The sequence below is a fragment of the Fibrella forsythiae genome (assembly GCF_017353175.1).
GTDB classification, from domain to species: domain Bacteria; phylum Bacteroidota; class Bacteroidia; order Cytophagales; family Spirosomataceae; genus Fibrella; species Fibrella forsythiae.
In genome coordinates this window covers 797,444-855,114 of record NZ_JAFMYW010000001.1, presented here as the reverse complement: position 1 = coordinate 855,114, position 57,671 = coordinate 797,444, and the positions used below count along the sequence as shown (strand labels likewise).

The window sequence follows — 57,671 nt, the reverse complement described above, 5'->3', positions numbered from 1 at the left end:
TTTTAAGTGCATGAGGGAACTGCCATTCGATTTCGAAATCACAGAGCTAAAGCGGCAGCGGGGCGTTTAGAGAAATCAGCGGCTTACCTCATTTACTGGCATTCGGTGCGTTGGGGTTAAGCACCACATGCCGAACGCGCTGGCGTTTCCAGGTGTAGGAGATATGAACCAGTCCGTCAGCCGTTTGAATAACGGCTGGGTAGGAGTATTCACCAGGTTCATTTTCCAGCACAGCCAGCGTTTTCCAGGTTTTGCCATCAGCAGAAATGGCCGCATGAAGTGGTGTACGGGGGCCGCCAAACTGCCCCGGTGTGGGCGAGGTTGGGTTATACACCAGCACATGGCGCCCATCGGCCAGGGTCACGGCGTCGGTGCCTGAATTAGGGTTCGGTAGTTTGGTTTTCGCCCGTGCCGACCAGGTTTTACCACCATCTTTCGACCAGGTTTCCAGGACAAACCCGCTTTTCTGACTGCGACAAAGTGCCTGTAACTGCCCATTTTTATGAAATAAGACACTTGGCTGAATAGCGCCGTCGGTGATTCCTTCGTTGATGGGTGCCGATCGCTGCCAGGTCTTACCCCAGTCGCTGGTTTGCTCGAAATGCACCCGCCAATTATGATCTTCTGAACTGCTTGGGCAAAGTAACGTACCTGAAGCAAGTAACACCGGCTTATTCTTGATCGGCCCTGCAATACCGTCTGGCAGCCGTTCCGGGGCTGTCCAGGTTTTCCCGTCATCGGTCGACCGTTTCAGCATGCCCCACCAGGTTGATGGGCTTGGGCCAACCTTATAGAATAACAACAATTCGCCTTTGGGTACCTGAAACAGCACTGGGTTCCAGCAGGGCAGGTGCTTCCCATCAGGTTGAACGCCATTGGCGACCTCAACGGGCGGTGTCCAGCCTGTAGCTGTTCGTTGACTGGTCCAGATGCCTACATCGGGATGGCGTTCATATTGCCCGCCAAACCAGGCGGCAACCAGGCCGGAGGGTGTTTCAGCCAGCGTAGACGCATGACACTCGGGAAACGGCGCTTCGGTATAAATCCATTCGCGCCCCAGCGTTGGGGTGATCGGCTGTGAAAAGGCATGCTGGATGAGGACGAACAACCAGATGCTGAGCAGCGCAGGTACGTGTTTCATAGCCCGAAAATAGGACGAAGCAACGTACCTACCTGCGTTGTTTCTGGCAGACTGTCAAATTAAAGAGCCGCCAACTTTATCGGCATGCCACGCAGTAACCTACCCGGCTTGTGCGCGCTTAGTGGTTACCGCCGGGTTGAAGGTGTCATTTCAGCTGGCGTAACCACCCTTCAGGCTTACCAGGGCCATCGCCATATCACTTCTTTCCCGGCTGGGGGTGAATCCAGATGAAATCGAGGTAGGCCAGGTTTGATCCTTTGTTATAGTACAGCGTAAGCAGGTTTGGGCCTGCCGTAGGGAAGGTAATCTCGCCAACAGTTGCCTGTGTCCAACGGTGGTAGTCACCCGTGTTTTCAGGCAAAACGAGGTCAACTACTTTTAGGCCGTTTAGCCATAGCGACGATTTGTTATCCTGGAAGCCATAAATCGTACTGATCCTGTACCGCCCAGGCACTTTCACATCGACCGTGTAGTTGGTCCACTCGCCATCTTCCTGCCAGCCGATGTAAAGCTGATTTACTTTCGGATCAACCTGGTTGGGATGGTTGAAGTCGGCGAAATCTTTGGTGAAAGAAATATCGACGCCTTCTTTTTCTCTGAAATGGAGCAGGTAATCAGGAATGCCGGGTCGCGCGTGGATTGGCTCACGATTCAGCTTCCCGCTTCCGTTGTTGATCGGATCGGTATCATGGTAGGCAACGCCTTCGCCCCCCAGATCATAATACGCCAGCTCTACCCGGCCCGGAATAGGCTGTGCGCCTTTGGTGTATCCCGCATCCCTGAACGGTTTACCCTTGTAGGTTCTTGGTATCTGGGCGGCAGCCAGTGTACTGGTCAGCACTAGTAAACTGGCAAGACAGCAGGCAACGTATTTCATGGCCGGGAGGGGGTTAGTTCAACAGCGCAGATACAGCTTCGTCGCCCATGGCAGCCTGAGCGGGCCGGGGATGCTCGTCCGTAAAAACACGAAGGGCTTCCGGGGAAAGAATCGTGTTTCGACTCTCATCGGGTTGCCCATTTTTGAGCACGCGATTTAGGTCAAGGCCTAAGTGTTTCGCCAGAAACTGATAGGCTGCTGCTCGTTTGTTGGGCCCGTAATCATGGCCTTCGTCGGGCAGGTGCACGTTGGCTACCTGGCTTTCTGCATTGTACAGCCGGTAAACGCCCTGCATAAACGGGTACTCAACGGCTGGCGTATTCTTGGTCCAGTCTTTCCCATCAGAAATCAGGAGCAGCGGCCGGGGAGCGATCAGCGCCGTGAGTTCAGCGTTGGATGTTTCGTGGCTCGGTCGCTTGTGAACAGGCATACCGCTCTCACAGGGGCAGCCGCCAAAAAAATGGGCTGATACCATCACGACCGGAACGGCCACCGTAACGCGCGGATCGAGTGCAGCCAGCATGAAGGCCTGCGTGCCTCCGCCCGATTCACCCGTAACGCCAATGCGAGCTGGATCTACCTCCGGCAGACTTACCAGAAAATCGACCGCCCGAATACTATTCATTGTCTGAATTTTCAGAGCCTTGGGCAACTTATGTTCACACTGTTTGCTATCGCCGTAGCCAATCATGTCGTAGGCAAACACAACCGCGCCCATTCGGGCCAGGGTAGCGCACCGCTGTTGGGTCGATTCCGGCGTGCGGCCATCAAGCGTTTTGGCATGGCCATGCTGGCTCAAAATTGCTGGACGTTTACCCATCATGCTCAGTGGCCGGTACAAATTGCCCGTAATGAAAATGCCTGGCAGGCTCTCGAAAGCTACGTTTTCAACCGTGTATCCATCCAGTTGCTGCAGACTGTGGCGAAATAAAACCAGCGGAGCGAACGCTGGCTTTTCGGGTAGTTCCATGCCGTCGTGCAGTCCCTGGCGTAGTAGGGTTGCCCGCTTTTCCCAGGCCGCGCGCGTCAGGTACGTTTGTGCGGTGTCGGTTAGTCGTTTAGCACCTTCCGCTTCGGTATAATAAGCCCCCTGCCGCAGGTCGGGCCGGGCGGGAGTGGGCTGGGCAGCGGCGGCCTGGACCAGACATAGACCGCCAACGATGACATGAACAGGAGCGAAACGAAGCATACTGGTCAAAGCAGTACGTTGGCAGGCTTCTACCGATTGGGCTAAGGGGGAGGGAAGCTTTCGTGTGAATGGCGGATGCTTACTATCAAATGTACAACCGCATCATGGTAGGGTTCTACACGATCACTAATCTTGTATTTTTCCGTGTTTTTGGGAACAACGAACAACTCTTTTTGGTCTTTATTCAGGGGGCGATTAGCCCATCAACTACAAGCATGGGAAAACGAAAAGACGCGCACGTTCAATCGTCAGACGTTATTTTAATAGGAGCGGGCATCATGAGTGCAACGCTCGGGGTGATGCTGAAGGAGCTGAACCCTGATATCACGATTCAAATTTTTGAGCGGCTTGATCAGGCCGCTGCCGAGAGCTCTGACGCCTGGAATAATGCCGGCACCGGTCACTCTGCCTTCTGCGAACTCAACTATACCCCCGAACGGGAAGACGGCACCATCGAAACATCGAAAGCCGTGAAGATTGCCGAATCCTTCGAGCAATCGAAGCAATTCTGGGCGCATCTGGTTGAGGAGGGGTTCCTGAAAGATGCCCCGAATTTTATCCGGCCCATTCCACATATGAGTTTCGTCTGGGGCGACGACAACGTAACGTACCTGCGCCGTCGCCACGAAGCGCTGACCCGATCGCACCTGTTCCAGGGCATGCAGTATACGGAGGATAAAGCCAAAATTGCCGACTGGACGCCGCTCGTCATGGATGGTCGTGATCCGGGCCAGCCCGTTGCCGCCACCCGAATGGACATGGGTACCGATGTGAATTTCGGTACGCTAACCCGGGCTATGTTCCGTCGGCTGGAAGAAATGCCCGGTGTGTCGATTCATTTTGCGCACGATGTGCACGAAATCTGGCGGTCGAAAACCCTGGGCGGCTGGAAGATTGAAGTCGAGAACGTAACAACCGGAGCCACCCGCGATGTACACGCAAAATTCGTGTTCATTGGTGCCGGTGGCGGCTCGTTGCGGTTGCTCGAAAAATCGGCTATTCCCGAAAGCCGTGGTTATGGTGGGTTCCCTGTAAGTGGGCAGTGGCTGCGTTGCCTGAATCGTAATATCATTGAACGGCATCAGGCCAAAGTGTATGGTAAAGCATCGGTAGGGGCACCCCCAATGTCGGTGCCTCACCTGGACACGCGCATGATCGACGGAAAACGCGAACTGCTGTTTGGTCCTTATGCTGGTTTTTCAACTAAATTCCTGAAAAACGGCTCATACTCCGACCTGCCCAAGTCAATTCAGATGAGCAACCTGGCTCCGATGATGATGGCCGGCCTGCACAATATTTCGCTGACGAAATACCTGATACAACAAGTGATGCAGTCGCCGGAAGACAAGCTGGCGGCGTTGCGCGAATACTTCCCGGAAGCACAACTACAGGACTGGGAACTTGAAATTGCCGGACAACGGGTGCAGGTGATCAAGAAAGACGATGAAGAAGGCGGCGTGCTCGAATTCGGTACCGAAGTGGTCAGTGCCGCAGATGGAAGCATTGCTGCCCTGCTGGGGGCTTCTCCGGGTGCCTCAACCGCCGTGTCGATCATGATCGACCTGTTGAACAAGTGCTTCCCCACGGAGATGCAGTCGGCCGACTGGCAGGAGAAATTCCGCAAGATGATTCCAAGCTTCGGACAGTCGCTGGCGAACGATGCCGAACTAACGCAGCAAATGCGCGAGCACACCAGCCGTATTCTGGGCCTGACGCAGTACGAGTTCACGGCATAACGGGGAGTCGAAGGGCCACGTGTAAGCAACCCAGCTGCCTAAACAAGAAAGCCGCTAACTGAGATCAGTTAGCGGCTTTCTTGCAAAAATACGGTTACACTATACGCGTTCGATCTTCACTTTCAGGACAAACTCGTCCATTTCGATATCGACGGCCGATCCGTTCAGGCCGGTTACCAGGTCGAGCTGAACGGCTTGTACTTCTTGCTGAATGTAGGCTTTGTTGGCTTCTACGGCAGCAGTCAGCAAGTCGTTGTTTCGTTCCAGCTCGATGCGGATCTTGTCGGTTACCTCAAACTGCTGATCTTTCCGTAGGTTCTGAATCCGGTTCACCACGTCGCGGGCAATGCCTTCGCGGCGCAGTTCATCAGTTACGTTCACGTCGAGGGCCACTGTCAGCGGTCCGTCGGCAGCAACCACCCAACCCGGAATATCCTCAGTCAGGATCTCCACGTCGGCCAAGGTGATGGTAAAACCAGCCAACTCGATCTGCTGGGTACGTTCCAGGTCCGCCAGTTGATCGCCATTCATACCGGTGATGGCTGCGGCAACGTCTTTCATCTGTTTCCCGAATTTCGGTCCGAGCGCCTTGAAATTAGGCTTCACCTTCTTGGTCAGAATACCACTGGCATCATCCACAAACTCCACCGCCTTCACGTTCACCTCCGATTGAATGATCGGCGCTACATGCTCGATCTGACGCCGTGTATCAGGCGTTAAAACAGGAATGAGCAGCCGCGAAAGGGGTTGACGAACTTTCAGCTTGTGGCCTTTCCGTAGGCCGTGAACCATCGAGCTGATCTGCTGCGCCAAGGCCATCGACGTTTCCAGATCGGTGTCGATCCAGCTTTCATCGGCCGTTGCCCAGTCGGTGAAATGAACCGATTCGTGCTTGAACGGCGTGTTTTCGGCAATTGATTCCTCCCGTACACGCTCGGTCAGGTTTTGATAGAGCCAGTCGGCGTAGAACGGCGCAATCGGAGACATCAATTGGGCAACAGCTGCCAGACAATGCTGTAAGGTCTGGTAAGCCGCCCGTTTGTCGGTGCTCAACTCCCCGGCCCAGAAACGCCGACGGCAAAGCCGAACGTACCAGTTCGAGAGCTGATCGTTTACGAAATCCTGCACCAGCCGTCCCGCTTTCGTGGGATTATATCCATCGAACTGTTCCGTCACTTCCTTGATCAGCGTATTCAGCTTCGACAGGATCCAGCGGTCCAGCTCGGGTAATTGCTCGCGCGGAATCCGGTCGAACTGTTCGATGGTATAGCCGTCGAGGTTGGCGTACAGCGCAAAGAAATTATACGTGTTCGTCAGCGTGCCGAAGAAGCGACGCTGTACTTCGGCAATACCGTCGATATTAAACTTCAGGTTGTCCCAGGGCTCGGCGTTGGTAATCATGTACCAGCGCGTGGCGTCGGCCCCATACGTACCCAGCGTGTCGAATGGGTCGATACCGTTACCCAGCCGCTTCGACATTTTATTGCCGTTCTTATCGAGGACCAATCCGGTCGATACTACGTTTTTGAACGCCACCGAGTCGAACAGCATACCGGCGATGGCGTGCAACGTAAAGAACCAGCCGCGCGTTTGATCGACCCCTTCCGAGATGAAATCAGCCGGGAACGATCGCTCGAACACCTCCTGATTCTCGAACGGATAATGCCATTGCGCATACGGCATGGCCCCCGAATCGAACCAAACGTCGATCAGGTCCGGCTCGCGCTGCATCAGCTGACCATCTTCCGACACAAAATAGATTTCATCGGAATAAGGACGGTGCAAATCGAACGTGCCGGCGGCATGTGCAGCCAGAAACGCCTCATTCTTGGCCCGTTGCTCGTCGGTCAGCACATCGCTGGCCAGTGCTTCCCAAACGTACCCACACAGTTCTTCCACCGACCCGATGCAGACTTCGGCCTGCTGAACGCCGGGCGTTGGTTCGCTCCGCCAGATCGGTAGGGGCGTACCCCAGAACCGGCTACGGCTCAGGTTCCAGTCGACCAGGTTTTCGAGCCAGTTGCCGAACCGACCGGTGCCCGTGCTCTCGGGCTGCCAGTTGATGGTCTTGTTCAATTCCACCAGCCGATCTTTTACCGCCGTGGTTTTAATGAACCAGCTATCGAGCGGGTAATACAGAATGGGTTTGTCCGTCCGCCAGCAGTGGGGGTAGGGGTGTTCGTATTTCTCGACCCGGAACGCCTTGTTTTCTTCTTTCAACTGAATGGCGATCAGCACATCCGTTGGTTTGAACTCAGGGTCGGCCCGCTCTTCGTCGCTGTAATATTCTTCTTTAACGTACCTGCCCGCATAGTCGGTGATTTCGGCGACAAACTGACCGTGGCGATCCACGATAGGTACGTCTTTGCCCGTCTCGTCTTTCACCATGATGGCCGGAATGCCGTTCTGCTGCGATACCCGGAAGTCGTCGGCGCCAAACGTTGGCGAGGTATGCACAACGCCCGTGCCGTCTTCGGTCGTTACGAAATCGCCGAGGATAACCCGGAACGGCTTACCTTCTGAAGGCGCTGGCTGCACATAGGGCATCAGCTGTTCGTACTCGATGCCTTCGAGGTGCTGGCCTTTAAATTCAGATACCAACGACCACGGAATCACCTTATCTGTTGGCAGATAGGCCTCGAATGCCGCCAGGCTTTTTTCTGGTTCAACCTTCGCCTTTTCACTCAACCAGCGACCTACCAGGTTCTTGGCCAGCACCACATGCACAATCCGGTGTGTGTACGGGTTGAGCGTTTTCACCAGCACGTAGTCAATATTGGCGCCAACGGTCAGGGCCGAGTTGGCGGGCAGGGTCCAGGGTGTTGTTGTCCAGGCCAGGATGTACACGTCGGCATCCTGAGAATCGAAGAAGAGGAAGCCCGATTTGCCGTTTGGCTTCACCTTGAACTGAGCCACGATCGTCGTATCCCGCACATCGCGATACGTACCCGGCATATTCAGCTCGTGCGAGCTCAGTCCCGTTCCGGCTTTTGGTGAAAACGGCTGAATTGTGTAACCTTTATACAGCAAGCCTTTGTCGTACAGCTTCTTAAGCAGCGACCAGACCGACTCGATGTAATTGTTTTCGTAGGTGACGTACGGGTGTTCAAGGTCGACCCAGTAGCCCATCTTTTCGGTCAGGTCATTCCAGCGGTCGGTGAAGCGCATGACCGTTTCCCGGCATTTCTGGTTGTATTCCTCCACGCTGATGGTCTTACCAATATCGTCTTTGGTAATGCCCAGTTCTTTCTCGACCTGTAGCTCGATGGGCAGGCCGTGGGTATCCCAGCCACCTTTCCGATCGACCTGAAACCCTTGCAGGGTTTTGTACCGGCAAAAAATATCTTTAATCGTCCGGGCCATCACGTGGTGAATGCCGGGCATACCGTTGGCCGAGGGTGGACCTTCGTAAAACGTAAACGTGGGCTTGCCTTCACGCAGGCTTACCGACTGTTCAAACGCATGGGTACGTTTCCAGTGGTCGAGCACTTCATCGGCCAACCGGGCGTAGTCAAGATTCTTATATTCTTTATAGATCACGGCGTAACGCAGGTCATTTCAGGTTGCAAAGATACGGCTTCTTCTCAACCCTATAAGGTTATGAGAGTCGTATAGGTTTCCGGTACGCCTATACATAAACTAGATCGCGTAAGTACGAGTAACTTTAGCTGAAGGAACGTTATTTCATTTCTTGTATCCAAGAGATCAATTCCTTTAACTCGCTATCATTGAGTGATGAACGTTCGGATTTATCATAAATTGACAGGAGATATACTTCACTGTCAGCGCTATAAACGCAGGTGATCACTCTGGCTCCACCAGCCTTGCCTTTACTCTTACTTGCGATAGCGAGCCGAATTTTGTAGCAGTCGTTTCCCAACGAAGTGCCTTGAGTTGGCTCTGTTTGAAGCCGCTCGATTAGTTGTAGTATCTCCTTTTTTAAAGAAGGGTACTTTTTAATAAGCCGCTTCGCCTGACGCTGAAAGGGCAAGATTGGTATTACCTCAATGCTCATTGAGTTCATTCAGGAAGTCATCTAGCGAAGGTTTGGCTAGTTTTCCCTGCTTTATTTGTTTCATCTGGTCGAACGCTTCTAGCAGTTCCTGACGGTGAAGGTTCTCAGATTCATCAGGTAAGTCTAGCTGCTTGCGTATAGAATCCCACTCCTTGATTGGAATGAATACCCCTGTCACATTCCCTTGATGGTCTGCCAAATATTGAAGATTCATGGTTATAGGTTGTTGAGGCTTATCACTAAACGTAGGTACGTTGTCGCCATAAAGATACAGCTTCTTCTTAACCCTATAAGGTTATGAAAGTCGTATAGGTTTCCAACTAATTAGAATTCAATTAGGGAGCAGATCGACTCAAACTAATGCACTACTCTATACGTTTTATAGACAGTAAACAACCAACGTTTTATCTATGAATAGGCAAGGAGTATGGCGGCGACCCAGTCGGGTCGTGGCTATTGCGGCTGTAGCGCTAGGCCTGGCTACCGGACTGACGGCCTGCAACAGCACCGCTACGAATGACCTGAGTCCCCAAGACTCAAATGTGATTATCACTAACTACGATCGGCAAGCCGATTTCAGCCAATACAAGACGTTTAGCCTGCCCGATTCAGTCATTGTGGAGTCGAACGACAGCTATGGCCAGTCGGCGCAACCAACCGAACAGCGTTTTGTATCGCGGGTGGCGACTGAGCTGACGAACCGGGGTTACACACGGGTTACCGCTGGCCAGCCGGCCGATCTGGGCGTGGCTATTACCCGGGTCGATAATGTCTACACTGGGGTTACAACCAATCCGTATGCCGGTTATTACGGGAATTACTGGGGCTATGGGTATGGCGGCTTCGGTGGTTTGTATGCACCAAACTATTACCAGTACTACCAGGTGGCCGATCAGTTCTGGCGGATCCAATTGGTTGATCTGAAGAACCGGCCAATCACCACGCCCAATACCGATCCGAATGCGCCGCAAAATCAATTGCGCGTGATCTATCAGGCCGAGGTACGTGGTAATGGCATCTTTGATGACAACGCCGTTGATCAACTTATCGCCGATACGTTTGCTCAGTCAACGTACCTGCGTCCAACCCGTTAAGACTCACCTATGAAACTCACTCATCTGTTAACGGCTTCCATGCTGTTGACCTCTTCGCTGACCTGGGCGCAAATTCAGCCCCAGCCCGGCAATCCTGATTATGGTAAAGGTGATGAACGAAATACGTTCAACCTGATCCAGCAATCGACCTACAACAGGTACGTTACGTTCAACGGCGCCGTGAAATACGGCGTCGGTCTGCCAATGGGTACGTCGCGCAACTACATCGACAAGCTTTCACCAACGAATGTGCTGGCAACGATGGAGTGGCAGTTTCCCCAGCAATTCTCACTTGGGCTGCAAACGGGTTATCAGTATAGCCAGCAACGACTGCCCAGGGCGGTGTATCAGGTTGGTGACGAATCCATTTCGGCGGTACAAACCCGTACGCTGACGATCACACCCGTGATGGCCACGGCGGCTTATTATTTCACGGATCCGGCGGCGGCCATTCGGCCCTACGTGCAGATCGCAGGTGGTGGTGCCTTTGTGAACTACACTAATTTCTACGGTACGCTGTCTGATGCTGACAAAAAATTTGCCGGAGCCATTGCGCCGGCCATCGGTCTGAAAGTGTTTGGCAAACGGGAAGGTGGGCTTGGCGGCGAAATCCAGGCCCAGTACCAGAACGTGTTCTACAAGTACAATGAAATCAACAACGCCCAGAACCTGATGCTCTCCGCCGGGTTAACGTTCCGGTTCTATTGAGAAATGCGCTTTAAGTTTCAGGTTTCAAGTTTCAAGGGCTCCGCTGATCTACCATCTGGTTTATTAGCGGAGCACTTGAAACTTGAAACCTGCCACTTAAACCTTATTTCCCTCCCTTTGGATGGGCCTGGTCGTGGGCTTTTTTGAGTTGGTCCAGACTTGTGTGGGTGTAGATCTGGGTAGCGGCCAGGCTGCTGTGGCCCAGTAAATCTTTGATAGCGTTTAAGTCGGCCCCCCGGTTGAGCAGATGCGTGGCAAACGTATGGCGCAACACGTGGGGGCTTTTCTTTTCCAGTGTAGTCACCAGCGAAAGGTACTTGTTCACAATCCGCTGAATCAGCACCGGGTAGGCCGCAATGCCTTTATCACTGACGATCAGGCTACCTGGATCAGCTTTTCCGTCGAAGAAAATCGCTTTTTGCTGCTGGTACTGGCCAATCAACTCGAAAAGCGGCGGCGTGAGGGGGACAATCCGATGCTTGTTTCGTTTGCCCAGCACGGTAATGGTTCGGTCGTAGTGGTTAATGTCGCCCGGCTTCAGACCGGTCAGTTCGCTGAGGCGGATGCCGGTGCCGTAAAGCAGCTCGAGCACCAGTTTATCGCGCAGGCCAATGAAATCATCGGGGAAATCAACGTCGTCGAGCAGGGTAGCCATTGGCTTTTCTTCCACGAATGTCGGCAACTTCTTGCTCATCTTCAGTGCCACGATCTTCTGCATCGGATCGGCACTGATCTGCTGGCGACGAAGCAGATAGCCGTAGAAACTGCGCAACGTAGCAATTTTCCTGTTTACTGTGGATTTATCGAGTTTGGCTTCGACCAGGTATACAATCCAGGCGCGGATCAGCAGGTGATCTGCCTGCCGGGCTAACGTACCCGGGTGGTGTTCCTGCAAGAATTCGGTGAACTGAAGCAGGTCATTTTCGTAGGCAACCAGGGTGTGGTGGCTCAGCCGCTTTTCGTAGCGGATATGCTGTAAAAAATCAGAACCGGAATCTGCCGGCGGTAGAGGAGGAACGGGCTGCATAGGAATAGAACGAAGATACGTATCTATTCATGAAACCTGGTAATCCTGTACTGCCGGAAAATTCCGGTTCAAACAACGGGCGTCAATCAAACCGATCGACTACTGCTGCGTGTGATTGCCGTACATTTTTTCTTTGTAGGCAGCGCGAATGACATCCTTACGACGGCTGATCGAAGGCTTCTGGAAAGCAGTACGTGAGCGTAATGAACGCAACACCCCTGTTTTCTCGAATTTCTTCTTGAACCGCTTCAGGGCTTTGTCAATCGACTCGTTTTCTTTTACGTTAATGATAATCATGTAATACCGGTATTTTTGTGTTTTGCAAAACGGACTGCAAAGATAGCAAATCTGCTACATGAAACAAGCGGTGATCGACCTCGGAACCAACACGTTCCACCTGATGATTGTTCAAAAAAATGCCGATTCTACCCGCAACGGAGCGTATCAGACGCTCTTTCGCGAAAGCAGACCTGCCAAAATTGGCCGTTCATCGTCGGGTGGAGGAGGAATAACCCAACGCATCATCACCGATGACGCCATTGAGCGCGCCCTGAGTGTTCTTACTTACTTTATGGAAGTGCTCGATGAATACCAGATCAATCCGGCCGATGTGGCTGTTTACGGCACCAGCGCCATTCGGGTAGCGCAGAATCAACAGGCGTTTATCGACCGTATCGGGCAGAAGACGGGCCTTCAAATCCGCGTTCTTTCGGGCGACGAAGAGGCGGGCCTTATTTATCAGGGCGTACGCTCGTCGGGGGCCATTCCGGCAGGCGCCACAGTCATGGTGATGGACATTGGGGGCGGCAGTGTTGAGTTCATCATCGGAAACGACAGCAGGATCTTCTGGAAACAAAGCTTCGAAATCGGTGGACAGCGACTGATGGAACGGTTTATGGGGGAGGCTGACGTCATCAGTGCCGCGTCGGTAAACCGCATGCAGACGTTCTTTCAGGAACAGCTATTACCGCTGACAAACGCCGTACACCAGTATCAGCCCACTGTGCTCGTGGGCTCGTCGGGCTCGTTCGATACGCTCGTGGATATGTATTATCACGAACAGTCAGGTACGTGGCCGCCCGCCGGGCAGGCCGCCTTTACCCTGCCCATTGCCGATTTCTATCACTTCTACCAACTCCTGATCGAGCGGAATCACGCCCAGCGCATGGCATTACCCGGTATGATCGAACTGCGCGTAGACATGATCGTTGTGGCCGTTTGTCTGATCGATTTTGTCTTGCGTTCCTACGGTATCCAGACCATTCAGGTGTCGACCTACGCGCTGAAAGAAGGAGCACTGGTATGATTTACGAGTTACGAAGTACGAGTTATTGCTTTCGCACTACTTGTGATCAGCGTAAACTAACGCGAAAGCAATAACTCGTATTTCGTAAGTCAGTTTGGCGAGTAGTGCTGAAGGTACGATACCAGCCGGTCGAAGTTCATGGCTTCGTACGCGTTCTGCGATTGGCGGGTGAGCTGGTGCCGGTACAGATCGATTAATCCCAGGAAGTGCGGGTTATGCGTCAGGCTGGCAACGGTCAGGCCTTTATAGCAGCGGAATGTCTGGTTGTACACAAATGGACAAGGCTGCGCGGGATTGTCGTTCAGGATCGTATCCAACGTACCCAGCGACATCGAATTCTCGATCAGGTCGAAACCCGTTTCTTCGAAGAAGTCAGTAATCTGGGCACATACACTATCCAGTTCACTGTCGGTGCGAATACTGAAGCGCGGCGGGTTTACCTGTTTATACTTGCCAATCGAAATAAGCAGCGTATTGGCATCAGGGCGGAAGTCGGTAAGAGTAGGCAGAAACTGCTGGGCAATCTGCTCAACCTGCTCATTGCGGCAGCCGAAGTTAACGTCGAGCAGGGTAGTAGGCCCGTAATAGGAGGGCGACAGAATGATGTTCTGAAAACCGGTTGGGGTGACTTTGCGAAACTGCTTTTTCTCAGGAAGCAGGGCAAAGTCATGCTGCCCGAAGAATCGGGCTAACTGCCGGTACAGGCTCGTTTCAAAAGGCGTCAAAGTCATGGCCCTGGCAGAACCCGCTGGTTCCAATAGCAAGCGTTGTACGGGTATAGTCCCTTTGAATTATCTACTGCCAAGTTAACTCATTTTAAACGAAACTGTTTCAGCACTAAGATGGAAACGAATAACGGGTTGCAGATAGCTACATTGTTTATTTAGTACGTTGATAATCAGAGGCCGATTGGCGAAACATTTCCCGAACCCGTTCAGCTTTCTGCGTCTGTCGGGCAGAGCCGGGCGGCCAGTTGGGGCTAACGTGGCAACCGGTAGATAAACAGTTGATACACCGATCTTGATCTGACAGCACCAACGGCTGAAACTTTCAGCATATAGGGCTGGTTATACAGATACATTACCTGGGGGCGACTGGAATTGACAGCTTGCCGAAAGTGCGTGTAAGCATGCCGGGAGTTGACGGTATTTCCCGACCCGAACAAATCGTCAAAACAATAACTGGCGAATATAACTACGCCATGGCTGCTTAATCCGGAGGATTTAGCAAATGCCATCGTCTCCCCGACCTACGTGCTGCCGGTTGGATCAGGAGGCGTCGACTCGCAGCGCTGGCTTCGATAATCATTGTGACAAGGAGCGAGACAAAACAATGTACGGTTGTCAATAGGCCAGTTGTGAGCCAGTTGCCCGCCCGACAATTCCAATCACAACTAAGCATGTAGAAAGCGCGACGCTTTCCTTGACTGGACCAGGGTTCAAATCCCTGCGTCTCCACTAGGAAAAGATAAACCCGTTGATAGTCAACGGGTTTTCTTGTTTTGTAAGTATGGTTTCAGTAGCACTAGTGTCGTTTCAAACACCAGAAGGTACTTCTCCAAACTGACCGCCCTAGGGATACATCGTCCGCACGGTTGCCCGATCAAGTGCCGAGAGCGAATCGCGCTGACTCGTGAAGGTAGATCCGTCTTTTTTGGTGATGGTTGGCAAGCCGTTTGCCGAGAAGCTCCAGGAGTGGTACATCATCACCGAATTGAAATCGAACCCGCCAGGCTGATCAAAGCCATCTTTATTCTGCTGTAAATAGGTCTGGAAATCTGACTCGTAGCCGGGCAGAATGTTTTGCGTCAAAATCGTGATAGAATTGTCGCGATCGGCCCGGCTGTGCTCGTGATACAGGCCAACCGTGTGGCCGATTTCGTGAATTGTGTTCCCTGTCGTGCACCAGTCGGCCAGAGTAATAAACTGCTGTCCACCCAGCCGCCCCACATACGACGAGCAACCACTGCCAGGCTTGAAAGTAACGTAGCTGTACTGCGTTGTTCGTACCACAAAGCGAATAGCCGTGTTGGCTTGCCAATGAGCAATGGCTGCCATAACACGATCCTGGTAAGGCAGGGCCGGGTCAATGGTGTAGTAAACGGTCTTTCCTGTCCAGCGTAGGCTTTTCAGCGTTCTGCCCGCGCCCTCTGAAGCATGATCTGCATCGGATAAATCGCCGCTGGCCAATAGTATGTCGCCCTGATAAACGGATTCTCCATTGATGGATTGATAAACAATCGGCTGCCCCCGATACGTACCTGAACGAACTTTGCCAGTCTGAAGGGGGTAAGCTATTTCAAGCAGCGGACTGTCTTTCAGACGGGGAGCCAACTGGCTGGATTGTTTGTCGGCTGAACAACCAAACAGACTCAAAATTACCAGCGCCGTTGCTGGAAGGGATAATTTTAAGTATTTCATGAGTTGTAGATAAGTATAAAAACTAAGTAACACGAATGGGTATAATGCAATTGCCGGGCCAGATATGAAAAAGACCGGATGTTTTAAGAATACTAACGGTACTACGTATACGTTGGTAGGAACGCCTACCTGGCAAAGGCCGTTAGGGTTAGCTGGAGTTAGCGCAATAAACGGATCATGATTGCAGCTTATTAACGTATCAGCTACGACAATTAAAACAAGACGTGCAACCATCTATAAACAACAACTCAACATGCTCTATAAGCTAATCGGAAAATTTGGGGTAGGTAAGTACGAACGAAGCTGAAAGAATATACTATGGTTTGTTTGCTGTTACAGTCTGTTCTTACTATCCAGTCTGTCTTTATTATTAAAAATGACTGGTGCTATTCGAACGTTCTGTCAATGGTATTACAAAAATTAGTTAGCGATATAACCAATACGCCGAATAAATATTTTTAGTGGATTACATACTTAATTGTGCGTATGTGGCTTATTTCATACATAAGCTATGAATGATCTATTTACAGACAGCTTTGTTGGTAGATCATACATCCCAGGCAGTACTTAATAATTGGTTGACACAGATAGTTTAGCGAACTACCTGTTGTGAAAATTATACTGAATTGCTGTCCGGATAGGGTGAAGAAGAGCGCAACTGCTTGAATGAGGCGTTCAGAAAGCAGGATGCGGATAGTTTTTAAGGTTCGGTATAATAAATTACAGACAGCCTGATAGTTTAACACCATGATCTCCGCAATTGCCCGATTATCAAAACTATAGTAATACTTCAAAAATATGATCTCCTGTTGCCTTTTCGTTAGCCTGGCTATGGCGTGGCGAGTACTGATAATTTGCCACTCAATTAATTCATTTTCAATGATTTGATCTTCTATGGAAGGTGCCAGACTAAGTTCGTAGAGCATATCTAGCGATGCGTATGTGTATTTCTTATGGTAGGAGAGCAAGCGGTGGCGTAATGCTTTCATTAAATACATTTTCACACTGCCTGTCTCAGAAACTGATGCTGGCTTCTCTAGGAAATCGCTGAACAAGTCGTGGAGACAATCTTTTACAACGTCACTATCGGAAGTAAATTTACGTCCATATGCGTATAGTTTTTTACTATGACGTTCGTAAATTTCAGAGAGAGCATCCTGGTCGCCTTGTCGAAATTTACTCCATAATTGTTCGTCAGAAGGTGGAGACAGTATTGCCTCTACTGTACGGTATACGTGTAACATAATGATGTTAATAGACGGTGGTGGGTACGAAGAAAAATAAATGACTGGTTTATATACGTTGCCAGAACAAAATTGATGTGTTCTACGCAAGCATAAAAGTAAATAATTGGTTCGTATGTAAGTAACCCTGTGAAAAAAAAATCGTTTTATTTACGAACAGAACGGCGATAATATCAGTCTAAAGTGAATGGGTTGATATATCTGCTTTTAGTACTAATGTTTGTCTTGTATTATTTTGGGTTAGTGCAAATTAACTGCCAATATTATGCATTGACAGAATGAAATCTTCACAGTTGAAAAAATGCAATTCTGCCGGCAATTCTGTGAGTACAGAAAATCGTTGATCAGCTGGGATAGTCAACTGGTTCACGTTAAGTGGCCAGTAAGTTGGTACGAAGCGGTGATCACACTGATTAACCGAAAATAGGGTTTCAGTAAAGCAAATCGACACCTGTATCGAACTTTCAGCACGCTGGTGTATGAGCATATACGCTACAAATATGAACAAATGACTATAATAACAATGACTGTTTTATTTAACGGTATTTATACTGAGGAAATATAATGTTACTTTAAAGTAAATATAAACAATAAATACTCATCGTCAGAGGGTCTCTCGAAAGTATTGTTTTACGGCCGTTGGTGATCAACTATGAACTGGTGCAATGAATTGCCGCTATTGTCATTATAGACAGTAGCTTGACGAAAAATGAGTTAATTTAGCCCGGCCAGATTGGGCAATTGACCCCCTTATCTCTAACATAGCCATAACCAGTAGTTACGTATGTCTGTTCGTCTAATTCCCCGGGTTGCGGCGGCTCATGAACCGCCCATGTTGATAAAAAATCTGCTTCGCCAGTCGAATCGATATGAGCCAAACCGGGAGATCGTGTATCGGAACCTGTTCAGGATGACCTACACGACTTTTAACGAGCGGGTGCAACGCCTGGCCAATGCATTAACCGATTTGGGTGTTCAGGCGGGAGACACCGTTGCGGTCATGGACTGGGATAGCCACCGGTATCTGGAAGCTTTTTTTGCTGTGCCTTGCCTGGGGGCGGTGCTCCACACGATCAACGTTCGGCTTTCTCCGTTTCAAATCCTGTACACAATAAATCACGCCGCCGACAAGGTCATTCTGGTCCATGAGGATTTTCTGCCTTTGCTCGACGGAATCCGTTCGCAGCTGACGACTGTGGAAACGGTGATTGTGCTGAGCGATTCGGTGTATGATGCGGCCACAAAGCAGATAAACACGGCTACGTTTACGGCTCCTGACAATACGGCGGGTGAATACGAAACCCTGCTAGAAAAGGCGTCAGGTACGTTCGATTTCCCTGATTTCGACGAAAACGCGCTGGCTACTACGTTTTATACTACCGGAACAACGGGACATCCGAAGGGCGTATATTTTTCGCACCGCCAGTTGTTTATGCATACTATGGGCCTGTGTACGTATGTGTGTGGCTATCAGGCGGTTTCTTTTCAGTCAACCACAGACGTTTACATGCCAATCACGCCCATGTTCCACGTCCACGCCTGGGGATTTCCGTATCTGGCCACCATGCTGTCGGCGCGGCAGGTATATCCGGGGAAATATGAACCGGAGATGCTGCTGAAACTGATTCTGACTGAAGGCGTCACGTTTTCGCATTGTGTTCCTACGATCCTGAATATGCTGGTGAGCAGTCCGGCAGCGGTGCAATTCCGCGAGCAGTTAAGTCGCTGGAAAGTGATCATCGGCGGGTCTGCGCTAACAAAAGGTCTGGCTACAGCGGCAATGAAAATGGGCATTCGGGTATATCAGGGCTATGGTATGTCAGAAACAGCCCCGATCATGGCCGTATCGTATTTGAACGATCAGGAGCGGACGCTTCCGATCGACGAGCAGGTGCCGTTGCTTACCCAGGCCGGGCGCATTGCTCCGTTTGTGGAAATGCGGTTGATGGATGAACTGGGTAATTTTATGCCCCACGATGGCGAAGCTGTTGGCGAGGTTGTTGCGCGCGGCCCCTGGCTGACGCAGGGCTACTGGCAGGAACCTGAGCGGGGCAGTGAACTCTGGCGCGATGGCTGGTTGCATACCGGTGACGTGGCCAGTATCACACCCGATAACTGGGTGCACATTGCCGACCGCACCAAAGACGTTATTAAAACGGGAGGCGAATGGGTATCGTCGCTGGAAATCGAAGATTTGCTTTCGCAGGTAGAGGGTGTTGCTGAAGTGGCCGTCATTGGCCTTCCCGACGAAAAATGGGGCGAACGCCCACACGCCATCATTGTGCCTAAACCCGATTATAAGGAAACCCTGCAGCCTGATATGGTGAAAGCGGCCCTTCAGGCACGGGTAGACCGGGGTGAATTGAACAAATGGTACGTACCTGACCGAGTCATATTCGTGTCTGAGATTCCGAAGACCAGCGTTGGTAAACTGGACAAGAAACGGATGCGTGCAGAGATGAAAGAAGAAATCATGAAATAATGCTCAAATTATACGTTATGGAGACCGCGCCCGTACGTTGACGGGCAGTGGCACGTCGGCAATTCATCGCACATTGTAATGCATCAATCCTTATGACCCGGATCGGGCTCATCTCCGATACACACAGCTACCTGGACCCGGCTGTGTTTACACATTTTGCCGATTGTACGGAAATCTGGCATGCAGGCGATGTTGGCGCTCCTGAGGTGGCCCAACAACTCGCCGCCTTTCGGCCGTTGCGTATCGTTAGCGGCAATATTGATTCAGAGCGTGATTATCCGGCCAATCTACGATTTGAACTGGAGGGGTTCTCTGTCTGGATTACGCACATTGGGGGAGCTCCTCCGCGCTACAACCCAACTGTGCGGCCATTGCTTCAGACCAACACACCCGACCTGTTCATTTGCGGGCATTCACACATTCTGAAGGTGGTGCGTGATCCAAAGCTAACCAATATGCTGTACCTCAACCCCGGCGCAGCCGGGAAGACTGGGTTTCATTTGCAACGTACCTGCCTTCGCTTCACACTCGCTGACAAGCGGATCAGCGATATGCAGGTGATTGAACTGGGCAAACGTTGAGGAGGGGCTAGACGCGCCTCGTCACGTTGCCTCCAAACGGTTGCCCGACCCGGCTCAGGGCTTCAAAGGTGTCGGCGTTTGCGTTAATAAAAGGGGCAACAATCAGTCTGATGGTTGTCCAGAATGAGACCGGCTGAGTAGCGTGATGTTTTTGATTAATTGTTGTGCGAATGGATTGCATGAAATTGTTAGTTCGTTGACAATGAGGTATCTATCCTGAATCTGTTGGATACCCGTTACCACTTATAGAACGAAATTGACTTTTAAAAAGATTCGTTTTATTGAAAAAGTACAATTTGTTCCCATGTCAACCCTTCGTTTTCGGGTATAATACCATAGATTCTTTATCCGATTCTCTCTTTCTGGATACGTTTTTGCGCCCGATGACTTTCGATTCTGTTGCCCCTTTCTATGATCTGCTGGCTCAACTGATGTTCGGCCGGGCATTGATTCGGGCGCAGCAATGGGGAATTGAGCAGGTACGTTTGGGTGGCCGGGTATTGCTGTTAGGCGGCGGAACCGGCATCACACTGCCCTCCCTGCTGGCCCAACAGCCAGGCCATATTCTATACGTAGAAGCGTCGGCTGCGATGATGGCCAAAGCCAGGCAACGTACCCAGCCCGGCGCACCAGTCACCTTCCTTATCGGAACAGAAGCGGGTATTGCTGAACAAGAGCAGTTCGATTGCATCCTGCTTCCGTTTGTGCTGGATATTTACCCTGCTGAGACGCTGCAAGTACAGATGTTGCCCAAGCTACTTAGTCACCTCAAACCCAACGGACAGCTGATTGTCACAGACTTTGCCCGCCCCAACGCCTGCTGGCAACGGGCGTACATGTGGCTCATGCTCCGCTTCTTCACGTTCACCGCTGGCATACCCGTGCAGAAATGGACCAACTGGCCCGATGCGCTGCTGACAGCCGGTCTTGTTGAAACAAGGAAACAAGTATTTCGGGGTGGTCAGGTACGTTCCGGTTGCTGGGTACGTAATTGAGTGACTTACACCAGCAACGCCGACAGGGCTTCATGTACGTCGTCGAGTGGGCCGATATCGTACCACTCATCGCCCCCTACGTCCAGGTAGTGGCCATCGCGCTTCGGGGGCTTGGCAGTGCCTTCGCCGGGGATGTAGTCATGGGCAAATACGACACCCATGAGTGTCCGAAGCTGCTCCCAGGGAAGGGCACTGTGTGTTTCCTGCCCCTTCTGGATGGTGATCAGCTTAACGGTCCGGGTGGCGAACTGAGCCTGTAGATGCACTTCCGAATCGCCGCTTCGCTGGAAACTGAGATAACTCAGCTCAAACGGTTTTTCTTTCCCTCCGGCTTCGTAAATCGCCTGGATAAGTTCCTGAATAGCATACAGAAACGGTTCAGCCTGCGTTGGCGTACCAACCATCGGATCATCGTAGCCGGTATCGATGGTCACTTCCAGGAAATCGTCTTTCTCACCCAGCTTCGTTTCATCAAACGGCCCCAGTTTGGTGGTCGACACAATAGAATGCACAACGGGTAACCAGGCTGCTCCGAGTTTTCCCGACCACGCGAAATCGTCGTTCAGGGTAAAGCCTTCACCGGTAATGTCTTCTTCGTCAAGTTCTTCCCGATCAGTATAGGTAATGGAGAAGTCGATATACAGCCCACTCATCCCGGCGGGTCGGGCTGTTAGTTCGTAGAAATGGGTATAGGGTGCCGGAATCATCCCGGCTGATTGGAAGCGAATGGAAAGTGAGACGAACGACATTAGTCGATGAGGTTAGCGGCGGGGCAATTGTGCAGCACCCGCCAGCGTGTGGTACAAAGATACAGCACCGGTAGCCGCCAACGTACCTATACCGGCTCCGGCCAGCACGTCGAGCGGATAATGGGCACCCACGTAGATACGGCTATAGGAGACCACGGCGGCCCACAGAAACAGCCAGCGCAGGTGAGTTAACTGCTGCCCGAACAGTAGCCACAGGCACATGGCCAGTGCAAAGGTGTTGGCCGCATGTGACGAAGCGAAGCCAAACAGGCCGCCACAGGGTATGACGGGGTGAATCAGTGGTTGCAGGGCTACCTCATGGCAGGGGCGGAGCCGAAGGGTAAGCGGCTTGAGCACTGACGAACAAACCTGATCGCCGATGGCCACGGCCAGGGCCAGCGTTACGACCAGCCCCACGGCCCGCCAGCCAAAACGCCGGCCTAGCCAGATCACCAGCAACAAGTAGAACGGAATCCAGGTATTTCGTTCGGTAACCAACACCATGACGGGGTCGAGCCAGGGGGTGTGGAGACCGTTTAGAACGAGGAAGAAGGTTGTATCGAGCTGATTGAGGGCATCGCGCATGGTGGCGCAAAGATAGTAGTTGCAGAAGCCGCTCAAATCGACTCCAGAAGCAGTTTAGCCTCGCCGCCTAATTCGATCTGGTCACCGGGCGAGAGGGTATAGCCAACGCCGGGCAGGTCGGCACGCTCAACGGTATCGTCGGCGCGGAGGATTTTGGTTTTATTTCCGTTCGCCGGTAAACCGCCTGCATCAGCCATGAGGCGATACCGACGCGTAGCTGCGTCATAGCGGATCGTGGCGTGCTGACGGCTGACACTGCTGTTTGGTTCGCCACGTTCAGTGTCGAAACCCGTCTCGGCTGAATCCAGAAAAGCAATGTCATTTGTTCTGACACGCCCGGAGGCCGTTTCAACGGATTTGCCCCTACCGATGCGGAATTCAGTTTGCTGGGCAGGGTCCAGAATATAGAAGGTTTGGGTTGTTTGGCCGCGCAACGTCCGAATGCGGATTTTCAGTGGTTTTTCAGTCGCGGGGCGAATGACTTCCAACCCCAGATTTCCCTGTTTGTACGTACAGTAGGCTGGCAGTTCGTCGCGGACAAACTGCCAGTTGAACGTCCAGTCGGGAGCCAGTCGAATGTACTGATCGGCCAGATGACGGCTTAATTCATTGCGGAAGTGGCCTGGTTGAGCAGCATACAATGCCACCGACAGATGGTCTTCTTCGGCCGTGTCCAGGCAACGTACCCAGAGTGTCAGTCCCGTTGGCAGCCCGTCGGTTTCGCTGGAATAAGCAGACAGCTTTTCCACGATAAACCGGTACAGATTCTCGCGCTGCCGTGGGGTCGTTGGCATACCCGACGAACTCGGCGCAGGTACGTTCGTTGCCGGGCTGGCGGGCGCCTGCGGATCGGCCGGGTACGTACCCAGCCCAAATAGCTGTTTTAGCGTATCGATGAAAGCCATAGTCGATGAACAAGTATCAATGAAGAATTATTGATGAACAATTAACCATTTCAGTGTGGGTGTAGCTACACTACCCGGTGTTAATTGTTCATTGTCAGAATGAGCCCAGATAACCACGTTCTTTCAGAATCGGGGCGATCAGGGTGTTGGCTAATTTAACGGCATCGGCCGAGGATTCGCCCAGTTCAATGCGTACGCAGGTAACCGTGTGGGAGCGGCCATTGGGCGTGGGCGCAAAAAAGACGTACCAGCCGTCGTTGCGTTTTTCGCCCATCACGATCCGTTCGGGAGTTCCGGTTTTACCCGCCACCTTGCTGACGCTGATTTTGGCTCGCCCGCCCGGATTCGACTGTTCGATCATGAAATCGCGGATCAGGTCGGCGGCAGGCTGTTGAGTGAGCGGTACACCTTTAGCCAGCGGTACGTTCTTCCCGGCCCGGCGCAGTACGAACCGAGAGGGTTGCATAATGCCCCTGTTGGCTACAGCGCCCGCCATTCTGGCTAAACCAGCTGGCGTAGTGGTAAGTTGACCCTGCCCCCAGGCCAAGCCAGAAAACTCACTCCGATACCGCCGGGGGTAAACCAGGCTTTTGTACAGATTACGGCGGACCACAAACGAGGAATCGTGCCAGTGTTTCAGAATGCGGGCCTCGTCGGTGGCCGAGCGGGTGTCGGCAAAGGAGTAACCACCCACATAATCGACGTTCATGCCGGTGCTCAGATACAGTTTGGCCAGTTCATTATCCAGCGAATACTCGTTGGCAATGCGAATAAAATACACGTTGCTCGACCGCACGATCGCCTGCCGCATATCGACCCGCCCGCCGCAGGGTTCACTTTCGGTTTTGCCACGCCGGATAATCTCGCCACAGCTAATCGGGAACGTCACGTCGGCCCCGGCCATGCCCAGTTTATTGAGCGCTGCCGTTGCCGTCATGATCTTGGCGGTTGATCCGGGCGCGGTTGGGTACGTCATTGCCAGGTCACGTTCCGTGGTCAGGTAAGGGAGTTGCATCCGTTCGCGGTCGGGCATGGCTAATTCGTCGGGGCGCTGTAGATTGGGTAGCGGATACATCGCCGAAGCCAGTACCTCGCCCGAAGCAGCGTCCAGAACTGCCACTGACAGTCGTTTGTCGTTATAATCAGATTGGGCCAGGGCCTTCTGAATATCAACCTGTAATGCGGCATCGATGCTCAACTGCAAGTCCCGGTTCCGGGCTTTGTGTTCTTCTACCACCCGCCCGTCGATCCCCGATCTAACGGCCGGAGCCAGTTCGCGGTAGTCGTAGAGGGGTAAGGTCAGTGCCCGATTGATGGCCGGTGTGAAGCGGTCGGCTTTATAACGGGTGGTAAGCAGCGTATTCTGACGGGGGTGATTATCGAAACCGCGCAGGTCGCTGAGGTGAGCGGCTTCGGCGAAATAGCCATTCTGCTGCCCCCAGAACAGCCGCGTGTTGGCATCGCCGACCATGTAGAAAAGCTGCTCACCGAACGGATAAAAACGCTGTAAGCGCCTGGTGGTTAGTTTGGTGACGTTGGCGGCATCCAGCCCTGCCTGCCGGAGTTGCGGCATATTGCGGCGTACTGAATCGGGCGAACTAGTCGCCAGAATTCGTCCGCTCCGGTCATATAACGTACCTGCGGCGAGGGCATCTGTAATTCGGTTAATGCGTGGATTATAACTGTATACGGGTAAGCCATCCCGACTAAGCACCCGGCTGGGCCTGACAATGTAGTCGGCCCAGTTTAACAGCGATACTTCGCCCGCCCGGCCTACCAACACCAGCGAGCCAATTAGGAAACCGGCAATACCCGTGGCCAGAACGGGGTCATAATGCTGGTCCAGGTACGTATGCTGTACCGCCTGACCCGGTCGGCTGGCGATGGAGAATACCACGCCCATTGCCGTGAGATTGATGATGAGCGACACGTTTCCGTAGCTCAGAAAAGGCACCGAAATGCCGGTAAGCGGCACCAGGCCGAGCGACCCGCCGGCAATGAGCAGGAACTGAACGCCCGTTGCCAGGGCAATACCCGCGCAGAGGTAAAAACTGAACGGTTGGCCCGCCCGGCGCGCATGAAGCAAAATCCGGTGCAGGAGCATGAAGAGCAACAGGCAAACAGACACCAGCCCCACCCAGCCAAGCTCCTCGGCCAGACTGGGCAGAATCATGTCGGTATGGGCGGCGGGCATGGCCGTAGCAAAGCCTTTACCCAACCCTTGACCGGTCCAGCCGCCGGTTGCCAGGGTCCAGAAGCTGTGCGCCAGGTGATCGCCGCCGTAGACATCGTTGTTCCAGGGGCTGAGCCACATCGCCTTCCGGTCGGCCAGTCGGTCGCCCACAACGGGAATCTGATCGCCGAAGGCAAAAGCGGCAAGTACCAGCACCAACAACACCGGGCCTTCGGCCAGCAGGGCCAGCCAGCCGGTGGATGTGGCGGTGCGGGCGTGCCCTTTCCAGATAAGCAGGCCAATGGCACCCACCAGGCCGACAAGCGTAGCGGGCAAACCGTGCAACTGCCAGAGCGCAACTCCATACACCAGGCCGGCCATGAGCGTGATACCCAGCGTTTGACGGGCGATGGTGTAAAAAAGGAGGAACGTGAACCCGATAACCAGGGCCGGACCCATATCGCCGAGCAGCAGGTAAAGGCCCATGAGCACGCCCGTTCCGATGAACACGCCGATGCTGATACGCCACCGCCAGCGCAGATCGGGCAGGGTGCGGAGTTGCTCTTCGTTGGCCGCAAAAAAGCCCGCCAGAAAGAGTAACATCAGGTATTTAGTCAGTTCGCTGGGTTGAAACAACAGCCCGCCGATTCGTAGGTTTACCCGTACGCCACTGCCCTCCGGCCCCGTTCCAAAGGCCAGTGTCAGCCCCGCCAGCCCAAAAGCGAGCAGGAGCCAGGTCCAGCCGGTGAGGCGGAAAATAGACTTTCGGCGGAAGTTGGCCAACGGATCGAACCACCAGCGGGTGTAGAATTTGCCGATGTTTAGTTGCGAAACGAGGGTCAGCCCGGCTAACCCCAGCCCAACGCCGAGCACGGCCTGACCGCCGTAAAACGTATCCTGCAAGGGGTCCTGAATGGCTAACAGCGTCAGCACGGAAATGCCCGTCAGCAGCATCAGAATGGGTAACAGAAGCGGGTCGGACTGAAAATGACGAATTGTCCAGATCAGGTGCACGGCCCAGAATGCCAGAAAAAACAGGCCAACCTGTAGCCAGAAATCCAGCCGGAACTCAAGTGGTGTGCGTACCGTAAACGCATGATCGGTTTTCAACTGTCCGTAGGCCAGTGGGCCGATGAGCCGTAGGGTATGCGGACGGGCGGTGAAGGTGTAGTTCGTGGCACCGTCCAACTTCGATGTACCGCGCCTGCTGCCGAACTCGTAGCCTGGCTTCAGGGGTAAAACGCTGTAGGATCCGTCGGCTTGCAGGCCGGCAAAGGTGAAGCGTCCTTCAGCGTCGGTACGGGCGTAGGTAAAGTCGTCAGGTGAATCGTTGGCCGGGTCGCGGTTGGGGCGGTGTTGTTTCAGTTGCACCAGCACATTGGCCAGTGGTTTTCCTTCCGGCGACGAATCGAGAACCTGCCCGGCCATCTGCCCGCCTCCCGACCCTACACTGGCCGGGTACGTCTGTGGGTTATTTACTTCCCGGTTGTAGAGTACCGAATCAAAGCCGATCTGCTGCCTTGACACGCGTAGACGGCTCTGGAAATCGTTGCCACCAATCCGGCTTTGCCAGCTGAGCGGTGTTCGAATGGCAAACGCCCGTTTGTTGATGGCTCCCAGATTGTCAGGTGTGCCGTTTTGGGTGAGTTTAGCCCTGAGTGAATCGCCAATAAGGTCAATATCGCGTGAGTCGGTGAGGTAGTTCCCTTGCCGGAGTAATCGCTGAATGGCGTTGGCACCAAGGCCGGGTTGAAGGTTCAGCTTGAGGCCGGCGGTATAATCCTGCTCGGCCGCGTTGAGCAAGGGTTGTCTGTTGATGAACAACCGCGTGAATAGCGCCAGCAAGAGTGCCGTTGCCACCAGCAAATAGCCGCGTTCTGAAAAAAAGGTCTTCATGTAGTGGGTCGTTGAGTGTATGAATGATGGGATGAAGCCCCCCGTCCGGTTGGCCTGCTACGATCAATCATCACTCCGTACTGTCGGGCACCATGGTAGTATCTGAATCGATAACGGGTAATTGGCGCGAGCTTGTATCGGCAGGGGCAGGCTTCTCACTTTCCTGATTGGTAACGGTCTCTGCTTCTGGCTCATCGTCAACGGGTGCCGTTTCGGTCGAATCTGGCTCAATGGGCGTGGTGCTCGGCTGCATCAGCATCGTTGAATCGATCTGGTTTGCCGGGTTGGCGGGCGTTTCCCGGTCAGAATACAGGTAGAGGCCAGTTGCGAGGCTAATGGCTACCACAATGCCGCCAATGCCCCACCAGGTACCGCTGCTGATGCCCGAATCGTCGTCGGGTACGTAGTCATCGTGGGGAGCTTCATCGTCAACGGGCGCCGCCGCCGCCGTAACAGGCCCTGCCACTGTTTGGTGAAACGAATGGGGTGATGGCTGCCCGGACCGACCCGCTTTCAGGTGTTCAACCCGGCTTTGTTCGAGCAATAACTCCAACTGGTCGGGGTTTCGCAATCGGTTGGCTGGGTTTCGGGTTAGCAGAGCCATCAGCAACGTACCCAGACTAGGTGGTAAGGCTTGTCCGTTTGGCAGTACAGGCGTGGGGATCGGAGCTGTCAGCACCTGATTCATGAACCCGCCCAACCCGTTTTCGTGGTGCAGCACAAAGGGAACGTGGCCCGTAACACATTCGTACAGAACGGCTCCAAGTGCATAATAATCAGCGGCTTCGTCTACCTGCCGTGGATTGTCGAACTGTTCGGGAGCCGCGTATTCGTAGGTCATCAGCGACTGGCCGGTCCGGGTGCGTGCACTATCATCGGCCCGCAGTTTGGCGATGCCGAAATCGGTGAGCAGAAAGTGTAGCTCACCACTCACCAACCGGCGATACAACACGTTTTCGGGCTTTACATCGCGGTGAATCACGTGCAGCGGGTGCATGGCCCGGAACGCTTCCGTCAACTGTAAGCCAAGCCGGATTGTGGTCGGTATATCCAGATGCCCCGCCTGACGAAGCAGGCTGCGCAGATCACCGCCTTCCACAAAGTCCATCACCACATAGGGCATGGCGGCACCCAGTTGTACCTCGCGCACCCGAACTACATTGGGGTGATTGATCTGGGTCATGATCTGCGATTCGCGCTCAAACCGCCGGAGTGTATCGTCATCGGTAGCGAAGGCGTATTGCTTGATGGCAACGATATCGCCCGTGGGTACGTGCCGGGCTTTCAACACCCGCGTATTACCCCGACCCAGTTCGGCCAGCACTTCATAATCGGGAAGGTGTGTGTTAAAACTAACTGTTGGCATTGACGATCAGCGGGATAGAGGCGTTGTGGCAATACTATCGGGGTTGGCAGCGTCGGCTCGCAGAACTTCCGCCCTGAACCGGGTACCGCGCGGACTGTCGGGCGCCACCCGAACGATAGTGGCATTTGGACCAAGCTGGTTGAAATACATCACGGTCGATTTGTAAAGATCACCGCTTTCCTTGATGTATTTCACCTTGACCGCTACCTGCGTGAAGGTAATAGACGAGAGGTTCCGTAGTTGAATACTCAATCCTCTGACCCCCCCGAGCAACCCGGTTTTTCCGCCAAAAGCCTCAACGGTGAGTTGTTGAGTGGCCTGGGCAACCTGCTCTTCGTAGAGTCGCCGAGCCGCTTCGGTATGCACCTGTTTTACACTCGGTGGCAATTGACCTGTAGCGGCTGTTGAATCGGTGGTCGCAGCTGGTCCATCTTCGTCAGAGGTATCGGTCAGGGGAAGATCGTCACTACCTGCATCTTCCTGCGTTTGGGCTGGTTGAGTTGGCGTTGATGTCGTCGCGGGTGTACTGGTTGGCCGATTAAAGAACCAGTAAGCACCCAGGCTTGCCAGCAGGAGAGCCCCTACCAAGAAGGCGATGGGCAGTAAGCTGCGGCGGCGGCGGGTGGCCAACTGATCGGCTGGCCGGACCGGATGCTCATGACCAGCCGTACGTGACAGAGTAGCCGTGGCGGGAGAAGTTCCTGTTGAAGCGGGTGGTGTATAGGATTCTGTCCGGTTGACCGGTGCAGGCGGAACACTGGTTGTGGCTGGTCCATTTTCGTAGTGTAACTGCTCTACTTCAGCCTGTTTCAGCGCCAGGCGTACGCCGTCGGGGTTATGTAGTCGTTCGGCAGGGACTTTGACCAATAACTGTTTTACCAGATTCGCTAAACTGGGGGGTATCGGTTGGTTCGACGGAATAACTGGTGTGGGCGGGGGCGTGGTCAGAACGGCGTTCATAAACGTCACGATTCCGGTTTCACCCCGCATGGCGAACGGAACTTTGCCCGTCAGGCATTCGTAGAAGACAACGCCAAGCCCGTAGTAGTCAACCGCTTCGGTAACGTTGCGCGGGTTGTCGAACTGCTCGGGTGCGGCATATTCGTAGGTCATCAGCGACTGACCGGTCATTGTCACAGGCTGTTCGTGCAGGCGTGCCACGCCGAAGTCTGTCAACAGGAAATGCAGCTCGCCGCTTGCCAGCCGATGATACAGAATGTTTTCAGGCTTAACATCGCGATGAACGATTCCCTGCGCATGGATCAGCCGGAACGCGTTGATCACCTGCAACCCCAGCCGGATGGTCAGTTCAACGGATAAGCAGCCCTGCTCGGTAATCAGTTGCCGCACGTTACCACCTTCAATATAATCGAGTACAATGTAGGGCAGATCAGCTTCGAGCCGGACTTCACGCACCCGGACAATATTGGGGTGCGCCATTCGGGTCATGATCTCCGATTCGCGCTGGAACCGGCGTAATGTATCGGCATCGGTATTCAGGGCGAAATGCTTTATGGCTACCAGGTCGCCCGTAGCCAGGTGCCGGGCTTTGAGCACGCGCGCATTGCTGCGCCCAATTTCGCCCAATACGTCGTAGCCCGGAAAATTTGTGTTAAAACTAACAGTTGGCATGGTCTACCGCTTTTGACGGATTGAATCGGGTTGAGTAGTTGCATTATTGGTGCCAGACGAGTCAGAGCGAACAGGAGACAGGCCCGAGGGCGCGGCTGAGCCTGTATCGGCCGGGGGTGTTTGTACCGGGCTGGCGGGTTGTGGCGGGTCGTTCATCCGTTCCAGCTGTATCAGCCCCACCACAACCAGCATTCCTAAAACGAGCAGCCAGGGCTTCCAGGTACGTTTCGGTGCTGGTTCCCGCGTTGGGCCAGGTACGTTGGCTGGTAGCATAGTTGGCCGGTCGCGGGTACGTACCCGTTCCGGAGTTACCTTATCTGACACAGGGCCGGGCAACGGATGCTGCGCCAGCACTACCGTGATATTGTCTTGACCGCCCCGGTCATTGGCCTGCCGGATCAACTCGGCGATCTGCTCATCGGCGCCAGTAGTCTGGGTCAGAATGTCAGTTATCTCGGCGCGGGTGAGCATATCCGTCAGGCCGTCGCTGCACAGCAGCAGCAAATCGCCCGGCAAAAAATCGGTCTCATCTGATTCCAGAAAATCAGGGTCATCAACGCGGTGGGCTTCTGAGCCAACGTTACGCAGGATTTCATTGCGGCGGGGGTGGCGCATGGCTTCGCGCTCGGTCAGCTGGTTGGCATCTTCCCGAAGGCCTACAAGCGAATGGTCGTGGGTTAGCTTGTCGAGCTGCTGGTGCCGAAACCGGTACAGGCGCGTGTCGCCCACGTGCACGAAGAGTAATTTGTTGGTTGCTGCATCGGCCACCGCAGCGGTGAGCACACAACACATGCGCCCCAGCGAAGGGTCTTGCCGGCGTTGTCTGACAATCTGGTTATTGGCGTGAATCACAGCTTCGCGCAGCATGGTCAGGGTATCGCCGGTTGGCGTGGCCATGTACTGCACAATGGAGTCTTTGGCCAGGGCGGCGGCTTCTGCACCACCCGCATATCCACCAACGCCATCAATAACGACCAGAAGGGCATCTTGTGCTGACCAGAGTGGCTGGCTGATATAGGTATCCTGATTATCGTGGCGAGACCGACCGACGTCTGTCTGCCCGAAAATGGGTAATGTACTGGTCATTGGGCTGTTAGTTACTTCACATCGGCGTTCTCCTGCGTTCAGTACACGTTGGGTGCATACGTTGTAAACAACCTGCCATTTCTCAAACGGGTACTGCCCTCCCGGTAGAAGCGAAATGAATGTACTGAGTAGGCTATCTAGGCAGGTTCCGAAAGTGACGGATAAGAATCATCAGGACGAAGCCAAACAATAATAGGGCCGTAATTTGGTCGATCATCACTTATGCAATCCGTTGAAACGTTAATGTGACCACGCCATTCAGTAAAATCTGCGACGCGCTGGGCAGGTCAACCCAGTCCGGATTTCCGGGTTCACTTTTAGAGACAACCACTTCATTCAGCCGGGTTTCATGTCGGCTAAACGATGCCAGCTGAAACGCATCGGCTGCTTCATTGTACCGAATCCGGGCATGGGGGTTCGATACATAGGGCGATGCTAACCGGATGTAGTTGGTGAACAGTTCATTGTCGGGTTCTCGGCGGGCAACCACAATCTCCCGGTCTTTCATCCAATACGTTTCTTCGGTGTTCTGGTCAGCCATATAACAATCAATTCGGGCCAGTGCGTCGGGGCGAACAGGGCCTGGTGCAGGAGCGGCCGGTGCCGGTTGTGGCGCTGGCTGCACAACAGCGTCGATCTGCTCAACTACCGGATGCAGGAGCGCAGGATCGATCCGAACGGCAAAAGCACCTGGTTCGCGGAAGTCGATATGGCTGAATGCGGGTAGATTCAGATCCAGTTTGTCGTATACATTCGTGTTCTTTACCTTCCGGGTTGCCTTCAAATTGATACTTCCTGCTTTGGGGCTCAATACACTGTCATTCTCGAGCGAAGCCCCGGTCAACGAACCGATCACTTCCACATCGGCGGGGGTGATCGGCCTGTTATCAAACTCCGTGCCTGGCCCGAATTTAAAATGCCAGTGCGACGCAACCGTGACAATTCGGTTGGGGGGCTGGTTGCGTTTTTTTAGTTCTTCGCTAAACGCATTCACGGCCTCGTTGACAATAACAGGCAGTGCGGCCAGCCGTTCGGCATAACTGGCCGGATGCAGGATGACCACGTAACTGGCATCAAAAAGCAGGCTGGTGCCAATGCTTTCCCGGTTCAGTGAGGTTTCGAAACAGCGGATCAGTTCATGAAGAATCTGCTCATTCGATACCGTACGGGGTGTAGTTACCTGCCGTTTCGGTACGAGCAAATTGCCCAGCTGATCCCATATTGTGGATGGTGTTTTTTCCATTTCCCTAATAACGGGCCAATTGACGTGTTTTACATGTCATGAACACAACAGCGGGCGTTAAGTTTTCAACCGGTATTCAGCGCAGGTACGTCGGCTGGCTCTGGTAGCGCACCGCAAGGCCGCTACTGACAGAAGTAACGCGCTGATCGAAGCGACTGTGGTGAACCGTACCCTGTTCAGCATTGAGATCGGTTGATAAATCGATCTTTCATCAGGCCGACAGAATGTTGACTTGTACGGATATCAGTACTTTTGGTGTTTCAGCATCAGAATGCCCCGGCGCTTCTACTATTTCTCACTGAGCTAAGCTACTAAAAGACTACCCTATTGATGTTTCTGGAGAAGATTAAATCCGCAGAATCAGGCGTGATGCTGTATGGCATCACACCACCGAAAGCCAATACTCAACCTGAACGAGTTGCCGAAATTGCCCAGAAAACCGTTGAGCGGCTCGCCAGCCTGGATATTGATGCCCTCGTGGTGTACGATGTACAGGATGAGTCGGCCCGAACGACCGAAGAGAGGCCTTTTCCGTTTATCACGGCGCTTGATCCGCTTACGTTTGCTTCCGCCCATCTGGGTACGTTGTCTATCCCCAAAATCATCTATCGCCCTGCCGGTAAATTTTCGCCCGACGAACTGTCCGACTGGCTGGAGGAACTCCACGAACACCGCCTTTACCCTGTTTTTGTGGGTGTACCCGCCCCTGATTTCCCGGTGAAAACGAGCCTGCCGGAAGCCTACGAGATCTGGAGCAAGCATAAGGATACATCCGTTATCGGGGCGGTAACCATTCCTGAAAGGCATAATCTCCTGAACGATGAGGATGTCAGGATACTGGATAAGATGAGCTGCGGGGTATCGTACTTCATCTCCCAATGCGTATTCAATCTCGACTACGCCAAACAAGTGATCGAAGACCTTACGCTTCGCTGTAACCGGCAACAGGTTTCTCCACCGACAATCATCTTCACGCTCACCGCCTGTGGATCAGTCAAGACACTCCACTTTATGGAATGGCTGGGCATTCATGTGCCGGAAGACTTAAAGGAAGAGCTGAAAGTGTCGGAAGACATTCTCGAAAAATCGGTCAGGTTATGCCTCGACATTGCTTCGGCGCTGACCACATTGTGTATGGAACGCTCTATCCCTTTCGGTTTTAATATTGAAAGTGTTGCCATTCGTAAGGCAGAGATCGAAGCCTCTATTGAACTGGCAACTGGTATAGGTCAGATGCTGAGGGACAAAGGCGTACGCAAATCGACGACAGACAGGAAAGTTCTGAACGTAAAGCAGTTCGAATAGCCTCATTCAGGGCCAGGCATGCAAGGGGGTGTTCCTCCATGACTGGCCCTGCTTCAAAAGATTGATCGGGCTTAAAAGACAACCGCAACATCCGGGCGGGCTTACTCGATCAGTTCATTCGTAAACAGGTTCTGAACATCAGGCGGGGTGTTTTCCAGTCCCTGCTCATGTAACCAGTCGACAAAACGCTGGATCCGGCTCGCGTCCATCTTACCCCAATTGCTTTCGTCGCCGTAATAAGCTGCCGTATACGTCTGGCTTTTCAACAGATCGATCGCCTGCCTGTCGCGCTCGGGAACAACCTGCCGAAGAATATCTACGGCTTCCTCCGGGTTTGCTTTCGCATACAGAAAGCCTTGTTTGGTCGCGCTCAGAAAAGCATTATATAGTGCGTTGTTCTGCTCAATTGCGGCTTGTGTGGCCATTAGCGCGGGCGAGTAAGCATAGGGTATCTGATAGTCGGCCAGCCTGAATTTGGTGAGTTGAATACCTGCCGTTTCGGCCTCAACGCCTTCCCAGTTATCGAAAATCCAGGTTGAGTCTGCGGCGTTTGTCAGCAGTGTGTTCCAGATGCCGAGCTTATCGGGGTATTGTAGCTGTATATCGCCTTTGCCGCCATCGTTCACAATCATCTGCTGAATGATCGAATCTTCATAGCGGGCTTTATACGAGGCGTAGGTACGTCCATCCAGCTCGCCTGGGCGAGTGATGTGACTCGAAGCGAGCGCCACAATTGCGCTGAGATCTTCCTGCAAAAGGGCCGCAATCGCTTTCACGGCCACCGGCTTAGGTTTGGTGTGCAGGCTGATGATGCTCTCGAATGGAGCCAGTGCGAAATCGACCTGCCCCAACTCCAGCTTTTTGGCGGGTGTGGTAGCATACGCATCGTCGGCGGGTGTTATCAGGGTCAACTCAATAGCCTGATCAGCGTAGAAACCCAGCTCTCGGGCAACAAAAAAGCCGGTATGGTTTGTATTGGCTGTCCAGTCAAGGGCAATTCGAAGGTTTTTCATCTGGGTTGTTGAGTACATGATGAGTGGCTGCATGATGCACGGCCACAGGGATAGGCCGGCTCATTTATCGTAATTGAAAGACTCGTATCGCCTGATTTGTTACTATTTTTTTATCGGGTAGAGCAATTTAAACGCGTTGTACACCCCCTGGTGGATCATCGTGGCATGGGTTTCGTCGGGCAGGTAGTCAAAAATGACCGTTGTTGTCTGGGCGCCATAGGTGGTCAGGGCATCAGCCAGCGCTTTGGCGTCGGCATACATGATCTCGCTTTCAGACCGGGCACCGGCACCGATGTAGACGGAGCGTTTTTGGGCGTGCATTTTTAGCAGCGCCGGTGCCTGCGTCAGTAAGGCTTCCTGACCCCACCAGAGACTGGGACTCAGGATAATGTATGTATCAAACAGGGTGGGCTTCTTCAGTAATATTTCTGTTGCCAGCAACCCACCCAGCGATTCACCAATGATCGTTTTTGCTGCGGTCGTAGCGTATCGGCCAGCAATGAATGGCTGGAGTTCCTTCTCGATAAATGCCATGAACGAGGCTGAGCCACCGTATGCCGAGAACTGACCTGGTTTGAAACCCGCCCGGGCCACAAAATCGAGGTTAGCCACCCCGAACGTGAAGTCTCGCCGTCTGTTCACGTTGGCAATTCCCACAACAATAGATTCCGGAAATCGGTCTATCCAGGGCGTGGTGTTGTATTTTACCAGCCCAACGATATGCACAAAATCTTCGTCTGCTCCCCCGTCCAGCAGGTAAATCACCGGATATCGTTTTGCTGAATCGGGTGAATAACCTGCAGGTAGGTAAATGTTAAGAATCCGTGTTTCATGCAGGGTCGCTGACCAGACCGAATCAACGATTCCCAGCACAAACGGTGCGGGCAATGGTACCTTTTGGCGCGTACTCTGACTGAATGTACAGCCTGTTGGGCCGAGTAAGCAGAGAATAGCTAGAACTGCTCTGAAACGCATAAAATGGTGGCTGGATAGGTGTTTATTCAGAGGGCGGAGCGTATAGGCTTTAGCGGCGTTTTGCCACTAGTGCCGCTTTCACCGGGAAACGAGCCTGAATAAGCTGGCAGAAATTGGCCCACTCTTTGCTGGGTACTGACTGGTGCCGCCTGATCAATCAGTTGAAGGCCCATATCTAGCATCCCGAATTTTTTGCCATTCACGGGCAGTACCCCCGTTGCTGAAGTGGTCATCTTCATCCTGGATTTCCTGATCCCAACTATAGGCAGTTGTAAATTGCCCGGCGGCGGTCAGGTCGAGCTGAAATGTATTGGCACGAGGGTGCCCATCTGTTTTACGAAGCTGATACAGGCGTTGCACGGCTTCGGCTACTTCTGCAGGGAAATCGGTGGTTAGCGGTTGAGGCTCACCGGCCTGATCCAGGTACGTACCTGCGAATTCCACGTCTTCTCCATTGGTCAGAAACTGAACAGTCAGGCGAGCGATGGTCCAGCCGGGGGGTAGATGTTCCTCCATCGCATCGATAAGCAGCTCGTAGATGGTATTTGGCTTCATAGTGGTTGAGGAGATAATGGGAGGGGCAGACGGCCAAAGATACGGCATTCAGTCGCCTGAACGATAGGTGAATGGAAATCGATATCGACGGTAAATCAGGAGCCGGTGGCTAAGAAAATAGTGGAGACTTTTTTGTCAGTGACGAAATTCTCAATAAAATTCTCGCTATAACGGTACATTTTTACTTGCAGAACGTCGTAACAGACAGCGATATGTATTGCGCAGCCACGTATTACTCATTTAACTAGTCAGTGTTTACCTGAATGAATACTCAATTGTTACCACGGTGGTTATCGATCCTGATCGGTCCGGAGCTATTGTGGTTGTTGATGTACGGACTTGTAGTTCTACTTGCCAGCGCAAATACGCCACCCGGTCGATTGGCGGATGATTTATTTGAAAGCCTGTCGATTATTATACCAGTACTGACGGCCGCTGGTTTTTTGCTTTGGTACCTCCCGGTTGTTGAAAAACGCTGGCTGCTGCTCCGGTTCTGGATTGCCGGGGTACTTGGCGGGCACATTGTGCTGGCAACCGGCATGGCAGCCCACAGTCAGCAGGACCCGGATGGTGAGAAGGCCTATCTGGCCGGTATGGTGCTGGTTGTCTTTGTGCTGCTGGTTGGTAGCCTGTATGTGCAGATTCGATTCCGGAGCCGCTCATCGAACAATCACCGGTAGGCGTGTCTGCCCCACCTGGATTGACTGCATCGACATCATCGTCGGCCATTCATTTACACAGCAGGATCATGAGCTGAGCAGCCCCTCTGTGCCAGATCCGACCCGGTTAGTGCCTGGATACAACGACACTGCAGCTGGTGCCGGGTGTAGGGGCACGCCATGCGGGTTGCTAAAGAAACCAAAAAAAGCAGCTATCTTTTTGGACACGCACCTGAAGTACACTTCTTTGCGCTGAAATTGTGCCGTTTAACTGTTCCTTACCACTTAATCATGAAGAAAAAGAACCTGGTCAGTCTGATGGTGGCTGCCGTATTCACCGTACTCTCCGTAACCGGTCTGCTCATTTATTTTGGACAGAGTAATCACACCATTGACCACACCCACGCCTGGTTTGGCATGCTGTTTTTCACCGCTGCCGTCTTTCACATTGTCAATAACTGGTCGTCGATCAAAGGCTACTCTACGGATAAGCGAACCGGTGGTATCAAACGTGAACTGGTGATTTCGGCCCTGATGGCTGTACTTTTTGCCGGTGGAATTGCCGCAGATCTGCCCGTATTTAAAGACCTCGCCAACGCAGGTAAAAAGCTGTTTCGGCCAGAGCGCCCGGAAAAACGCGGTATGCCGAAAGCTGCTATCGATTCAATTGCCCGTCAGATGGCCGTTCAGGGTCTGGCTGCTGATGGGGAGTCGATCAAGTTTGATTCAACAGCCTCGCTGGCAGAAAATGTCATCATGGCGCAGGGAACCGCTTCACGCCCCAAACCAGACACAGCTATGTTCCGGTTTACTGAAGTGCTGACCAAAGAAGGTAAAGACTGGAAAGTAGCCGCCCAGCAAATGGCGCCGGTAAAGTAGCCGGGTCATAATTGTATTCTGTGGTAACTTACTAAAAAGGCCAGATCTGTTGAGGATCTGGCCTTTTCTAAAGCAGAGTCAGCTAGTTAATTATTGCCGCGGGAACTGCCCCGACCCGTTGAATAACCGCCTTGTGGCTGGCCTCCGGGAGCCCGTTGTTCACCGCCTCCGACCCGCTGCTCACGACCGCCCGATGGTTGTGCCTGGGGCTGCTGCCGGTTCTCGAAACCGCCACTTGGCGGTTGAGGGCTGGCTGGTGCCGGGCTGGCCGGTGGCGAATAGCTACCACCGCCCCGCTGTCCACCCCATTCGCGTTGTGGTTGTGGCGTAGCTTCCGGACGAGAAGGCTGCGCTGGCTGGCCGGGCTGGGTCATTGGCTGGTTCTGCTGTGCTTCGTAGCTGGGCCGTCCATAACCGCCACCGCCTCTGGTTTGCCCCCGATCTGGATACGAAGGGGTTGAGTTGGGGTTTGCTGGATTTGCCCGGTTGCCAGGGTCGCCATAGGAACCTGCGTTGCCGCGTCCCCCGCCGTTGTACGAGCCAGGGGTAGGCACCGGGCTACCGGCTTCAGGTACGTTGTTAGTCCGCGCATTGCCACCATAACTGCCCCCCGAACTCCGGCCAGGTACGTTGTTGCCGCGAGAATCATCCCGTGAACCGCCCCGGTTATTGTCAAATGGCGCATTATAAACGCGGCTGTCGTTACCTCGGCTATCCCGAGTGCCACGGGTTGTTTCGGGGCGGTAGATGCCGATCGAGTTGTTGTTTCGCACCTCGTCGCGACCCGGACGCCTTGAGTTTTCGATCCGGTACACCGGTACCGACCGGCGGGTTACGCGTTCGATCTCATCGCGGCGGGGTCCGTAGGCATATGCCCGGTTATTGACCCGATACACGTTGTTGATGATCGTGGTTTGCTGGTAGATGTTGACCACCCGCGGACGAGGTACGTAATAGCTGTACAGGCTTGGGCTGGTGATGTAGATCTGTGGCACAAACACCCAGTAATTGGCTGGAATGTTGATGTTCACGTCGATATTGATACCCGGTCCCAGCGGTGCCCAGCCGTAGTAGCCGCCACCCGAACGCCACGATACCCAGGCCGGTCCCCAGTCGTAGCCAGGCACCCAGGCCCACCCCATCCGGGGATCCTGATACCAGCGACCGTAGTGAAATGGACCCCAGCCCCAGGCGTAGTCAGATACCCAGGTGTTGCCGTACTCGGTCACCACCCAGTGGCCATTGGTGGCATACGGCTGAAAACCCGGCTGCACGTTTGGAATCCAGACGGTACCGTATTGGGGCGTTTGTACCCACTGGCCGTAAGGCCCGAGCTCATTATAGAAATCCTGTGGTTGACCACTGTATTGATTGTATCCCTGCTGGTTGTTGTAACCGGGCTGATTGTCGTATCCGTTATCGTAGCCCGGCTGGCCGTAGCCGGGTTGTGTTTGCCCGTATCCGGGTTGTCCGTAACCGGGCTGGTTATAGGAGCCCTGTGCGCACGAACTGAGTACTCCGGCCAGGCTGAAGGTCAGGCCGACCAACACTATCACTAATTTACCTGCTGTTTTCATGGCCTTAAATTGGGCTTGTATACAAGTTAGATGCATCTGACAGGCAAACGTTTAGTTGAGTCTCTGAAAAAAGAATAGCACACTGATAACGTGGCTAGAACAGAATCGGACGCTATAATCTAGCGTACAACTGAACTATCCGCGAAATCAGTGTGCTAACTGATCGCCAATGAGTTAGTAACTACCCCTTGTGACTAAGCGCCCCAGCCTGGAGTTTGCCCTGAAGTACGGGGCGGGCATCTTTTGTTTTATTGATCTTCGCTATGCTGCTCTCAAATTCGACGGTAACCGCATCTGCCCCAAACCGACAGGTAACGGTTTCATAATGAGCTGTTTCTATAAACCGCCACGTCATCAGCAGCGTATTGGCATCCTGCCAGGTGGCCGTTCCGGCAATGAGCGTTTTACGCTCGCCGGGAATGGGCGTTGGAACGAGTTTGATGGGCTTCGTCGAGAGCGTCGATTCGCTTTCGGCCCAGCGGTTTATGCCGCAGGTAAGTTGGTGATTCCCCTGATCGTCGCTGAATTTGACCTGGCACTTATCGTTGCCGAACGTCAGGGTCATGGCCGTCGCTTTAATTGAGTTTGACTCAAACGCGATGGTTTTTCCGCTGATCAACGCCACCAGGGGCGACGTTGCTTCCAGCACTGGGTACGTTAGCGCCAAACTGCTTAGTTTTTTCGCTGTCAGGGCCGTTGCTGCGGCGTCGGCAGGTAACGGGGTTGCTTTGAAGGCGGGCAGGATATGATTCCAGACAGCGTCCATTACGGCCTGCATATCGCCCGTTTCAGAGGTGATCGCGATGACGGCGTCTTCTTTTGGCATCACGATGCAGTACTGGCCCATCGCGCCGTCGCCACGGTAGGCATCATGCCGGCACCGCCAGAACTGGTAACCGTATCCTTGCAGCCAGTCGTTCTCCTCCGCTTTCCGTTTTCCACCTGCCGACTGAATATGCGACGTGGTAGCCTCGGCGACCCAGGCCTCAGACAGGATTCGTTTGCCGTTCCATGTACCCTTTTGCAGGTATAATTGCCCGAATTTGGCGATGTCTTCGGTGTGTAATCGTAGCCCCCACCCGCCGGTATTGATGCCATTCGGATCAACTTCCCAATCGGCCCCCTCAATGTCCAGTGGGCCAAACAGGCGCGGTTGCAGGTATGTGATCAGCGGTTGGCCCGTCAGCTTCTGCACAATGGCCGACAGTATGTAGGTAGCCCCGCTGTTATACACAAAATGCGTACCCGGCTTATGATCGACCGGATGGGCCAGAAACACCTTGATCCAGTTTGTGTTGCCGTTAGCACGCATGTCGGGAGTGGGCTCTTTATCATGCCCGGTCGACATCGTCAGCAGATCCTGTACGCGCATCGCCGCCAGGTTCTCGCTGACGGTTGCAGGTAACTGATCCTTGAAGAACGAAATGACTTTATCCTCTACTGTCAAACGGCCTTCAGCAACAGCAAGCCCAACGGCTGTTGACGTAAATGCCTTGCTCAACGAATACAGCGTGTGCTTCAGTTGGGGGGCATAGGGGGCCCACCAGCCTTCGCCCACTACCTGCCCATGACGCACCACCATGATGCTGTGCACATTCAGGTTGGCTTTTTCGATGGCATTGGCAAAATCGAGCAGGCCAGTGGGAGCAACGCCCTGTGCCGTTGGGATACTACGCGGCAGCTTAACCGTACGCGCGGGCGAAAGCAGGCTTTCCAGCCCAGGAACTGAGTTAGCCAGTCCGGTGGTAGCTGCACCCAAACTAAGGGCACCAACGCCCAGTTGCTGTAGAAAATGTCTGCGATTCAGGTGCATCAGGAGGGGGAGTTTGAGGGAGTATGCTCTTGCCAAAGAACGGCTAATCCCGATTATACTGGCAGTATACGGCCTGTATAAACCACTCTGAACGGGATTGCCACTTACGGTTTCGATCCTTACTGCCAGGTACGTTGTCTGTGCTTCTCTGGGCGTGTAAGGCGTTTCGTCAGCAATCTGCCGGCTTTAGTGCAGGTACCAGGAGGTGGATGCTGAGTAACGCTACCAGATAAGCCGATCCGCACACGATAAACAGTATATTATAGCCAGTGGCTATACTTCCCTGGGCTTTATAGGTGTCGAGAAGAGAGCCCACGAGCAGCGGAAACAACATGCCGCCCAATGAACCGGCCATGCCTCCAATGCCGACAACCGAACTGACGGCTTTGCGGGGGAAAAGATCAGACACCAGCGTAAAGAGGTTGGCGCTCCAGGCCTGATGCGCAGCCACGGCCAGGCTGAGTAGCCCGATAACCACCCACAGGCTTGTGGCAAACTGGATAGTCATCACCGGCACGATACAAAGCGCAAAGACAAACATCGCCGTTTTTCGAGACCAGTTGGCCGTCCAGCCACGTCGCAGGAAATAGCCGGAGAGGTAGCCGCCGCCCACACTGCCGATGGTAGCTGCGGAGTAAATAATGATCAGCGGCAGGCTTGGTTTAGTGAGATCTAGTTTGAAAGTCGACGCCAGAAAGGATGGCAGCCAGAACAAAAAAAACCACCATACCGGATCAGTAAAGAGTTTTCCCGTTATAAACGCCCAGGTTTGCCGGCGTGCCAGCAGGTCGACCCACCTGACCGAGGACTCACCCGAGGTCTGCGGTGCTTCATTAACGTAGGACAGTTCTTCGGGCGATATTTTTCGGTGCCGGGTGGGGGTTTCGTAGTAGCGCCACCAGAAAAAAAGCCAGATGAAGCCAATGGCCCCGGTAGCAAGAAAAGCCGCCTGCCAGCCGTAGTTCCCCAGGAGCCACGGCACAAGCAGGGGCGCCACCACCGCACCGATGTTGGTGCCCGAATTGAATATCCCGGTAGCGTAGGCACGTTCTTTCTGCGGAAACCACTCTGTAACCGTCTTGATCGAGGCCGGAAAGTTCCCGCCTTCGCCTAACCCCAGCATCGCCCGAAAAACTCCGAAGCTGACTGTGCCACTGGCAACGGCGTGGAGCATGGCCGCCAAGCTCCAGACGAAGACCGAAATGCTGTAGCCAAGTTTAGCCCCGATGCGGTCGATACTCCAGCCAAACATGACGAAACTTAGCGCGTAGGCCCCCTGAAACGCCATCACGATGTGGCTGTAATCCGTTTCCGACCAGTTGAAAACCTGTTCAAGCGTTGGTTTTAATAGGCTGATTACCTGCCGGTCGAGGTAGTTGATCGTAGTTGCGACAAACAGTAAAGCGGTAATCTGCCAGCGGTAGCTGGTTGGAAAGTGTGGCATTGAACGGGAGACGAAAAAGGAAAGATGTGAAATGGCAACGTACCTGACTAGTCAAAATGGCAGTGTTCGGCCTTCCCGGCTGCTTTGCCGGGCCAGGTCAATTACTCTGGCAATGGCCTGGATTTCGTGGGGCTTAACCACTGGTTCGGCACCATTGACAATCGAGTCGAACAGGGCGGCATAAAAAGCCGCGTAGTTGCCGGGAAGGCTGTCGACCAGTTCAGCTTGATCGCCAGTGGTGAGCAGGCCACGGTTTTCGGATGGTTCATAGCCCCAGTTGGGCGTATTGGGCAACGTACCCAGTTTCAGCGTGGGCTCCTGCACGTCCAGCCCTCCTTTACTAAACGAGCCCAAGGTGCCGTGAATGGTAAACCGGCGATGGTTCTGATGAGCCATCAGGCTGGATTTTAGCGTCACTTCTTTATCTGGATAAGCGAGGCGAATGGTAAACCAGTCTTCAATCTGGCTGCCGGGCCGGATAATCCGGATGTCGGCCGAGACGGTCTTTGGAGTGCCGAACAGGTGTAACGCCTGATCGACGAGGTGAGGACCCAGATTGAACAGACTGCCCCGCCCATCGCCCGATAGCTCTTTCCAGGAAGTACTTCGGCTGTCGACGGGCATAAATCGATCATATCGCGCTTCGTAATCGAGCACGGCGCCCAGCCGGTTATCAGCAATCAGTTGTTTAACGGTCAGAAAGTCAGCGTCCCAGCGCCGATTCTGATAGGCCGTTACCATCCGGTTACGCGACGAGGCCAGATCCAGCAACTGGCTGGTTTCGGCTTCAGTGAGGGCAAATGGTTTTTCGATCACCACATGCTTGTTGCGTTCCAGCGCAGACAGCGCGTACCGGAAGTGGGTTTCGTTGGGCGAGCAGATAAAAACCAGTTGAACAGAGTCGTCGGCAAGCAGTTCGTCGGCCGTTGAAACGGTGCTGATGGCCGGATTGAACGCCGCCACCTCAGCAGGCCGGCTGGTCACGACCGTCGTTAGCTCGAATCCCGGATGAACAGATAAGAATGGCGCATGGAAATAGCGCCCCGACAGGCCAAATCCAACCAGACCGACGTTGATTTTTTCGTAAGGCATAGTACGTGCATACTGTCAGTGAGGTGATCAGCCAGAGCGTTCTCCTGAGAACTCCGTGTCTGATCACCTCACTACCAATTAATTAAACTCGGCATTTTGAGCGGTTTTCAGCTCCTTCAACAAAGCGGGTACCAACACGTATGGGTCGTACGGAACGTCTTTCACATACAGTGTTTCAATGGGGATGTAGCCCCGGTAGCCGCTACGCTTCAGGATCTTCATTAAACGGGGCACGTCAGTCGGTATTTTACTGCCAATGCCAAACACGCTTTCCTTCACCTGCCAGTTAACCGTGTAGGGAATTACCGCTTCAATGTCCTGATAAGGATCGGTGACCTTGAAATTACCCGTATCGAGGATGATTCCCGCCCAGGGGGAGTTCACGGCTTTAACCACTTTAATGCACTGATCGGCCGTTTGCAGCATATCACCGTGATTCTGAATGCCGATGATAACCCCATGTTGCGCACCGAATGCAGCGCACTCTTTATAACAGTCGATCATCCAGCCCGCCACTTCGTCCCACTTATTTTCGTATCCTTTAGGAATCTCACCGGCAAACAACCGTAGCACAGGCGCGCCCAATTTCTCGGCCACGATGATCCATTCTTTGGCCCGTTTCACATCGGCCGCCCGCACCGCCGGATCGGGTGAGGCAAAGTTGTTTTTGATGCCGGTACCACTGATATCGATGCCCAGTTTAAAAGCCTGCCGTTTAATGGAATAGATATACTCGTCTGTTGGTACGCCGGGATAGCCGGGGAAATAGTAGCCCGTTAAATCAACGGCTTCGATATTCTGAGTGGCGCACCAGTCGAGCAGCTCGGGTAAGGTCAGCGTTGGCTTGTTCTCTTTTTGCCGGTTGCCCGTCAGCATGTCGTTAAACGAATAGGCGTTCAGTGCCAGTTTGACGTTGGCCGGAAGCTTTCCACGCCCGGCGCTTTGCGCATTTGCCGTTGTCAGGGCACTACAGCCGATAAAGAACGCCAGTGCGAGAAGGCATCGCATGGTCAGGGTAGTCGGGTTACTCATGATGTAGGGAATTAGTTAGCAATTGGTTATACGTTGTTCTTACGTCGAGCAGCAGGCGAGGTATTAAATGCCGGAGTAAATACCTTCATTACCGCCCCAGCCTTCATTCTGCTTCAGGACGCCGTTGCTCAGGTTAATCTGGCTTTGCGGAATGGGAAGCAGACCTTTTGTTTCGGGCCGGTAGCGGATGGTGATCTTTTCCTGCACACCAAACTTGTACACTGGTACATCGGTCTTGTACTGGGCAATTTGCTGGTCAACGATCCGCCACCGAAGCAGGTCATACCAGCGAATGCCTTCAAAGGCAAATTCATGTCGGCGCTCTTCCTGAATGTTGGCGAGCGTGGCTGGTTTGTAAAATGGCTTGCCGGCAATCGGTGTGTTTCCAGCATTTTTCTGGTAAGCCCGCGAACGTACCCGGTCGAAATAGGTTTGCGCATTCGGACTACCCAACTCAGCGGCCATCAGCAGTACGTCTGAAAAACGCATAATGTACTGACCTACTGTCGCATCGTTGGTATTGTTCTTGGTGGCCGTACCGTTCAGCACCGTGTTGGCCGCCGTGCGCTTACCACCCACGTTTACATAGATATGGCAGTATTTTTTCTGGAGGTAGCCGGTTTCTTCTACGTTGCTCTGTGAGTTGAAATAGAACTTTCCGCTGTTGGGGGCGGGGGTACTACTAAATTCGATACCCTCCGTGGTGGCATCCTTCACATTCCAGATCGAACCCGCTTTACGCAGGTCAGCACTGTCCCATTCGTCATATACTTTAGGGTTAACGGCGCTCATGCCACTGCCCGCGCCAAAGGGCGTGATGCCGGGTACAGACGTGCTCACGCTATTCTGAAAACGATCCCACTGGTTGTTCGTACCCAGACCCGAGAACGAAATCAGATAGATACATTCGTTGTTGCCGCCTCGTTCACCAATCCAATTGAGGTTATTGTCCTTGGCGAATTTGTAATCGGTATTGGCCAACGAATACAGCCACAGGTTCCGAAAATCGTCGATCAGACCGTAACCGCTCGTGTTGATCACGTCATGGAGGTAATCAAGCGTGTTGGCTTTAGAAACAGTGCCCCCTTCCATCAGCGGCAACTCCGGCTTTCCGTACACACCGGTGTAGAACAGGAACACCCGGCCCATCATGGCTTCAGCCGCGTATTTATTGGCATTGAAGAGCTCATTTGCCTTGTTGATGTTCTGAAACGATTTGGCCGGTAACGCCTCAATTGATTTTTTGAGGTCGCTGGCAATGAGCGCAAAGCACGAATCGACCGAGGCGCGGGGGGGATTGTTCGATTCCGTCGACGTTTTCAGCGGAACCCCGCCGAAGAGGCGGCACAGGTCGAAGTAACTGGAGGCTCTGAGGTACAACGCCTGACCGCGATAGCTTGCTTTCTGCGCATCGGTTAAGGTTGAGTTATTTTTGTTGAGGCTCTCCAGCACGAAATTTGCCCGGTAAATGGCCTTGTAGTAGTTCTGCCAGGGGGCAAGCAACTGATCGAAATTCCTGACCTGATAGCGTTCAAATCCCCGGATCATCGGATCGTCGAACAGCGCCCGGCCATTGGCAATATTGTCATCGTCGAGGTACGACGAAATGCCAATGAAGCTGTTGATCTGGTCGAAGTAGGCATCGCGCTGGGCCGCATAAACGGCGGCAATAGCCTGATCGTAATCGGTAACTGTAATGGGAAATGTGGCATTAGTCTTTTCTGTAAGATCCTGTGTGTCCAGAAAGTTGGAGCACCCAGCCCAGACCAGGCTGGAGGCGATCAGTAGAATGGTTAATGTGTTTTTCATGGGTCAATTGGTTTATAGCCAATGAATTAGAAGGGTTTAGAATTTCAGGGAAGCACCCAGCAGGAAGGTCCGGGCTAGCGGGTAGGGTGATGAATCGACCCCACCGGCCCAGTTGCCGCCGTTTTTACCCCCATTCCCAACTTCAGGGTTGAAGCCTTCATAGTTGGTGATGGTGAACAGGTTCTGGCTGGATACGTACATCCGCAGCTGCTTCATCGGCGAGTTGGGCCAGAGCGTTTTGAAATTATAACCCAGCGTCAGGTTGCTCATCCGCCAGAAACCGGCATCGGCCACGAAGCGATCAGAGAGGGTGATATCCTGCGTGCTGCCGGTATTGATGCGGGGCGTGGTGGTCGACGTACCTTCGCCATGCCACCGGCTTAGGGCCAGTGTCGACCAGTTGTAGGTGCCGTGGTTGGTATTATTGAAGTAATTCCAGATCACCTGGTTACCGGCAACACCGTTGGTAATGGCACTGAAATCAAAGCCACGGTAGGCACAGTTGAACGAGAAGCCAAACACAAATTTGGGGTTCGGGTTACCCAGCATCGTGTAGTCTGACTGGTCGATGACCCCGTCGCCGTTGCGATCTACGTACCGAAGGTCACCCGGTTGGGCTGCGGGCTGAATGATTTTGCCAGCCGCATTTTTGTAGTTCAGCACCTCTTCCGGGTTCTGAAACAGCCCATTGGTCTGGAGGCCCCAGAAATAGCCGATTGGCTTGCCCACTTCGGCCCGGTACGTTTCTTTCTGATCGGCGTGCAGGGCGGCGTTGGGCCCGTGAATGATACCCTCCGGGTTAGCAATCCGGGTAACTACATTGTCCTGCTTCGCCACATTGGCCGACAGCCCGTAGGTGAACGTACCTACCTGGTCGTTCCAGGTTAGCGCCAGTTCAATGCCTTTATTTTGTACGTCCCCACCGTTCACAAAGGGTGCCCCGGTCCCATCAGAGGCCAGAATGGGAGCCTGAATGAGCCAATCTTTGGTCAGCTTCTCATACCAGTCGAGCGTGACCCCCAACCGATTGCCCAGCAGGCGGGCGTCGAGGCCAATGTCGGTTTGTACGGAGGTTTCCCAACTCACATTCGGGTTCGACAGGATGTTGGGGTACCCACCATTATCGAACTTGGTTTTGTCGCTATACCTGAAAAATGGCGCTCCGTTAAATGAAATCGTCGATAGGTACTGGAACGGGCTGATCGACTGATTGCCGTTTTGGCCCCAACTGGCGCGAATTTTCAGGTAATCGAGCCAGCCTTTTGTCCGGTCCATAAAGGTTTCGTTGGTCATGGCCCAGCCTGCCGATACAGACGGGAAGTAACCCCATCGTTTGCCGGTGGCAAAATTAGATGACCCATCGGCCCGGAATACGGCTGTGAACAGGTACGTCTGTTTATAGTCGTAGCTGGCCCGGCTGAAACCAGATAGAATGCGCGACATGACCAGTGGGGAGCCACTCAGATGCGTAAAGGCCGGGTCGACCGTTTTGTTGTTGATCAGGTAGGCATAGTCGAAGCTGCTGAAGAGCGAGTTTGCATTGTCGCCGCTGATCGACTCGCCAATCCCAATCTTTTCGGCTGAGCCGCCTACCATCACATCCAGGTTATGCTGTTTTGGCAGAGCAACTTTGTAGGTGAGTGTATTATCGAAAATCCATTTCATACCCTGCTGAAGCGATTGCGCCGTACGGTCGAGGGGATTGTAGAAATAGGTGGTGGCCTGGGTAGCTGAAAGTAGGTAGGCAGGTACCCAACTTCTGTCGGAAGTGGCGTAGGAGTTGACCCCGAATGATGATCGGAACACCAGTCCTTTAATGGGTTGGAGTAGTAGGTAAATGTTGCCGTTCAGGTTATTGCCCCGCCTGAAACTGCCCGATTTCTCATAATCGAGCCAGGCCAGTGGGTTTGGGGCCGTTGGGGCTACACCCGTAGGACTACCATACACGTTGTACGGGTAATATGGATAGGGCCCCTGTTTAGTTGGGTCGGGGTTGTATAACTGAATGACCGGGCTGCCGGTGACGACAGAGGCAAAACTGGTCTCATTACCAGCCCCTTCACCAATGGTTACGCGCCGGTCGGTATTGGCGTAATTGACGTTTTCGCCAATCTTCAGCACATCGAATCGGTCATTCTTTACAATCGTGTATTCTGAATTCATCCGGAAGGTCAGCCGATCGTAAGTGGGTGTTGCCGGTTTGCCAACAATGCCCTGTTCGGAGTTCAGCGACAACCCCATTGAATAGATTGCCTGATCGTTACCGCCCGAAATGTTCAGCGTATGATTCTGGATCGGGGCGTTTTTGTTCGAGGTAGCATCCAGCCAGTTGGTGCCATCCCAGGTGCCGTTGGCAATATCGGCATAGCCCGGAATAAGTGCAGCAAAGTTGGGGACGGCGATTTTGTTATTGGTGTAATACTCTGACATCAGCATCAGGTAGTCTTTTGCACCCAGAAACGTCATTTTTTTTGCCACGTTCTGAATGCCGAAGTACCCGTCGTAGCTGATCGAGGCTTTGCCTACTTTCCCCTTTTTGGTCGTCAGCAGGATTACGCCGTTCGAGGCCCGCGACCCGTAAATAGCGGCCGAGGCGGCATCTTTCAGCACATCGAGCGATTCAATATCAGCCGGATTCAGGTTGCTGATATCGGGAACCGGAACGCCATCGACCACGTATAAAGGGCTTGAGTTCCCCGTGGTGCCCAATCCGCGAATACTCACTTTAAAGCCATCGCCGGGCTGGGCCGATGCTTTTGTGATGTTCAAGCCGGCCACCTGACCTTTCAGCGCATCGAGCACCCCGGTATTGTTTCGTTTCTGAATGTCGGCACCTTTCACCTGGCTGGTGGCCCCCGTGATGAGCTTTTTCTGTTGCTCGCCATACCCGACCACCACTACTTCATCCAGCGATTTGGTGTCGGGCTTGAGGGTCACGCTGATGGAGGTCCGGTTGCCAACGACTGCTTCCTGGGGCAGATACCCGACAAAACTGAAGACGACAACGGCCTGCTCATTCGGCACCGTCAGCCGGTAGTGCCCCTCAACGTCGGTTGTGGTACCAGTAGTCGTTCCTTTCAGGACAATGCTGACGCCCGGAAGACCCTGACTTGTTTCTGAGTCAGTTACTGTTCCGGTAAGGCTAATCTCGGCTACCGACAGACTGGTGTTGCCTGCTCGCTGGCGGTCGGTAGTGGCCGGGAGCATGGTTGCCTTTTTTGATCCGGTAGTGGGGAAGATGGCGTAAAGCGTGCCATCGACCCGCTGGTAATGTAGCCCTTTACTAAGAATGCGCTGAAGTACGCCTTCGATCGTGTCTTTCTGCCGTGGATCGTAGCTGACCAACTGGTTTTCGAGTAGGGTGCCTTCGTACAGAAACTGAACACTAAACCGTCTTTCAAGATCAGTCAATACATCTTTCAGGTGCAACTGCTGTTTAAACGTACCTGACGGCGGGGGCGTGGCACGTTTTGTCGTTGCTAAATCCTGCCCGATTGCTACAGTCAGACAACTGGTCAACCAGCCTGTCAGCGTGAGTAAACGTATGTTCATGGTAAAACAGGGTTTGAATGAATTCGTAAGAGGAGAGAAGCAGGGCGCTGATCAACTGACTCAGTTGCCAAACACGACGGTGTTATTTTCCATATGTACAGGTACGTTCAGCGTCAGGGCAATGCCATCCAGGAGAGCCCGTTCATTACCCGTTGGTACTGAACCACTCAGCACGCGGCGCGCCAGTGCTGGCGACCGAATGACCACTTTTCGGCCATAGGTATCTTCGATAACGCTGCCGAGTTCGGCCAGAGTCATGTAATCAAGCAGCAGTACGCCCCGGGTCCAGGCGGCCATTCTTGTGGGTAGCATGGCGAGGCGTTTAAGGCGACCCGTGGCGGGTTGGTAGTGTACCCCATCGCCGGGGCGCATCAGGAGTGACCGAACGGTATCGCTACCGGCTAACCGCAAGCGTACGGAGCCTTCCTGCAGGAGTACATCGGCCTGCTTCCGGCGGCTCTTTACGTTGAACGACGTACCCAGCACCTCAACAGCCAGTTCGTCGGTATGCACCACGAAGCGGGACTGCGATTGCCCTTTCCGTTTCACGACGTGAAAGAACCCCTCGCCACGGAGCCACACTTCCCGAAGCGGCCGGTCGCGCCAGTTGCCCGGCACACGCGCTTCACTATTGGCATTCAGGGTAAGAGCCGACCCATCCGGCAAGGTGATCTGACGTAGCTGGCCGAAAGCAGTGCGGTAGACCGTATCGGGTACCGGCTGGTTTGTCCACCAGAGAAAACCGATCAACAGACCTGCCACTGCGGCAGCGGCGGCCCACCACCGACGGAATGGACGTAATTGAATGACAGGTACTTCAGCCGGCTCAGTGACCAGCGTTGTCCGGTTTTGCACAAACCGGTCCCATTCCGCCTTGATTGTTGACTCTGAAACGGTGTCTTCACTGAACCGCATAGCCAGCAAGATGGCCCTGGCTTGCCGCAGGGTAGGTTGCTGTTCGGGGTGCTCACGCTGGAACGCCTCCCAGAATAGATCCTGTTGGGGTTGGGGGCTTTTGACCCAACGTATAAAGTCAGTATCCGTTAAAAAGTCTTCTACCTGGTAGTTGGCGTACTTCATGCAGCATAGCGTCTATGTTACAAGAGAATAGACAGCGCGGCATGACTTTGTCCTGAATGAGCGGTGATTATTTTAATTAATCAGGTAAAAATTATATTCAAATTATAAATAATCAGGATTGTTCTTGGAATTGTTATAGTTATAACTGAGCGTGAACGGCGACAAGAAGGTTGATAGCAATAGAAATCAGTCGGCTGCGTAATAGCTTCAGGGCCTCGTAAATCAGATTCCGGACCGCGTGGTTGCTAACGGTCATGACACTGGCGATCTCCTCATACTCCATATCGTGGTAAAAACGGAGGTAGATCGCCTCTCGTTGTCTTGGTGACAGGAACGACAGCCAGTGAACCATTTGCTGACCCTGTTGGGCCGATAGTTCTTCATCGACAAGGAGTTGCTCGGGCGAAAGCGTTACGTTGAACTGGTGCAGCTCATCTGTCAGTTCGCCATGGTCGGGCTGGCTGGTCGACAGCCGCAGCATTTTTCGCCGCAGTGATTTGTACAGATAATGCCTGACAGAGGGTGTCTGGTTCAGAAACGTTCGTCGCTGCCAGAGTTCAGAAAACAACTCCTGGATGGCGTCTTTGACGAGTTCGGTATCGGTTGAGAATTTCTTCCCGTAGCGATACATGAGCGGGTAGTAGCGCCTGAACAAGTGCTCAAACGCCGCATCGTCGCCTGCCGTAACCAGCAACCACAACGCTTCGTCATCGGGCATATGGGAAGCTGTGCTGGACACTGAGTTGACGGGATTGCGTTGATAGTTTTGCAAAACAACGCAGATATTTGTAATAATTCTGTATAAATTATCAATATACCTGTGTCAACTGCGCATGCTACTTTCTGGCGGGTGTTTGCATGGCCTGTTTGAAATACCGTCCCTGCCGGGTGGGCGTGTAGTTCCAGTCGCTGAATAGCATGGGTGCCCATTGTGGGTCGAACACCCAGACAACATACGAAATGCCGTTGGTGGCGCAGTAACTGGTGATGGCGTCGCCATACGATTCGTCACTGATAACAGGCACGTGGGCCCCTTTATCATCGGCACCGCAAAAGCCGATTTCCGTTAGCATCAGCGGGTATTTCTGCGCAACAAAACCCCAGTCGGCAGTCCATTGGGGTTCCCAGGGTTTAGGGCGCTTCATGGGGTAGGGGTGGCTAACGTACCCAATGCCTTCGGCGTTGATCGGATTTTGCGCCACCTCTTTCAGGTCATACGCCCAGTTGAAACCGGCTACCAGCGGAATGGCCTTACTGCCGTTGGCCCGGATGATGGTGATCGTTTCTTCCATCAGCGCCTTCCATTCGGCCCAGCTGCAGGTGCCGAGCTTGCCACCCATGACAGTGGGTTCGTTGAACAGTTCAAAAAAGGCAACCGTCGTATTGCCCTTGTAATGATCCGATAGGGTTCGCCAGAACTCGAACGATTCTTTGTGGGTCGTTTCGTAGTTCGGGCTCTGGTACATCTCGTTCTTCAGGTTGCCAATGCTGTGCCAGTCGATGACGACGTACAGGCCTAGTTCATTTGCCCAGGCTACGCCCTTGTCGAGCAGTTGTAGGTATTGGGCCGCCCCACGGCTCCGCCAGGCGGCCGGATGCACCGGAAAACGGACGAGTGTAGCCCCCCAGCGTTTCATTTCTTCGAAATAGGATTTATCCCAATGACCGCTTTTGTCTAGTTTGTCGGGGTCGCTGGCGTTCAGGCCCCTGAAAACGATCGGGCTGCCGTCGGCGGTGACAAACTGGTTGCCCTGCACGCGCAGTTGACTCATCGGCGTCGATTGAGCCAATGACGGGCCAGCTATCAGTAGGAGTAGCAGGCCGATCAGGTGGCTGAAAGCTACGGTCATTCGTTGAGTTAAGTATGCCATTTTAATCAAAGAAAGGCCCCAATGCGAGCTACTGCCTGCATTGGGGCCTTTCATCTATACGAGTACGCTTCGATAATCTGCTTACACCGCGTTGCCGATCTTCATTTTCACGGGGTCCCAGGTCATAACTTTTTTCTGGAACAGGCTCATGTTGCCGCACTGCGTTGGCCCACAGGCGCGTAGGCCAAAGGTGGCGTCTTCGATGTTGGCTTTTTTGTCGCGTACCGAATTGAAGAAGTTGACGAAGTGTTCGTAGCGATCGCCTTTGTAATCTTTCGGCACTGTGTACTTAAACTCCTTCGGTCCTTCCATTTCCGGAACAGATGGATATAGCTTGTTGTATTCGGCCAGGAACAACTCTTTCTGGTCTTTCGGGAAATTGTCGATCGACATACCCGGCGCTTTCGGGAATTTGTTCCGGTGAACCGTCAGGCTATCCCAGCCAATAGACAGGTCGCCCTCGGTGCCAACGAGCCGAACCAGGTAATTACCACCGCCACCGTCTACGAAGTTCGAGCGGGTGGTGAGGTTAAACTCGGGGTGCTCGGCGGTCTTCGGGTAATCGTAGATACTCAGCTGAATGTCAGGTACGTCGCGGCCATCTTTCCAGTAACGAGTACCCCCACTCGAATACACGCGGTTTGGTCCCAATGAACCGGTTACGGTATGCAGGCTGGTGAGCAGGTGCACGTATAGATCACCCGCGATGCCGGTGCCGTAGTCCTGGTAGTTGCGCCAGCGGAAGAAGCGCAGCGGGTCCCACGAGCGTTTGGGGGCACTTCCCAGGTACGTATCCCAGTCGACGGTTTGCGGTGACGCATCGGGAGGAATCGAGTATTGCCAGGCACCCATAGCGCTGTGACGATCATAGATCGCTTCCGCAAAAACGAGCTCACCAATGTCGCCGGCTTTCAACAGTTCTTTGGCTTTGGCAATGATGATCGACGACGCGAACTGGCTTCCGACCTGAAAGACCTTGCCCGTTTCGTTCGATACCTTGATGAGCGTGTGGCCGTCTTCAACTTTCTGCACCATCGGCTTTTCGCAGTACACGTGCTTACCTTTCCGCATGGCGTCCGACGATATTTTTTCGTGCCAGTGGTCGGTTGTGGCGTTGATTACGGCATCGATGTCCGAGCGATCGAGGAGGGTGCGGTAATCGCGGGTGACGGTCAGGTCATTGCCCCACAGCTCTTTGGCCCGCCGTAGCCGACCATCGTAGAGGTCACAGGCGGCCACCATCTCAACGCCGTCGATCATCAGGGCCGTCTGCATATCGCCGATGCCCATGCCGCCAGTGCCGATCAGCGCCATCCTGACTTTGCTGTTGGCCGATGTGCTCGCGTGGTTTTTGATCAGGTTCAGGTATTGCGTGGTGGGCGCGGCCTTCACGGTCTCGGTCAGGGCAACGGGCGCAGTGGCCGCTAAACCCAGTGTTTTCAGAAACGTCCGCCGTGAGTTTGCCGGGACCGTGGCAGGCGAAACGGGTTGTTGATCGTGTTTTTTCATCAGGTACGTTCGGCTACTAAAAAGCAATGCTGTTTTTTATCGAAGTAATTTAGTGCCCGCACATACTCTGTACAAGCGAATGTGCCTATTTATCCTGAACGAACAAATGGCTGAACAAGCACCCCCGGGCGACCCAACGTTATTACTCGAATTGATCCGCTACCCAATGCCATTCGGCAAGTATAAGGGGCGGTTATTACGGCAGTTGCCCGTCTCGTATCTGGAATGGTTCGCCCAGAAAGGATTTCCCGCCGGGAAGCTGGGTACGTTGTTGCAAACGCTTTACGAAATCAAAATGAACGGGTTGGAGTATCTGCTCGATGAGCTGGAAAAACGGCGTTAGTATCTTACCGCCTAGCGGGCCATCACGTTGTCGTAGAGTGGTTTGAGTTGCGAATCGCCAAAGCCGTAGATGCCCTCGCGCTGGGTAAAGGCCCTGAACACAGCCGGAAAATCGGTTGTTCCGCCGCTGATAATGGCTTCTACTACCCGTTCCGGGCGGCCTTTCTCACCGTGACTTCCAAAACGTTCGATGTGCGCCCGGCATACCTCGTTCAGGTAGGGGAAGCAGGGCGAATGGGTAATGGACAGCTCGGCCAGTTTGACCAGATCATGCTGCCTGTAGGCGTTCCATAAGTTGTTACCTAGCTGAATGTCAGCGTTACTGAACGCAACTTTGCTGGCAAAGCAGCTTAACAGATCGGCAACTGTTGCCCCTCCGAAATCATTCCAGATGGCGTCGCTGTTGAGGTGCGAAGGGTACACGGCAAAGACATTGAATGTCCTGGGCTGGTTATATAAGAGCGACAACACAAACCACATATTGACCTGACAGAACAGATCGTAACCAAACCACAAATGAACGTCCGACTGATCCTGGGCGGCGAGAAGCTTGTCAAACTCACCGACAACCCGCCGGAAATACGTGGCGCTGCTTTCATGATAGGCCGATTCGATAGACGCAGCCCGGCTATTCCAGAAATCAGCCAGCGAATTGCCCGACACGTCGCCTTCGATCAGACATTCCCGGGCAACGAGTACCTGACCTTCCAGTTTGGTTGCCGTAAATCGATCAAGCAGGGCATCGCCATTCAATAGGTGGTAGGTCATGGTTGCGGCTTAGTTGATAGTAGAAGCAAATTAATGGGGGTTAACCCGATTTTGCAATCACCCGTTGTGTAGTTGAATCCATGAGCAGCAGGCCTTCGTGTTCGGCATCCAGCTGCCCAATCCGTTCACCATACTTGTTCCAAATCGATGACGAGCCGGCACATAGCTCACCGTCAGCTTCGCCCACACAGTTTGCCATTAAAACAGGGATAGCGTACGTGCTGGCAATGTCGGATAGCCGGGAAAGGGCCTTGTCGACGCCTCGAACAGATTTAGCTACGCTGGCTATGTAAACGGTTGCACCATTCGCACAGGCGGTTGCCGTATGTTCCGGAATAGATAGTTCGTAGCAGATCGCCAGCGCAATCGGCTGCTTCCTGATCAGTAGGGATGGAAAACCTGTTCCGCTGACAAAAAAGGGTTCTTCGTCTGAATGGAGATACTGTTTCGAGTAAAGTTGCTGAGCCTGATTTGGCTGAAAAATAAGCATACTGATGCAGATTCCCGGCTTTTGTCTGGTTGGCGCCCCAACGCCAATGACGATCTGGTGTAGATCACTGAGTTGCTGAAAAACAGCCAGGCGGGCATCGTCTGGTGTTACAACGAGCGTTGCGGCCAGCGTAGGTTCATAGCCAGTCAGGGAGAGTTCGGGAAAGAAAATGGCATCTGCCGCTGCTGAAGCCGCTTGCTCGATCAAATGGCAATGGCGATCAATGTTTGCCGGAATGTTCCCTGCGACGGGCTTTGTCTGAGCTACACAAACGATCATGGAAATACAGTTTTAACATGCATGTAGTGCTGCCGAATTACGCAACGCAAATCGGCACGAAAGCAACACCAACCAGCCTCCCTAGGCATCGTACAGGGCTTTCCGAACTTTTTCGAAAAAGGCGGGTACTTTCTGACGGGGGTCACCTTTGCCGAGCGTTTCGATGGGCAGATAGCCCCGATAACCTGAGTCGCGAACAATGCGAACGACCTTGCCCAGGTCAGTTTGCACTTCCTGCCCGTCGACAAAGAGATTCTCTTTCACCTGCCATGTGGCCGCCAATGGTGCCAGTTTCGCAATGTCGGCGTATGGATCGCCGATCTTGAAGCTACCGATGTCGAGGTTTGGCGCGAGCCAGTCGGAATTGATCTGCTTCAGAATAGTCAGGACATGATCGGCTGTTTCAATGAAATCAGCGTGGTTTTGCAGGACCAGCATCACGCCCTGTTTGGCCGCGTAGTTGGTGCATACGCCGATGGCATCGACCACCCAGGTTGTCACCTCCTCCCGAGTGTGGCCTTCAGGTACGTTCTTACCCGCGAAGATGCGGAGTACCGGCGCGCCCAGTTTGGCCGCGAAACCAATCCACTGCCGCACCAACTCAATCTCGGCTTTCCGTCGGGTTGGGTCGGGTAAGGTAAAATCGTTGCGCACGCCCGTACCGCTGATATCGAGCCCCAGTCGGAACGCCTTCCGCTTGATCAGGTACGTATAGCTGTCGTCGGGCAACACCGGGTAGCCTGGAAAGTAGTAGGCCGTTGGGTCAACCGCCGCGAAACCGGTATCAGCGCAGAAGGCCAGTACCTGTTCGAGCGTCATGCTTTTGTTGACCAGCGGCTCGTTGAACGAATATAAATTGCAACTCAGCCGTACCCTGCCGGGCGTAGCCGGGACTGAACTCGAAGCGGCTACCGACGGAAGCGGGGCCGTAGCCATAACCGGTATCCCTGCCGTTATGGTTTTAATAAAAGACCGCCGATCTGATGCTGACTTATCCATAAAAGCAGGGTTTGAGTGTCTGGGTGTAACTAGGTGACAGGGCTACGTTCTGTGTTGACTGCCTTTGAAACTAGGCTATCAGGCGTATAGCTTCGCCTCGTCGAGGGTGATTACCTGCTCACACATGATAATAAGCCGTTCAAGTGCAGTACGTAGTCCACGGGTGTTGGCTTCCCAC

General features: G+C 53.4%; 50 protein-coding genes and 1 other RNA gene (2 of these 51 running past the window's edge). 13 read left to right on the top strand and 38 right to left on the bottom strand.

Annotated elements, in window-relative coordinates; all coding sequences use genetic code 11:
- Positions 1-70: the 3' end of a glycosyltransferase family 9 protein gene (locus J2I46_RS04100; protein ID WP_207327652.1), read on the top strand. Its footprint begins 917 nt before the window's first position; 70 of the gene's 987 nt are visible here — the last part of the coding sequence; the start codon falls outside the window, past its left edge; its stop codon occupies positions 68-70.
- Between the two features lie 18 nt (positions 71-88).
- Here J2I46_RS04100 and J2I46_RS04095 read toward each other — a convergent pair whose 3' ends face one another.
- From J2I46_RS04095 to J2I46_RS04085, 3 genes are all read right to left on the bottom strand, one after another.
- Positions 89-1,141 (bottom strand): sialidase family protein, encoded by a 1,053-nt coding sequence (locus J2I46_RS04095; RefSeq protein ID WP_207327651.1) that lies wholly within the window; start codon positions 1,139-1,141, stop codon positions 89-91.
- A gap of 196 nt (positions 1,142-1,337) precedes the next feature.
- Positions 1,338-2,018, bottom strand: a complete 681-nt coding sequence (locus tag J2I46_RS04090) for a carbohydrate-binding protein (RefSeq protein ID WP_207327650.1) — start codon at positions 2,016-2,018, stop codon at positions 1,338-1,340.
- 13 nt (positions 2,019-2,031) lie between these two features.
- Positions 2,032-3,207, bottom strand: a complete 1,176-nt coding sequence (locus tag J2I46_RS04085; RefSeq protein WP_207327649.1) for an alpha/beta hydrolase family protein — start codon at positions 3,205-3,207, stop codon at positions 2,032-2,034.
- A gap of 215 nt (positions 3,208-3,422) precedes the next feature.
- Between J2I46_RS04085 and J2I46_RS04080 the strand changes: the two genes are divergently transcribed.
- The gene (locus J2I46_RS04080) at positions 3,423-4,943 is read left to right on the top strand and encodes a malate:quinone oxidoreductase (protein WP_229379479.1); all 1,521 of its coding nucleotides are present in this window, start codon (positions 3,423-3,425) and stop codon (positions 4,941-4,943) included.
- 99 nt (positions 4,944-5,042) lie between these two features.
- Here J2I46_RS04080 and ileS read toward each other — a convergent pair whose 3' ends face one another.
- The 3 genes from ileS to J2I46_RS04065 form a co-directional block, all read right to left on the bottom strand.
- Positions 5,043-8,483: an isoleucine--tRNA ligase gene (gene ileS / locus J2I46_RS04075; protein WP_207327648.1), complete on the bottom strand. Its 3,441-nt coding sequence runs from the start codon at positions 8,481-8,483 to the stop codon at positions 5,043-5,045.
- Positions 8,484-8,622: 139 nt separating this feature from the next.
- Positions 8,623-8,958: a type II toxin-antitoxin system RelE/ParE family toxin gene (locus tag J2I46_RS04070; RefSeq protein WP_207327647.1), complete on the bottom strand. Its 336-nt coding sequence runs from the start codon at positions 8,956-8,958 to the stop codon at positions 8,623-8,625.
- Positions 8,948-9,172: a hypothetical protein gene (locus J2I46_RS04065; RefSeq protein ID WP_207327646.1), complete on the bottom strand. Its 225-nt coding sequence runs from the start codon at positions 9,170-9,172 to the stop codon at positions 8,948-8,950. Before J2I46_RS04065 ends, J2I46_RS04070 begins: the two co-directional genes overlap by 11 nt.
- A gap of 196 nt (positions 9,173-9,368) precedes the next feature.
- Here J2I46_RS04065 and J2I46_RS04060 point away from each other — a divergent pair, with 196 nt between their 5' ends.
- On the top strand, positions 9,369-10,052 hold the full coding sequence (locus tag J2I46_RS04060; RefSeq protein ID WP_207327645.1) for a DUF4136 domain-containing protein: 684 nt from the start codon (positions 9,369-9,371) through the stop codon (positions 10,050-10,052).
- A gap of 9 nt (positions 10,053-10,061) precedes the next feature.
- Positions 10,062-10,760 (top strand): porin family protein, encoded by a 699-nt coding sequence (locus J2I46_RS04055; RefSeq protein WP_207327644.1) that lies wholly within the window; start codon positions 10,062-10,064, stop codon positions 10,758-10,760.
- Positions 10,761-10,863: 103 nt separating this feature from the next.
- Here the strand turns inward: J2I46_RS04055 and J2I46_RS04050 are convergent, their stop codons facing one another.
- The gene (locus J2I46_RS04050) at positions 10,864-11,787 is read right to left on the bottom strand and encodes a tyrosine-type recombinase/integrase (protein WP_207327643.1); all 924 of its coding nucleotides are present in this window, start codon (positions 11,785-11,787) and stop codon (positions 10,864-10,866) included.
- 99 nt (positions 11,788-11,886) lie between these two features.
- Positions 11,887-12,084 (bottom strand): 30S ribosomal protein S21, encoded by a 198-nt coding sequence (gene rpsU / locus J2I46_RS04045; RefSeq protein WP_085413261.1) that lies wholly within the window; start codon positions 12,082-12,084, stop codon positions 11,887-11,889.
- 58 nt (positions 12,085-12,142) lie between these two features.
- Here rpsU and J2I46_RS04040 point away from each other — a divergent pair, with 58 nt between their 5' ends.
- Positions 12,143-13,093: a Ppx/GppA phosphatase family protein gene (locus tag J2I46_RS04040; RefSeq protein ID WP_207327642.1), complete on the top strand. Its 951-nt coding sequence runs from the start codon at positions 12,143-12,145 to the stop codon at positions 13,091-13,093.
- A gap of 89 nt (positions 13,094-13,182) precedes the next feature.
- On the opposite strand, the gene J2I46_RS04035 is transcribed toward J2I46_RS04040, so the two are convergent.
- Complete coding sequence (locus tag J2I46_RS04035; protein WP_207327641.1) at positions 13,183-13,824, bottom strand: hypothetical protein; 642 nt, start codon at positions 13,822-13,824, stop codon at positions 13,183-13,185.
- A 355-nt stretch (positions 13,825-14,179) separates the two neighbouring features.
- Here J2I46_RS04035 and ssrA point away from each other — a divergent pair.
- Positions 14,180-14,553, top strand: a transfer-messenger RNA (tmRNA) gene (ssrA, locus tag J2I46_RS04030).
- A gap of 111 nt (positions 14,554-14,664) precedes the next feature.
- Here the strand turns inward: ssrA and J2I46_RS04025 are convergent.
- Both J2I46_RS04025 and J2I46_RS04020 read right to left on the bottom strand, forming a co-directional pair.
- On the bottom strand, positions 14,665-15,513 hold the full coding sequence (locus J2I46_RS04025) for a M12 family metallopeptidase (protein ID WP_207327640.1): 849 nt from the start codon (positions 15,511-15,513) through the stop codon (positions 14,665-14,667).
- 524 nt (positions 15,514-16,037) lie between these two features.
- Positions 16,038-16,757: an RNA polymerase sigma factor gene (locus J2I46_RS04020; protein WP_207327639.1), complete on the bottom strand. Its 720-nt coding sequence runs from the start codon at positions 16,755-16,757 to the stop codon at positions 16,038-16,040.
- Between the two features lie 784 nt (positions 16,758-17,541).
- Here J2I46_RS04020 and J2I46_RS04015 point away from each other — a divergent pair.
- Entirely contained in the window at positions 17,542-19,239 is a 1,698-nt protein-coding gene (locus J2I46_RS04015; protein ID WP_207327638.1) for a fatty acid--CoA ligase, read from the top strand.
- A gap of 92 nt (positions 19,240-19,331) precedes the next feature.
- Complete coding sequence (locus J2I46_RS04010; protein ID WP_207327637.1) at positions 19,332-19,820, top strand: metallophosphoesterase family protein; 489 nt, start codon at positions 19,332-19,334, stop codon at positions 19,818-19,820.
- A 7-nt stretch (positions 19,821-19,827) separates the two neighbouring features.
- Here the strand turns inward: J2I46_RS04010 and J2I46_RS04005 are convergent, their stop codons facing one another.
- On the bottom strand, positions 19,828-20,001 hold the full coding sequence (locus J2I46_RS04005) for a hypothetical protein (protein ID WP_207327635.1): 174 nt from the start codon (positions 19,999-20,001) through the stop codon (positions 19,828-19,830).
- A gap of 202 nt (positions 20,002-20,203) precedes the next feature.
- Here J2I46_RS04005 and J2I46_RS04000 point away from each other — a divergent pair, with 202 nt between their 5' ends.
- Entirely contained in the window at positions 20,204-20,815 is a 612-nt protein-coding gene (locus J2I46_RS04000; protein ID WP_207327633.1) for a class I SAM-dependent methyltransferase, read from the top strand.
- Between the two features lie 5 nt (positions 20,816-20,820).
- Here the strand turns inward: J2I46_RS04000 and J2I46_RS03995 are convergent, their stop codons facing one another.
- The 8 genes from J2I46_RS03995 to J2I46_RS03960 form a co-directional block, all read right to left on the bottom strand.
- Complete coding sequence (locus tag J2I46_RS03995; RefSeq protein ID WP_207327631.1) at positions 20,821-21,564, bottom strand: hypothetical protein; 744 nt, start codon at positions 21,562-21,564, stop codon at positions 20,821-20,823.
- Positions 21,565-21,576: 12 nt separating this feature from the next.
- Entirely contained in the window at positions 21,577-22,149 is a 573-nt protein-coding gene (locus J2I46_RS03990) for a phosphatase PAP2 family protein (RefSeq protein WP_207327630.1), read from the bottom strand.
- A gap of 32 nt (positions 22,150-22,181) precedes the next feature.
- Positions 22,182-23,054 carry an FHA domain-containing protein gene (locus tag J2I46_RS03985; RefSeq protein ID WP_207327629.1) on the bottom strand — a complete coding sequence of 291 codons (873 nt, stop codon included), beginning with the start codon at positions 23,052-23,054 and terminating at the stop codon, positions 22,182-22,184.
- A gap of 94 nt (positions 23,055-23,148) precedes the next feature.
- The gene (locus tag J2I46_RS03980; RefSeq protein WP_207327628.1) at positions 23,149-27,123 is read right to left on the bottom strand and encodes an FtsW/RodA/SpoVE family cell cycle protein; all 3,975 of its coding nucleotides are present in this window, start codon (positions 27,121-27,123) and stop codon (positions 23,149-23,151) included.
- A 70-nt stretch (positions 27,124-27,193) separates the two neighbouring features.
- The gene (locus J2I46_RS03975) at positions 27,194-28,489 is read right to left on the bottom strand and encodes a serine/threonine-protein kinase (protein WP_207327627.1); all 1,296 of its coding nucleotides are present in this window, start codon (positions 28,487-28,489) and stop codon (positions 27,194-27,196) included.
- A 6-nt stretch (positions 28,490-28,495) separates the two neighbouring features.
- Positions 28,496-30,121: a serine/threonine-protein kinase gene (locus J2I46_RS03970; RefSeq protein WP_207327626.1), complete on the bottom strand. Its 1,626-nt coding sequence runs from the start codon at positions 30,119-30,121 to the stop codon at positions 28,496-28,498.
- A 3-nt stretch (positions 30,122-30,124) separates the two neighbouring features.
- Entirely contained in the window at positions 30,125-31,207 is a 1,083-nt protein-coding gene (locus J2I46_RS03965) for a PP2C family protein-serine/threonine phosphatase (protein ID WP_207327625.1), read from the bottom strand.
- A gap of 220 nt (positions 31,208-31,427) precedes the next feature.
- Positions 31,428-32,450 carry an FHA domain-containing protein gene (locus J2I46_RS03960; RefSeq protein WP_207327624.1) on the bottom strand — a complete coding sequence of 341 codons (1,023 nt, stop codon included), beginning with the start codon at positions 32,448-32,450 and terminating at the stop codon, positions 31,428-31,430.
- Positions 32,451-32,780: 330 nt separating this feature from the next.
- On the opposite strand from J2I46_RS03960, the gene J2I46_RS03955 reads away from it, so the two are divergent.
- Complete coding sequence (locus J2I46_RS03955) at positions 32,781-33,755, top strand: methylenetetrahydrofolate reductase (protein WP_207327623.1); 975 nt, start codon at positions 32,781-32,783, stop codon at positions 33,753-33,755.
- 101 nt (positions 33,756-33,856) lie between these two features.
- Here J2I46_RS03955 and J2I46_RS03950 read toward each other — a convergent pair whose 3' ends face one another.
- The 3 genes from J2I46_RS03950 to J2I46_RS03940 all read right to left on the bottom strand — a co-directional run bounded on the left by J2I46_RS03950 (position 33,857) and on the right by J2I46_RS03940 (position 36,298).
- Positions 33,857-34,768, bottom strand: a complete 912-nt coding sequence (locus tag J2I46_RS03950; protein ID WP_207327622.1) for an ABC transporter substrate-binding protein — start codon at positions 34,766-34,768, stop codon at positions 33,857-33,859.
- A 102-nt stretch (positions 34,769-34,870) separates the two neighbouring features.
- A complete protein-coding gene (locus J2I46_RS03945; protein ID WP_207327621.1) occupies positions 34,871-35,743 on the bottom strand; it encodes an alpha/beta hydrolase in 873 nt (290 codons plus the stop codon).
- Positions 35,744-35,896: 153 nt separating this feature from the next.
- Complete coding sequence (locus tag J2I46_RS03940; protein WP_207327620.1) at positions 35,897-36,298, bottom strand: hypothetical protein; 402 nt, start codon at positions 36,296-36,298, stop codon at positions 35,897-35,899.
- 263 nt (positions 36,299-36,561) lie between these two features.
- On the opposite strand from J2I46_RS03940, the gene J2I46_RS03935 reads away from it, so the two are divergent.
- Both J2I46_RS03935 and J2I46_RS03930 read left to right on the top strand, forming a co-directional pair.
- Positions 36,562-36,978 carry a hypothetical protein gene (locus tag J2I46_RS03935; protein ID WP_207327619.1) on the top strand — a complete coding sequence of 139 codons (417 nt, stop codon included), beginning with the start codon at positions 36,562-36,564 and terminating at the stop codon, positions 36,976-36,978.
- A gap of 270 nt (positions 36,979-37,248) precedes the next feature.
- Positions 37,249-37,836 (top strand): DUF4405 domain-containing protein, encoded by a 588-nt coding sequence (locus J2I46_RS03930; RefSeq protein ID WP_207327618.1) that lies wholly within the window; start codon positions 37,249-37,251, stop codon positions 37,834-37,836.
- Between the two features lie 86 nt (positions 37,837-37,922).
- Here the strand turns inward: J2I46_RS03930 and J2I46_RS03925 are convergent, their stop codons facing one another.
- The 11 genes from J2I46_RS03925 to J2I46_RS03875 all read right to left on the bottom strand — a co-directional run bounded on the left by J2I46_RS03925 (position 37,923) and on the right by J2I46_RS03875 (position 54,615).
- Complete coding sequence (locus J2I46_RS03925) at positions 37,923-39,413, bottom strand: DUF6600 domain-containing protein (protein ID WP_207327617.1); 1,491 nt, start codon at positions 39,411-39,413, stop codon at positions 37,923-37,925.
- Positions 39,414-39,594: 181 nt separating this feature from the next.
- The gene (locus J2I46_RS03920) at positions 39,595-41,226 is read right to left on the bottom strand and encodes a serine hydrolase domain-containing protein (RefSeq protein WP_207327616.1); all 1,632 of its coding nucleotides are present in this window, start codon (positions 41,224-41,226) and stop codon (positions 39,595-39,597) included.
- Positions 41,227-41,395: 169 nt separating this feature from the next.
- A complete protein-coding gene (locus J2I46_RS03915; protein ID WP_207327615.1) occupies positions 41,396-42,670 on the bottom strand; it encodes an MFS transporter in 1,275 nt (424 codons plus the stop codon).
- A 51-nt stretch (positions 42,671-42,721) separates the two neighbouring features.
- Entirely contained in the window at positions 42,722-43,762 is a 1,041-nt protein-coding gene (locus J2I46_RS03910) for a Gfo/Idh/MocA family oxidoreductase (protein ID WP_207327614.1), read from the bottom strand.
- A gap of 78 nt (positions 43,763-43,840) precedes the next feature.
- The gene (locus J2I46_RS03905) at positions 43,841-44,794 is read right to left on the bottom strand and encodes a sugar phosphate isomerase/epimerase family protein (RefSeq protein WP_229379477.1); all 954 of its coding nucleotides are present in this window, start codon (positions 44,792-44,794) and stop codon (positions 43,841-43,843) included.
- Between the two features lie 63 nt (positions 44,795-44,857).
- Positions 44,858-46,603: a RagB/SusD family nutrient uptake outer membrane protein gene (locus J2I46_RS03900; protein WP_207327613.1), complete on the bottom strand. Its 1,746-nt coding sequence runs from the start codon at positions 46,601-46,603 to the stop codon at positions 44,858-44,860.
- Positions 46,604-46,639: 36 nt separating this feature from the next.
- Complete coding sequence (locus J2I46_RS03895) at positions 46,640-50,155, bottom strand: SusC/RagA family TonB-linked outer membrane protein (RefSeq protein ID WP_207327612.1); 3,516 nt, start codon at positions 50,153-50,155, stop codon at positions 46,640-46,642.
- A gap of 60 nt (positions 50,156-50,215) precedes the next feature.
- The gene (locus J2I46_RS03890; RefSeq protein ID WP_207327611.1) at positions 50,216-51,235 is read right to left on the bottom strand and encodes a FecR family protein; all 1,020 of its coding nucleotides are present in this window, start codon (positions 51,233-51,235) and stop codon (positions 50,216-50,218) included.
- 139 nt (positions 51,236-51,374) lie between these two features.
- Entirely contained in the window at positions 51,375-51,953 is a 579-nt protein-coding gene (locus J2I46_RS03885) for an RNA polymerase sigma factor (RefSeq protein ID WP_207327610.1), read from the bottom strand.
- 118 nt (positions 51,954-52,071) lie between these two features.
- Positions 52,072-53,085 carry a glycoside hydrolase family 5 protein gene (locus J2I46_RS03880; RefSeq protein WP_207327609.1) on the bottom strand — a complete coding sequence of 338 codons (1,014 nt, stop codon included), beginning with the start codon at positions 53,083-53,085 and terminating at the stop codon, positions 52,072-52,074.
- A 102-nt stretch (positions 53,086-53,187) separates the two neighbouring features.
- Positions 53,188-54,615, bottom strand: coding sequence for a Gfo/Idh/MocA family protein (locus J2I46_RS03875; RefSeq protein ID WP_207327608.1), 1,428 nt, complete (start codon positions 54,613-54,615; stop codon positions 53,188-53,190).
- Between the two features lie 106 nt (positions 54,616-54,721).
- Here J2I46_RS03875 and J2I46_RS03870 point away from each other — a divergent pair, with 106 nt between their 5' ends.
- Positions 54,722-54,958, top strand: a complete 237-nt coding sequence (locus J2I46_RS03870; protein WP_207327607.1) for a DUF3820 family protein — start codon at positions 54,722-54,724, stop codon at positions 54,956-54,958.
- 11 nt (positions 54,959-54,969) lie between these two features.
- Here the strand turns inward: J2I46_RS03870 and J2I46_RS03865 are convergent, their stop codons facing one another.
- From J2I46_RS03865 to J2I46_RS03850, 4 genes are all read right to left on the bottom strand, one after another.
- The gene (locus J2I46_RS03865) at positions 54,970-55,725 is read right to left on the bottom strand and encodes a hypothetical protein (RefSeq protein ID WP_207327606.1); all 756 of its coding nucleotides are present in this window, start codon (positions 55,723-55,725) and stop codon (positions 54,970-54,972) included.
- A gap of 40 nt (positions 55,726-55,765) precedes the next feature.
- Positions 55,766-56,494: a carbon-nitrogen hydrolase family protein gene (locus J2I46_RS03860; RefSeq protein ID WP_207327605.1), complete on the bottom strand. Its 729-nt coding sequence runs from the start codon at positions 56,492-56,494 to the stop codon at positions 55,766-55,768.
- 81 nt (positions 56,495-56,575) lie between these two features.
- Complete coding sequence (locus tag J2I46_RS03855; protein ID WP_207327604.1) at positions 56,576-57,493, bottom strand: sugar phosphate isomerase/epimerase family protein; 918 nt, start codon at positions 57,491-57,493, stop codon at positions 56,576-56,578.
- A gap of 78 nt (positions 57,494-57,571) precedes the next feature.
- A protein-coding gene (locus J2I46_RS03850; protein WP_207327603.1) for a sigma-54-dependent transcriptional regulator crosses the window boundary here: on the bottom strand, positions 57,572-57,671 show its 3' portion. It continues 1,052 nt past the right edge of the window; 100 of the gene's 1,152 nt are visible here — the last part of the coding sequence; its start codon lies beyond the right edge, outside the window; the stop codon is at positions 57,572-57,574.

Bases quoted from the DNA above. Each gene is read 5' to 3' on its own strand.
- J2I46_RS04095 (WP_207327651.1), bottom strand. From the start codon at position 1,141: ATGAAACACGTACCTGCGCTGCTCAGCATCTGGTTGTTCGTCCTCATC.
- J2I46_RS04090 (WP_207327650.1), bottom strand. From the start codon at position 2,018: ATGAAATACGTTGCCTGCTGTCTTGCCAGTTTACTAGTGCTGACCAGT.
- J2I46_RS04085 (WP_207327649.1), bottom strand. From the start codon at position 3,207: ATGCTTCGTTTCGCTCCTGTTCATGTCATCGTTGGCGGTCTATGTCTG.
- J2I46_RS04080 (WP_229379479.1), top strand. From the start codon at position 3,423: ATGGGAAAACGAAAAGACGCGCACGTTCAATCGTCAGACGTTATTTTA.
- J2I46_RS04070 (WP_207327647.1), bottom strand. From the start codon at position 8,958: ATGAGCATTGAGGTAATACCAATCTTGCCCTTTCAGCGTCAGGCGAAG.
- J2I46_RS04065 (WP_207327646.1), bottom strand. From the start codon at position 9,172: ATGAATCTTCAATATTTGGCAGACCATCAAGGGAATGTGACAGGGGTA.
- J2I46_RS04060 (WP_207327645.1), top strand. From the start codon at position 9,369: ATGAATAGGCAAGGAGTATGGCGGCGACCCAGTCGGGTCGTGGCTATT.
- J2I46_RS04055 (WP_207327644.1), top strand. From the start codon at position 10,062: ATGAAACTCACTCATCTGTTAACGGCTTCCATGCTGTTGACCTCTTCG.
- J2I46_RS04050 (WP_207327643.1), bottom strand. From the start codon at position 11,787: ATGCAGCCCGTTCCTCCTCTACCGCCGGCAGATTCCGGTTCTGATTTT.
- rpsU (WP_085413261.1), bottom strand. From the start codon at position 12,084: ATGATTATCATTAACGTAAAAGAAAACGAGTCGATTGACAAAGCCCTG.
- J2I46_RS04040 (WP_207327642.1), top strand. From the start codon at position 12,143: ATGAAACAAGCGGTGATCGACCTCGGAACCAACACGTTCCACCTGATG.
- J2I46_RS04035 (WP_207327641.1), bottom strand. From the start codon at position 13,824: ATGACTTTGACGCCTTTTGAAACGAGCCTGTACCGGCAGTTAGCCCGA.
- J2I46_RS04025 (WP_207327640.1), bottom strand. From the start codon at position 15,513: ATGAAATACTTAAAATTATCCCTTCCAGCAACGGCGCTGGTAATTTTG.
- J2I46_RS04020 (WP_207327639.1), bottom strand. From the start codon at position 16,757: ATGTTACACGTATACCGTACAGTAGAGGCAATACTGTCTCCACCTTCT.
- J2I46_RS04015 (WP_207327638.1), top strand. From the start codon at position 17,542: ATGTCTGTTCGTCTAATTCCCCGGGTTGCGGCGGCTCATGAACCGCCC.
- J2I46_RS04010 (WP_207327637.1), top strand. From the start codon at position 19,332: ATGACCCGGATCGGGCTCATCTCCGATACACACAGCTACCTGGACCCG.
- J2I46_RS04005 (WP_207327635.1), bottom strand. From the start codon at position 20,001: ATGCAATCCATTCGCACAACAATTAATCAAAAACATCACGCTACTCAG.
- J2I46_RS04000 (WP_207327633.1), top strand. From the start codon at position 20,204: ATGACTTTCGATTCTGTTGCCCCTTTCTATGATCTGCTGGCTCAACTG.
- J2I46_RS03995 (WP_207327631.1), bottom strand. From the start codon at position 21,564: ATGTCGTTCGTCTCACTTTCCATTCGCTTCCAATCAGCCGGGATGATT.
- J2I46_RS03990 (WP_207327630.1), bottom strand. From the start codon at position 22,149: ATGCGCGATGCCCTCAATCAGCTCGATACAACCTTCTTCCTCGTTCTA.
- J2I46_RS03985 (WP_207327629.1), bottom strand. From the start codon at position 23,054: ATGGCTTTCATCGATACGCTAAAACAGCTATTTGGGCTGGGTACGTAC.
- J2I46_RS03980 (WP_207327628.1), bottom strand. From the start codon at position 27,123: ATGAAGACCTTTTTTTCAGAACGCGGCTATTTGCTGGTGGCAACGGCA.
- J2I46_RS03975 (WP_207327627.1), bottom strand. From the start codon at position 28,489: ATGCCAACAGTTAGTTTTAACACACACCTTCCCGATTATGAAGTGCTG.
- J2I46_RS03970 (WP_207327626.1), bottom strand. From the start codon at position 30,121: ATGCCAACTGTTAGTTTTAACACAAATTTTCCGGGCTACGACGTATTG.
- J2I46_RS03965 (WP_207327625.1), bottom strand. From the start codon at position 31,207: ATGACCAGTACATTACCCATTTTCGGGCAGACAGACGTCGGTCGGTCT.
- J2I46_RS03960 (WP_207327624.1), bottom strand. From the start codon at position 32,450: ATGGAAAAAACACCATCCACAATATGGGATCAGCTGGGCAATTTGCTC.
- J2I46_RS03955 (WP_207327623.1), top strand. From the start codon at position 32,781: ATGTTTCTGGAGAAGATTAAATCCGCAGAATCAGGCGTGATGCTGTAT.
- J2I46_RS03950 (WP_207327622.1), bottom strand. From the start codon at position 34,768: ATGAAAAACCTTCGAATTGCCCTTGACTGGACAGCCAATACAAACCAT.
- J2I46_RS03945 (WP_207327621.1), bottom strand. From the start codon at position 35,743: ATGCGTTTCAGAGCAGTTCTAGCTATTCTCTGCTTACTCGGCCCAACA.
- J2I46_RS03940 (WP_207327620.1), bottom strand. From the start codon at position 36,298: ATGAAGCCAAATACCATCTACGAGCTGCTTATCGATGCGATGGAGGAA.
- J2I46_RS03935 (WP_207327619.1), top strand. From the start codon at position 36,562: ATGAATACTCAATTGTTACCACGGTGGTTATCGATCCTGATCGGTCCG.
- J2I46_RS03930 (WP_207327618.1), top strand. From the start codon at position 37,249: ATGAAGAAAAAGAACCTGGTCAGTCTGATGGTGGCTGCCGTATTCACC.
- J2I46_RS03925 (WP_207327617.1), bottom strand. From the start codon at position 39,413: ATGAAAACAGCAGGTAAATTAGTGATAGTGTTGGTCGGCCTGACCTTC.
- J2I46_RS03920 (WP_207327616.1), bottom strand. From the start codon at position 41,226: ATGCACCTGAATCGCAGACATTTTCTACAGCAACTGGGCGTTGGTGCC.
- J2I46_RS03915 (WP_207327615.1), bottom strand. From the start codon at position 42,670: ATGCCACACTTTCCAACCAGCTACCGCTGGCAGATTACCGCTTTACTG.
- J2I46_RS03910 (WP_207327614.1), bottom strand. From the start codon at position 43,762: ATGCCTTACGAAAAAATCAACGTCGGTCTGGTTGGATTTGGCCTGTCG.
- J2I46_RS03905 (WP_229379477.1), bottom strand. From the start codon at position 44,794: ATGAGTAACCCGACTACCCTGACCATGCGATGCCTTCTCGCACTGGCG.
- J2I46_RS03900 (WP_207327613.1), bottom strand. From the start codon at position 46,603: ATGAAAAACACATTAACCATTCTACTGATCGCCTCCAGCCTGGTCTGG.
- J2I46_RS03895 (WP_207327612.1), bottom strand. From the start codon at position 50,155: ATGAACATACGTTTACTCACGCTGACAGGCTGGTTGACCAGTTGTCTG.
- J2I46_RS03890 (WP_207327611.1), bottom strand. From the start codon at position 51,235: ATGAAGTACGCCAACTACCAGGTAGAAGACTTTTTAACGGATACTGAC.
- J2I46_RS03885 (WP_207327610.1), bottom strand. From the start codon at position 51,953: ATGCCCGATGACGAAGCGTTGTGGTTGCTGGTTACGGCAGGCGACGAT.
- J2I46_RS03880 (WP_207327609.1), bottom strand. From the start codon at position 53,085: ATGACCGTAGCTTTCAGCCACCTGATCGGCCTGCTACTCCTACTGATA.
- J2I46_RS03875 (WP_207327608.1), bottom strand. From the start codon at position 54,615: ATGAAAAAACACGATCAACAACCCGTTTCGCCTGCCACGGTCCCGGCA.
- J2I46_RS03870 (WP_207327607.1), top strand. From the start codon at position 54,722: ATGGCTGAACAAGCACCCCCGGGCGACCCAACGTTATTACTCGAATTG.
- J2I46_RS03865 (WP_207327606.1), bottom strand. From the start codon at position 55,725: ATGACCTACCACCTATTGAATGGCGATGCCCTGCTTGATCGATTTACG.
- J2I46_RS03860 (WP_207327605.1), bottom strand. From the start codon at position 56,494: ATGATCGTTTGTGTAGCTCAGACAAAGCCCGTCGCAGGGAACATTCCG.
- J2I46_RS03855 (WP_207327604.1), bottom strand. From the start codon at position 57,493: ATGGATAAGTCAGCATCAGATCGGCGGTCTTTTATTAAAACCATAACG.